Genomic DNA, 45,216 nt, shown 5'->3' on the forward strand with positions numbered 1-45,216 from the left:
TGGGCGGCCCCGGCCTGGTCGAGCTGGAGCAGACCGTCCGCAACAGCCTGAACCACGCCGAGGCGCAGGCCCGGACGGTCGGCGGCCACATGGTCCTGGTCGGCATCCTGCCGACGCTGAAGGAGAGCGACCTCTCCGAGGGCACGCTGTCGGCCAACCCCCGCTACAAGCTGCTGAACGAGCAGATCTTCGCCGCTCGGGGCGAAGACCTGCGCATCGCGATCGACGGCGTCGAGCGCCTGCACACCTACGCCGACAGCATCACCCCCGAGGCCGCCTGCACCAGCGTCCAGCTCCATCTGCAGGTCAGCCCGCGCAACTTCGCCGCCCACTGGAACGCCGCCCAGGCCATCGCCGCGCCGCAGGTGGCCGTGGCCGCCAACTCGCCCTACCTGTTCGGCAAGGAGCTCTGGCGGGAGACCCGGCTGAGCCTGTTCGAGCAGGCCACCGACACCCGGCCCGACGAGCTCAAGGCCCAGGGCGTGCGCCCCCGCGTCTGGTTCGGCGACCGGTGGATCACCTCGGTCTTCGACCTGTTCGAGGAGAACAACCGCTACTTCCCGGCGCTGCTGCCGCTCTGCGACGACGAGGACCCGGCCATGGTCCTGGAGGCCGGGGGAGTGCCCACGCTGAGCGAGCTGACCCTGCACAACGGCACGATCTACCGCTGGAACCGGCCCGTGTACGACATCTCCGGCGGCCTCCCCCACCTGCGCGTCGAGAACCGGGTCCTGCCGGCCGGCCCGTCGGTGGCCGACATCCTGGCGAACGCGGCGTTCTACTACGGCCTGATGCGCGTGCTGCCGTTCGCCGAACGCCCGGTCTGGACGCAGATGTCGTTCTCCGCCGCCGCCGACAACCTGCGGGCGGCGGCCCGCCACGGCATCGACGCCCGCCTCTACTGGCCTGGCATGGGCGAGGTCACCGCCGCGGAGCTGATCCTGCGCCGCCTGCTGCCGCTGGCCCACGACGGCCTGAACCTGTGGGGCTGCGACCCCAAGTGCCGCGACCGCCTGCTCGGCATCATCGAGCAGCGCTGCCTGACCGGGGTGACCGGCGCGACCTGGCAGGTCCGCAAGGTGCGCGAACACGGCGGCGGCCACGAGGGCCTGCGCCGGATGACGCTGGAGTACATGGCCAACATGCACACCAACGAGCCCGTTCACCAGTGGGGCTAGAAGTCCGGTCTTCTCAAGAAATATCCGTCTTTGGGCGGGCAGGATGAGGGCGTGCAATTACCCCGGCTCCTGGCGATCTCCCTCCTGGCCCTGACCATGTCGTGCGGTTCCGTGACCGCCCCCGATCCCGGCGCCGAACCGGCTCCCGAGGTCACCACGCCCGACCAGATCGAGACCGACCTCGACCCGCCCACCGACCCGCCCGCCTCCGACTGCGACGTCAAGGGCGAGAACTTCTCCGAGGACGTCCGCCTGGCCCGGTGCCTGACCGAGGAGTTCTGGACCCAGCAGTTCACCGCCTCCGGCGGCACCTACCAGCCGATCAGCCGGTTCGTGGAGTACAACGGCGACGACGGCCCGGCGTGCGGCGATCAGGCCGCCGTGCCGAACAACGCCTTCTACTGCCCCGACGGCCACTTCATCGCCTACGACGCGACCTGGCTGCAGAGCCTCTACGACCAGCTCGGCGACGCCGCCGTCTACATCGTGATCCCGCACGAGTTCGGGCACTCGGTGCAGAACCAGCTGATGTCGAACTTCGAGTTCTCCGTCCAGGCCGAGCTCCAGGCCGACTGCTACGCCGGCGGCACCCTCAAGGGCCTGATCGACGGACAGCGGCTGCAGGCCCAGGCGGGCGACGACGCCGAACTGATGGCGAACCTGGAGAACGCCGGCGACCCGACCGACGCGTGGTGGGAGCCGGGGGCGCACGGGACCGCGCAGCAGCGGCAGCTCAACTTCGCGCGGGGCTTCCAACAGGGCGTCGGGGCCTGCTGAAAGGGCAGATCTACCGGATGGCTCACACGATGGCGAGTGGACAGGCCCGGCCGCGACGGGTCCGGCGACCGGGCGCGGCACTCGGGGCGGCGGTGGGGGTGCTGGCCGCGGCCAACGTCCTCAACAACACGGTGGCCCGCCGCTACGCGCCGCTGACCTCGGCGGTGGCGACCGGCGCGCTGCTCCTGATCGCCCGCCGGGCCGGGGTGGGCGCCCGTGACCTCGGCTTCGCCTCACCCGCCCGGGGCGCGCTGATCGGCGGCGGCCTGGCCGCCGCCGTGGCGGCCGGCTACACCGGCGGGGTGCTGCTGCCCCCGACGCGGCGGCTGTTCATGGACGAACGGGCCCTGGCGCTGACCCGGGCCCGCTTGTTCGAGGAGGCGCTGCTGCAGGTGCCGGTCGGGACGGTCCTGCTGGAGGAGGTGGCCTTCCGGGGGGTGCTCCCGGAGCTGTTCGGCCACTCGTTCAAGCCCCGGACCGCCTCGGTGGCCTCCAACCTGCTGTTCGGCCTCTGGCACGTGCTGCCCGCCCTCGACATGGCCCGCGCCAACCCGGCCGCCGCCGGGGCGGGCGCCTCCCGGCTGGTCGCCGGGACCGTGGCGACCACGACCCTGGCCGGTCTGGGCTTCCACGAACTGCGCCGGCGCGGTGGCCTGCTCGCCCCCGCGCTCCTGCACCTGGCGACCAACTCGCTGGGCTTCGTCGCCGCTCGCGGGGCCCGCCGGATGGACGTCCGGAGGACACGCCGCTCAGCCGGTTGAGACCACGTGGAACGCCTCGGCGTACGTGCCCTGCGGCAGCCCCCCGGCCTGCGCGTTGGCCGCCAGGAAGCCCGTGACGAAGCTCTCCAGGTCGTCCATGTGGCCGGTCTGCGACTCGTGGGCGCGCAGGGCGGCGAGCTTGCGGTCGAGGGTGGCGGTCACGTCGACCCAGTGGTTGGGGGTGGGGGAGCCGATCATCCAGACCTCCCGGACCGTCCAGGCCTCCAGGCCCTCCTCGGCGAGCAGGTCGGGGAAGGCGTAGGGGTTGCGGGCGTCGGGGTAGACCGCGTCGAGGGTGGCCGAGCCGACCGCGCGGTGGTCGGGGTGTGTGGGCCCCAGCCTCAGGTAGTTGCGCTCCGGCGTCGAGGTGATCACCAGGTCGGGTCTGACCTGCCGGATCACCCGCGCGATGTCCTTGCGCAGCGCCAGCGTCGCCTCGACGGCCCCGTCGGGGTAGCCGAGGTGGCGGATGTCGGCGACCCCGACGTGCTTGGCGGCGGCCGCCTGCTCGGCGCGGCGGAGCTCGGCCATGCCGACGCCGTCGACGGCCCGGTCGAAGCCCCCGGCGTCACCCGAGGTGGCCAGCAGGTAGACGACCTGGACGCCCCGGTCGGTGAACGAGGCGACGGTGCCCGCGCCGCCGAAGTCGATGTCGTCGGGGTGGGCGGTCACCACCAGCACGGTCCGGATATCAGCGGCGTCCAACATGTGTCCTCCAGAAGTCGATCGCAGATGTTCGTTCACTTGAGCGAACTGTCGCTGCGCGGCCCTACGCTAGACGGGTGACCCATCCCTTGCTTGACGGCCTCAACCCCCAGCAGAAGGAGGCCGTCGTCCATCAGGGCGGCCCGCTCCTCATCGTCGCGGGGGCCGGTTCCGGCAAGACCAGGGTCCTGACCCATCGCATCGCCTACCTGCTGGCCGAGCGCGACGTCCACCCGGGCGAGATCCTCGCGATCACCTTCACCAACAAGGCCGCCCGCGAGATGAAAGACCGGGTCGACAAGCTGATCGGCCCGCGCTCCAAGGCCATGTGGGTGATGACCTTCCACAGCGCCTGCGTCCGCATCCTGCGCCGCGAGGCCAAGCGGCTGGGCTTCACCACCAGCTTCTCGATCTACGACCAGGCCGACTCCCAGCGGCTGATGGCGCTGGTCTGCCGCGAGATGGACCTCGACCCCAAGCGTTACCCGCCGAGGTCGTTCTCCGCCCAGGTCAGCAACATGAAGAACGAGCTGGTCGACTACGAGACCGCCGCCGACAAGGCGCAGACCCACCTCGAGAAGACGCTCGCCGAGGCCTACCGCACCTACCAGCGCCGCCTCACCGAGGCCGGCGCGATGGACTTCGACGACCTGATCATGCTCACGGTCACGCTGTTCCAGCTCTTCCCCGAGGTCGCCGAACACTACCGGCGCCGGTTCCGCCACGTCATGGTCGACGAATACCAGGACACCAACCACGCGCAGTACATGCTGATCAAGGAGCTCGTCGGCGTCGACGACCCCGCCGAACTGGTCGTCGTGGGCGACGCCGACCAGTCGATCTACGCCTTCCGCGGCGCCTCGATCCGCAACATCCTGGAGTTCGAGCGCGACTACCCGTCGGCCAAGACGATCCTGCTGGAGCAGAACTACCGCTCCACCCAGACGATCCTCAACGCCGCCAACGCGGTCATCTCCCGCAACGAGAGCCGCAAGCCCAAGAACCTCTGGTCCGACCAGGGTGCCGGTCCGAAGATCATCGGCTATGTCGCCGACAACGAGCACGACGAGGCCACCTTCGTCGCCCAGGAGGTCGACCGCCTCTCCGACGACGAGGGCGTCACCCCCGGTCAGGTGGCGGTCTTCTACCGCACCAACTCGGCCTCCCGCGTCTTCGAAGAGATCTTCATCCGCACCGGCCTGCCCTACCGGGTCGTCGGCGGCGTGCGCTTCTACGAGCGCAAAGAGGTCAAAGACCTGCTGGCCTACCTGCGCGTGCTGGCCAACCCCAGCGACACGGTGTCGCTGCGCCGCATCCTCAACGTGCCCAAGCGCGGCATCGGCGACCGCGCCGAGTCGATGGTCGAGGCGTTCGCGTCCCGGGAGCGCGTCTCCTTCTGGGAGGGCCTGCGCCGCGCCGAGGAGGCCCCCGGCATCGCGACCCGCTCGCTCAACCAGATCCGCGAGTTCGTCACCCTGCTCGACGACCTGCGGGCGAAGGAGCTGCCGATCTCCGACCTGGCCGAGGAGATCCTCACCTCGACCGGCTACCGCACCGAGCTGGAGACCTCCGGCGACCCGCAGGACGAAAGCCGCATCGAGAACCTCAACGAGCTCATCTCGGTCGCGTCCGAGTTCGAGGCGGCCAACCCCGAGGGCACCCTGGTCGACTTCCTGGAGCAGGTCTCCCTGGTCGCTGACGCCGACTCGATCCCCGACCCCGACGGCGAGAGCGGCGGCGTGGTCACCCTGATGACCCTCCACACCGCCAAGGGCCTGGAGTTCCCCGTGGTCTTCCTGACCGCGATGGAAGACGGCGTCTTCCCCCACATGCGCTCCCTGAGCGACCCGAGGGAACTGGAGGAGGAGCGCCGCCTCGCCTACGTGGGCATCACCCGCGCCGAGAAGCGCCTCTACCTGTCCCGCGCCGCCGTCCGCACCGCCTGGGGCGCCCCCTCGTTCAACCCGGCCTCCCGCTTCCTCGCCGAGGTGCCCGCCGACCTGGTCGAGTGGCGCAACGACCCGAAGAAGAACGCCTGGGGCGCCGCGACCAAACGCGAGACCCGCCCGGTGGCGAGCCGCGGCGGCAAGCCCGCCGTGCAGTTCGCCACGGGCGACCGCGTGACCCACGACCAGTTCGGGCTGGGCACGGTGCTCGAGGTCGAGGGCGAGGGCGAGAAGACCCGCGCGAAGATCGACTTCGGCAGCGCGGGCGTGAAGACCCTCATGACCCACTACGCGAGAAGTCTCGAAAAACTGTAGACCCGCCGTCTTCCGGCCGCTGGTGGGTCTTTTCGCCCGTTACGGCTCCGCCCACCCCGGCCCCGCCCGCCGCCCCCGGCCCGCCCCGCATCCGGCGCCGACGACCCGCTTCCGGCGGCGGCGCGTCACGACAATGGTCAAGCCCGCCTTCCCGCCAAACGCCGGCAAAGCGGCCACGCCATGGGACGGGCGGCGTCATGGGACCGGCCGTGTTGTGAGAAGCGGGACGTCACGGCGCCGGATCCGGGGGAGGAGTGAGCAAGATCCGGGAATGCGGGACGGGGGGGTACGGAATGCGATATCTCCTGACGCGTACACCCGAGAGACGAGGATCACATGGCCGGCGAACTGATCGACGTGCACGCCCACTTCGTGACCGGTGACTACATCGCCGCCGCCACCGAGGCGGGGCACGTCACCCCCGACGGCATGCCCCGCTGGCCGACGTGGACGCCCGACGACCACCTGAACCTGATGGACGTCAACGGCATCCGGAAGTCGTTCCTGTCGGTCTCCTCGCCCGGCACCCACTTCGGTGACGACCTCGCGGCCCGGAAGCTGTCGCGCCAGGTCAACGACTACGCCGCCGACCTGGCCGGAAGGCAGCCCGACCGGTTCGGCCACTTCGCCTCGCTGCCGGTCCCCGACGTCGAGGGGGCCCTGGCCGAACTCGCGCACGCCCTCGACGAGCTGGGCAGTGACGGGGTGGCCCTGATGAGCAACGCCCACGGCCGCTACCTCGGCGACCCGGCCTACGAGCCGCTCTGGGAGGAACTCGACCGGCGGCGGGCGGTGGTGTTCGTCCACCCGACCTCGCCGGTCAACCACGAGCAGGTCGCGATGGGGCGGCCGAGGCCGATGCTGGAGTTCATCTTCGACACCACCCGGACCGTCTCCGACCTGGTGTTCTCCGGTGTCCTGACACGACACCCGGGCATCCGGTGGATCTTCACCCACGGCGGGGGCACGCTGCCGCTGCTGTCCGACCGCATGGAGTTGTTCCGGACCGCCTTCTTCGGCGGCTCGCCCGATGACCCGTCGGCCGTCGAGCAGGTGGGCAGGTTGTGGTTCGACATCGCCGGCACGCCGTTCCCCCGGCAGGTGCCGGCCCTGGAGAAGGCCTTCGGCGCCGACCAGATCCTCTACGGCAGCGACTACTGCTTCACGCCGCCCCCGGCGGTGGCCGCCCAGGTGGCGTCGGTAGACGCGAACTGGCGGGCGCTGACCACGGCCAACGCCCGCCGGTTGCTGCCACGCGCGACCTGAGACGGTCAGGCCGCCTCGCCCACCACGCGGGCGAGCGGAGCGCTGAACTCGTCGAGGCCCTCGAGTTCGTCCACGTCGGCGATGCCCTCGGTCGGGGCCTTGATGGAGACCTTCGTGCCCCAGGACACGTAACGGCTGTCGACCGAGATCGTCGAGGCGTCGAAGCCCAGCGCGGAGCCCTTGGCGCTGGTCACGAGCCGGGTGACCAGGCCCTTGCCGTTGACGTAGAGCTTGTAGGAGACGACGGACTTCTTCTGGGAAGCCGATCCCCCGGACGCCAGGATCGCCTTGAGCCACTTCGAGGTCGTGAGGATCTCGCCGATGGTGATCTTGCCGGTGTACACGGAGCCGGTCCGCTTGCTCTTCTTGACGAGCTTCTGCAGGGTCATCGGCTCGGTGATGTTGATGTACTGGCCGAAGATGCCGGTCAGGCCGGTGGCGGGGGCTCCGGGGCCGCGCAGCCAGGTCGCGCCCTCCGGCAGGAAGGTGGCGAACATGCCGCCCTTGATGTACGCCGTCGAGCCGATCTTGATGGTCTGCTCGGGGCGGAGCAGCGGCTGGATCTCCTCCGGCATTTCTGCGATCTCGGACGCCTTGAGGTTGAACTTCGTGGTGAGGTCCGACGCGGCCACGCCGGCGCGGCCGAACTGGAACGTTCCGGTCCGGCGGCTGAAAATCTTGTTGTCGAGGCTGAACTTGTCGCTGAACTTCACGCCGAGCCCGGTCTTGAACTGTGCCTTGAGCGCGGCGACGGGGTTGGGGGCGGCCTGCGCTGGCGCCGCGCCGACTGCGGTGGCTGCCGCGACGGCGGTGGCGCATGCCGCGATGGCGAGGATTCGCCTCATGGTGGGGTTCCTCCGGGATGAGTCCCTGAATGGGAGAGGTGGGACGGGAGGATTCTGCCGGAACATCTACCTCAGATCGATCATTTATCGCGTCTTTTCACAAACTTCACACTTGAAACGCCAACAAAGTCCGTCAAGCCGAGGCTTCACCGAGACCTTCCGGGCCGCCGGGTTACAGTGCGAACCATGGAATCCAGGATCAGGATCGTCGTCGCCAAACCCGGGCTCGACGGTCACGACCGCGGCGTGAAGGTCGTCGCCCGCGCCCTGCGTGACGCGGGCATGGAAGTCGTCTACACAGGTCTGCACCAGACCCCGGAGCAGATCGTCCGCACCGCCATCCAGGAGGACGCCGCCGCGATCGGGCTGTCGATCCTCTCGGGCGCCCACATGACCCTCTTCGCGAAGGTGATGGAACTGCTCCGCGAACAGGACGCCACCGACATCGTCGTCTTCGGCGGCGGCATCATCCCCGAGGAGGACATCCCCGAGCTCCGCGCCATGGGCGTGGCCGGCATCTTCACCCCCGGCGCGACCACCGACGAGATCGTCGACTGGGTCAGGGCGACGATCCCCGCCGCCGTCTGAGCGGGGCCCGACTCGCCCATTCGGTACGTATCCGGGAGCCCACACACCCCCATCCCGGACGCTCTAGTACATAACGGGAAAGTCGGCAACCCCCAACCGCCCCCCTATGACCGCGCCACGCACGGCCTGGGGCTAGGCTTTCTGCGCGGAAATGCCAGGCAGGACGACGGCGCCCTGTCCAGTGGCGCCCTCGACATTCAAAGGGACGGACCCTCGTGGACCTGTTCGAACATCAGGCGAAGGAGCTCTTCGCCGCGTACGGCATCCCGGTGCCGCGCGGAATCGTCGCGCACACCGTGGCGGAAGCACGGGCGGCGGCCGAACAACTGGCCGGGCGGGTCGTGGTCAAGGCCCAGGTCAAGACCGGTGGCCGCGGCAAGGCCGGCGGCGTGAAGGTGGCCGACGACGCCAACGACGCCGAGGCGAAGGCCAAGGCCATCCTCGGCATGGACATCAAGGGCCACACGGTCCACAAGGTCCTGATCGAAGAGGCGAGCGACATCGCGGAGGAGTACTACTTCTCCTTCCTGCTCGACCGCGCGAACCGTACCTTCCTCGCGATCTGCTCCGCCGCGGGCGGCATGGACATCGAAGAGGTCGCGCACACCGCCCCCGAGAAGGTGGCGAAGATCCCGGTCAACCCGATCGACGGGATCGACCGGGCGAGGGCGCGCGAGATCGCGCAGGCCGGCGGGCTGCCCGAGAAGTCGCTCGACGGAGCCGCCGAGCTCATCGAGCGTCTGTGGGCGGTCTTCGTCGACGAAGACGCCTCGCTCGTCGAGGTCAACCCGATGATCCTCGCGGCCGACGGCCAGGTGAAGGCGCTCGACGGCAAGGTCACCCTCGACGCCAACGCCGACTTCCGCCAGAAGGACCACGAGGTCTTCGTCGACAAGGCGGCCGAAGACCCGCTCGAGGCGCGCGCCAAGGAGAAGCACCTCAACTACGTGAAGCTCGACGGCAACGTCGGCATCATCGGCAACGGCGCCGGCCTGGTCATGTCCACCCTCGACGTGGTCGCCTACGCCGGCGAGCAGTTCCCGGGCTCGCCGAAGCCGGCCAACTTCCTCGACATCGGCGGCGGCGCGTCGGCCGAGGTGATGGCCAACGGGCTGGAGATCATCCTGTCCGACCCGGCCGTGAAGTCGGTGTTCGTGAACGTCTTCGGCGGCATCACCGCCTGCGACGCGGTCGCCGACGGCATCGTCAGCGCCTTCAAGCTGCTGGGCGACCGGGGCGAGGCGGTCACCCGCCCGCTCGTGGTCCGCCTCGACGGCAACAACGCGGCGCTGGGCCGCGAGATCCTCCAAGCCGCCGCCCTTCCGGGCGTCGAACTTGTCGACACCATGGACGACGCGGCCAAGCGCGCCGCCGAACTCGCCGCGGTAGGTGCGTAATGGCCATCTGGCTCACCGAGAAGAGCAGGATCATCGTCCAGGGCATCACGGGGTCCGAGGGCACCAAGCACACCGTGCGCATGCTGGCCTCCGGCGCCAACGTCGTCGGCGGCGTGAACCCGCGTAAGGCGGGCACCACCCACGAGGGCCTGCCGGTGTTCGCGACCGTCGCCGAGGCGATGGAGAAGACCAAGGCCGACGTCAGCGTCATCTTCGTGCCGCCGGCCTTCACCGCGAGCGCGGTCAAGGAGGCGATCGACGCCGAGATCCCCCTCGCGGTCGTCATCACCGAGGGCGTGCCGATCCACGACACGACCGAGTTCTGGGCCTACGCCGTCGCCAAGGGCAACAAGACCCGGATCATCGGCCCGAACTGCCCCGGCATCGCCTCGCCCGGCGCCTCCAACGCCGGCATCATCCCGGCCGACATCACCACCCCGGGCCGCATCGGCCTGGTCTCGAAGTCGGGCACGCTGACCTACCAGCTCATGTACGAACTGCGCGACTTCGGCTTCTCCACGGCGGTCGGCATCGGCGGTGACCCGGTCATCGGCACCACCCACATCGACGCCCTCCAGGCGTTCCAGGACGACCCGGGCACCGACGCCATCGTCATGATCGGCGAGATCGGCGGCGACGCCGAGGAGCGCGCGGCGGCCTACATCGAGAAGAACGTGACCAAGCCCGTCGTGGCCTACGTCGCCGGTTTCACCGCCCCCGAGGGCAAGACGATGGGCCACGCCGGCGCCATCGTGTCGGGCTCGGCCGGCACCGCCCAGGCGAAGAAGGAAGCCCTGGAGAAGGTCGGCGTGCGCGTCGGCAAGACCCCCAGTGAGACCGCCCGTCTCATGCGGGAGATCATGCAGAACCGCTAGTCCTGTTCGTTCGAGGCAGATTCCGCGAGCCCCGGCGCCAAGCGCGCCGGGGTTCTCGCTTTCCTGAGGACAAACGGGACGGCCCATCGGCGCGGCGTGACCGTGTTACGGCCCGCCCTTGAGAGCATCGGCTACTGTGACGGCGCTTCTCGACCAGATTCGGACAGTCCCCCGGGCCGTCTTCGGCGACGACGACCGGCGTCCGCTGCCGGTCTCGGGCATGCTGGCCGCGGCGGGCACGCTCGGCATCGGCCTGGCGGTCCTCACCACGCTGACGCTGATCGGCTGGATCGCGGCCCCCCGCGGCACGTTCGGCGCGGGGCTGCCGGGGGTGTTCCGGACCGCCTGCCAGCTCTGGCTGGCCGCCCACCACGCCGGGTTCGAGATCCCGGGAGGCGGCCGCGTCGGCCTGCTCCCGCTGGGCCTGATGATCCTGCCCGGCACCCTGCTCTACCGGGCCGGGTTGTGGATGGCCAGAGACGCCGACCTGCGGCTGCGGCTGCCCGCGCGGCTGCCGAAGGGCTCGTCCAAGGACCTGGCGAACGCCCGCCGCAAGGCGCAGCTCATCCTGATCGCCCGCGCCGGCATCTCGCTGGCGGCGCCCTACGCCCTGCTGGCCGGGATGATCGCGCTGGTGGCCCGCAACGAGGTGACCCAGCCGTTCGTGGCCGAGGCGCTGATCAGCCACCTGCTGCTGGCGTTCCTGGCCGGTTCGGTGGCGGTGGCCCGCACGATCGGGCCGTGGCGGGCGATGGTCCGGCTGCTGCCCGAACGGCCGCGCTCGGTCGTGGTGGGCACCTTCGTGGCCGTGTCGCTGATGCTCGCGGCCGGGCTGCTGCTGGTGCTGGGCATGATCGCCGTCAAGTTCGGCGAGATCAAGGCGCTCACCGACGCGCTCAAGCCGGGTCTGGTGGGCGGGGTGCTGCTGGCGCTGGTCGAGGCGCTCTACCTGTTCAACGCGGGGATCTGGGGGATGTCGTACATCACCGGACCCGGCTTCGCCATCGGGGCCGGCACGCTGGTCGCGCCGACCGGCGTGAAACTCGGGGCCATCCCGTCGTTGCCGCTGCTGGGCGCGCTGCCCGAGTCGGGCCCGGTGCCGCCGTGGCTGATGGCCGTGGTGGCCATCCCGTTCGCGGCCGGCGCGGTGGCCGGGGTGGTGGTCGCCCGCATCGCGCCCACGCCGTCACTGGAGGCGGCGCCGCTGTGGGGGTTCGTCTGCGGGCTGAGCTCGGGTGCGGTCGCCGGGCTGCTGGCGGCGCTGTCGGGCGGCCCGCTGGGCGGCGCCCGCATGGCCGCCGTCGGTCCGTCGGCGTGGGAGGTGGCCTTCTCGGTCACCCTCGAAGTCGGCGTGGCGGCGGGCATCTCGGCCGGGCTGGCCAACTGGTGGCTGATCTCCCACACGCCCGCGCAGCAGCCGCTCGCCGAGGTCGTCACGAAGGTCAAGAAGAAGCGCAAGGCCAAGAAGGAGCCCCTGCCCGGTCACTGGATGGACGCCACCGAGGCCGACACCATCCCGATCCCGGTGATCCGCGACGTCGAGCCCGACGACCACGCCGTCGAGACCTTCGCCCGCAAACGCTCGACCCCGATCAGGCCCGACGACGACGAGGAGCCGATCGACGACCCGACCGGCGCCCACGTCACCTATCTGAACATCAAGGACGACTAGCCGGGCAGCGGCATGTTCGCCGGCCACGGCATGCCGAGCTTGGACTCCAGCGCCGTCTTCAGCTCGGTGGAGCACTCGGTCTGCGCCGTGACCGTGCCGGCCCCCTTCAGGCATTCCGTGTACGCCGTCAGCTCGGTCCCCAGGTAGACCTGCACGGCCGTGGTGACGCCGCCGAGCAGGAACGCCAGCGTGGAGATGACCACCGCGCCGGTCGCCATGCCGGTCGGCTGACCGCCCTTCTTGAGCGTGCGCAGGTCGCGGACGCCAACGATGAGGCCGAACACCGACAGGGCCAGGCCCATCGTCGGCACGAACAATGTGAAGATCAGCGCCATGAGAGCGAGGGCCAGCGCCCGGCGCCCGCCCATCTCCGCGGCCGTCTGCAGTGGTGTGGTCACGATCTCCCGCCTTGCTGATAGGGCCTTCACGCCGCACGACGGCGTGACCGATACCCTTTGTCACGCACCCGTTCACTTCCCCGAAGGAGACCGCTCTGTCTTCCCGGCTCGTGGTCCTCGTCTCGGGTTCGGGGACCAACCTACAAGCCCTTCTCGACGTCGCGGCAGATCCGGCCTATGGAGCGACCGTCGTGGCCGTCGGGGCCGACCGTCCGGCGATCGAGGGGCTGGCCCGCGCCGAGCGCGCCGGTCTGCCCACCTTCGCCGAGCGGGTAAGTGATCATACGTCCCGTGAGGCGTGGGATTCGGCCCTGGCCGAGAAGATCGCCGAGTACAAACCCGATCTGGTGGTGTCGGCCGGGTTCATGAAGATCCTCGGCCCGGCCGTGCTGTCGCGGTTCACGGTGGTCAACACCCACCCGGCGCTCCTTCCGGCCTTTCCCGGCGCCCACGCCGTCCGCGACGCGCTCGCCTACGGAGTGAAGGTCACCGGCTGCACCGTCCACCTCGTCGACGCCGGGGTCGACACCGGCCCGGTGATCGCCCAGACGGCGGTGCCCGTCGAAGACGGCGACGACGAGGCGACGCTCCACGAGCGCATCAAGGTGGTCGAGCGGGGGCTGCTGGTCGAGGTGGTCGGGCGGATGGCCCGCGAGGGCTGGCGGGTCTCCGGGCGCACGGTGCGTCTGGGCACGACCCTCTGAACAGAACACAGGAGGCTACACAGTGACTCGGATCGCCATCCGGCGCGCGCTGATCACGGTTTACGACAAGACCGGCCTGGAAGACCTGGCCCGCGGCCTCGAAGCGGCGGGCGTCGAGATCGTCTCGACCGGCGGCACGGCCGCCGCCATCGCCTCCTACGGCATCCCGGTCACGAAGGTGGAGTCGCTGACGGGTTTCCCCGAGTGCCTCGACGGCCGGGTCAAGACCCTCCACCCGCGCGTGCACGCCGGGCTGCTGGCCGACGGCGCCAACCCCGATCACGTCACCCAGCTCGAAGAGCTGGAGATCGAGCCGTTCCAGCTCTGTGTGGTCAACCTCTACCCGTTCCGCGAGACGGTCGCCTCGGGCGCCTCCGACGCCGACTGCGTCGAGAAGATCGACATCGGCGGCCCGGCGATGATCCGCGCCGCCGCCAAGAACCACGGCACGGTCGCCGTGGTCGTCGACCCGCGCTCCTACCCGTCGGTGCTGGCCGCGATCGGCGAGGGCGGCTTCACCGTGACCGAGCGCCGCCGCCTGGCCGCCACCGCCTACGCCCACACGGCCAGCTACGACGTGGCCGTGGCCTCGTGGTTCGCCAACGTCTACGCCCCCGAGGGCGAGTGGCCGACGTTCATGGGCGCCGACTGGACCCTCAAAGACGTGCTGCGTTACGGTGAGAACCCCCACCAGCGCGCCGCCCTCTACTCGACGGGCTCGGGCGGCCTGGCGGGCGCGCAGCAGCTCCACGGCAAGGAGATGTCCTACAACAACTACGTCGACGCCGATGCCGCCTGGCGCTCGGCCTGGGACTTCGACGCCCCGGCTGTCGCGATCATCAAGCACGCCAACCCGTGTGGCATCGCCGTGGGTTCCGACGTGGTGGAGGCGCATCGCAAGGCCCATGAGTGCGACCCGGTCTCGGCTTACGGCGGGGTCATCGCGGTCAACCGCGAGGTCACCAGGGAACTGGCCGAGCAGATCGCGCCCATCTTCACCGAAGTGGTCGTGGCTCCCTCGTTCTCCGACGACGCCCTGACCGTGCTGAAGGAGAAGAAGAACCTCCGGCTGCTGGCCTGCCCGCAGGGCCCCCGCAACGCCGCCGAGTTCCGGCGCATCGACGGCGGGCTGCTGGTGCAGACCGTCGACCGCGTCGACGCGCCCGGCGACGGCGTCGCGGGGTGGGAGCTGAAGGCCGGTCCGGCGGTCTCCGCCGAGACGCTGGCCGATCTGGAGTTCGCCTGGAAGGCCGTCCGTTCGGTCAAGTCGAACGCGATCCTGCTGGCCAGCGACGGCGCCTCGGTCGGCGTCGGCATGGGCCAGGTCAACCGGGTCGACTCGGCGCGCCTGGCGGTCACGCGGGCGGGGGAGCGGGCGGCCGGTTCGGTGGCCGCCTCCGACGCCTTCTTCCCGTTCGCCGACGGCCTGCAGGTGCTGGTCGACGGCGGCGTGACCGCGATCGTGGAGCCGGGCGGCTCGATCCGTGACGACGAGGTCATCGCGGCGGCGCAGGCCGCCGGAGTGAGCCTCTACTTCACCGGCACCCGTCATTTCTTCCACTAAAGGGGCCAAGACATGAGCGCAGGGATTCTCGACGGCAAGGCCACCGCGGCCAAGATCAAGCTCGACCTGGCGCTGCGCGTCGGCAAGCTCGCCGAGGCGGGCATCACGCCGGGCCTGGGCACTGTCCTGGTCGGCGACGACCCGGCCAGCCACATCTACGTCGCCAGCAAGCACCGCGATTGCGCCGAGGTCGGCATCAACTCGATCCAGCGTGAGTTGCCCGCCGACGCCACCCCGGGCCAGGTCGAGGACGTCATCGACGAGCTCAACGCCGACCCGGCCTGCAACGGCTACATCGTCCAGCTCCCGCTGCCGCGCCAGCTCGACACGATGGCGCTGCTGGAGCGCATCGACCCGGCCAAGGACGCCGACGGCCTCCACCCGGTCAACCTGGGCAAGCTGGTGCACATGGTCGACGCCCCGCTGCCCTGCACGCCGCGCGGGGTCGTCGACCTGCTGCGCGAATACGACGTGCCGATCAACGGCGCCGAGGTCGTGGTGATCGGCCGCGGCATCACGGTCGGCCGTCCGCTCGGCCTGCTGCTGACCCGGCGGTCGGAGAACGCCACCGTCACCCTGTGCCACACCGGCACCCGTGACCTGGCCGACCACGTGAGGCGGGCCGACATCGTCGTCGCGGCGGCCGGGGTGCCCGGGCTCATCACCGCCGAGATGGTGAAGCCGGGGGCGGCCGTGCTCGACGTCGGCGTCTCGCGGGTCGACGGGAAGATCGCCGGCGACGTCGCGCCCGACGTCGCCGAAGTCGCCGGGTGGGTCGCGCCCAATCCCGGCGGCGTCGGACCGATGACCCGCGCCCTGCTGCTGACCAACGTGGTCGAGGCCGCGGAGCGGGACGCGGGTCTGCTGAGCTAGAAGCGGAGACCCCTCGCCGAGCTCCGCGACCGTCTCGTGTCTATCGGCCTGATTTCCAGCGAGACACAGCCGGTTGTCGGCCGTCTGCGTCTCGTGTCCATCGGGCAGATTCCTAGCGCGAGCCACAGCCGGTTGTCGGCCGTCTGCGTCTCCTGTCTTTCGGGCAGATTCCCAGCGCGAGACACAACCGGCCTTCGGCCGTCTGCGTCTCCTGTCTATCGGGCAGATTCACAGCGCGAGACACAACCGGCCTTCGGCCGTCTGCGTCTCGCTCAGCTCGCCCGGCGCCCCGCTGTGGGCGCCGAGGCGGGATGCGCCGGAGTTCCGCTTCCCTCGGTCGCCCGTTGTGGCGGGACGACCGGGGTCGGGCGGACCAGGCCGAGTGCGACCACCTCGTTGGCGAGGCGGGTGCGCCGGTTGGTGCCCTCGGGAATGCGGAACTTCTGGTAGAGCCGCAGCAGGTGCTGCTTCACCGCGGCCTCCGTGACGACCAGGTCGTCGGCGATCTCGCGTGCGGTCGCGGGCGCCACGAACGCTTCGTCCGAGAGCGCCGGTCGGCAGAGCGACGTCAGCACGTCGACCTCGCGCCGGGTGAGCTCGGGTGCGGCTGCCCGCCGCAACTCGACCTCTGGCGCCAGGTCTTCGCGTGGTATCCCGCCGACGCGCGCGCGGGCGGCGCCGAACGAGACGACGTCGCCGTCGTCGAGGACCCTCCGGGCGATCGGCCTGCCGTTCACCCGTGTGCCGTTGCGGGACAAGCCCAGGTCAACGACGTACAGGTAAGGTCCCCGCCTGACGAACTCGGCGTGTAAACGCGACACGCTCGGGTCTGTCAGCCGGATGTCGGCACCTCGGCCCCGGCCGATCGTGGTGATCTCGGGGCGCAAGGGCACCACCTCGCCGGTGTCCTCAATCCGTATGAACGGCCCCTCCACGGCAGTTCCTCCCCAGGTAGCCCGCCGTTACTTTCACATCAGCTGCGGCTTACCCAAACGTGGGGATCGGGAATCGCCTTTACCCTGACCAGAATCGGCACCCAATTGGTCTGGACCTCTACACGAGATGCGGACGGCCGAAGGCCCGCCGTGGCTCGCGTTTGGAACTTGCCCGAAGGAAAGGGTGCTTTACCAGCTCACGGGTAGACTTTCGCGGTAGATAAGCGGAGGAAACACTCATGGCAGACAAGCCCATCAAAGGTCTCGCCGATGTCGTCGCCGCGTCAACAGCGCTCAGCGACATCGACGGCAAGGCCGGTCTGTTGTTCTACCGCGGATACGACATCCACGACCTGGCCGGCCGTACGACATTCGAGGAAACCGCCCACCTTCTCCAGCACGGCACCCTCCCGAACCGCGACCAGCTCGCCGAATACGGCGCGGAACTCGTGCGGGGGCGCACGCTCGGCAGTCTCGTCGAGCAGAACGTCGTGGAGATCGCCGAGAAGCAGGAGCCCATGGAGGCCCTGCGCACGCTGCTCTCGCTGACCAGCGCCGACGATCCCGACAAGGACTCCAACGCCGCCGACGCGAACCTGCGCAAGGCGGCCCGGCTGACGGCGCTGCAGCCGATCCTGGTGGCCCGCTTCCACGCGGCCCGCCGGGGCGTGGAGGCCCCCGAGCCCGATCCCGACCAGTCGATCGCGGCCAACTTCCTGCGCCAGGTCACCGGCAAGGAGCCGACGCCCCGGGAAGTCGAGATCTTCGACGAGTGCCTGGTGCTGCACGCCGACCACACGATGAACGCCTCGACGTTCGCCGCCCGGGTCTGCGCGGCCACCCTGTCGGACATGCACTCGGCCGTGGTCGCCGCCATCGGCACCCTCAAGGGCCCGCTGCACGGCGGCGCCAACGAGCAGGTGATGCGCACGCTGGAGACGATCGACCCGAGCGGCGTCGCCGAGGCGGTGCGGGCGAAGCTCGCCGGCGGCGAGAAGATCATGGGCTTCGGACACCGGGTCTACAAGACCGAGGACCCGCGGGCCACCCACCTGCGCCGCATGTCGGAGGAGCTGGGCGAAGCGTCCGGCGACGACACCTACTATCGGATGTCGAAGGAGATGGAGGAGGTCGTCTTCGCCGAGAAGGGCCTCTACCCCAACGTCGACTTCTACGCCGCGACGGTCTACCACTTCCTCGGCATCCCGACCGACCTGTTCACCCCCGTGTTCTCGGTCAGCCGGATGGCAGGGTGGACCGCCCACGTCATCGAGCAGCACGCCGACAACCGGCTGATCCGCCCGGACAGCGAGTACATCGGCGCGCGCGACCAGAAGTGGATCCACATCGACGAGCGGTGACGACCGCTCACGCAGAAGAGACGGAACCGACCATCAACACCAACGCGAGGCGCATGGCCTGGGGGGCCTACGTCATGGTGGCCGCGGGCGCGGCCACCGGGCTGATCCTCATCTCCGAGCTCCCCGAACCCTGGTTGGGCGGCGTCGTGCTCGGCGCCGCCTTTCTCGCGGGCGCGGTGCTGCGACTGCTGCTGCCCCGGCGTCACTCCGGCGGCCTGTCGGTCCGCTCGCGTCTCACCGACACCCTCACCCTCACCGTTTTCGGGCTGCTGATGGTGGCGGCCGGGGTCCTGCTGGAGGTCGACCTCCATCCCTCCGACCTCATCGTCGACCAGGCACGGCCGTCCGATAGCCTCGTCGGCCAGTGACCTCAAAAAGGACGCAGGCCATGCCCGACTTCGGGGCAAATGTTCGTTCAGAAGGGGAACCCCACGAATGCCCAAGATCAAGGTAGCGGGTCCGGTCGTCGAGCTTGACGGCGACGAGATGACCCGGATCATCTGGCAGTTCATCAAGGACCAGCTGATCCTGCCCTACCTCGACGTCGACCTCAAGTACTTCGACCTCGGCATCGAGCACCGCGACGCGACCGACGACCAGGTCACCATCGACGCCGCGAACGCGATCAAGCAGTACGGCGTCGGCGTCAAGTGCGCGACGATCACCCCCGACGAGGCCCGTGTCGAGGAGTTCGGCCTGAAGAAGATGTGGAAGTCCCCCAACGGGACGATCCGCAACATCCTCGGCGGCGTCATCTTCCGTGAGCCGATCATCATGTCGAACGTGCCGCGCCTGGTGCCCGGCTGGACCAAGCCGATCATCGTCGGCCGTCACGCGTTCGGCGACCAGTACCGCGCCACCGACCTCAAGGTCCCCGGCGAGGGCACGCTGACCCTGACCTTCACCCCGAAGGACGGCAGCGAGCCGATCGAGCTCAACGTCTTCGACTTCCCCGGCGGCGGCGTCGCCATGGCCATGTACAACCTCGACGAGTCGATCCGCGACTTCGCCCGCTCGTCGATGCGCTATGGCCTGTCGCGCAACTACCCGGTCTACCTGTCGACGAAGAACACGATCATGAAGGCCTACGACGGCCGGTTCAAGGACATCTTCGCCGAGGTGTTCGAGAGTGAGTTCAAGGCCGACTTCGAGGCGGCCGGGATCACTTACGAGCACCGGCTGATCGACGACATGGTGGCGGCGTCCCTCAAGTGGGAGGGCGGCTACGTCTGGGCGTGCAAGAACTACGACGGTGACGTCCAGTCCGACACGGTGGCGCAGGGCTTCGGCTCGCTCGGCCTGATGACCTCGGTGCTGATGACCCCCGACGGCCAGACCGTCGAGGCCGAGGCCGCCCACGGCACGGTGACCCGCCACTTCCGGCAGCACCAGCAGGGCAAGCCGACGTCGACCAACCCGATCGCGTCGATCTTCGCCTGGACCCGTGGCCTGCAGCACCGCGGCAAGCTCGACAACCAGCCCGAGGTCGTCGACTTCGCGTCCAAGCTGGAGCAGGTCTGCATCGAGACCGTCGAGAGCGGCAAGATGACCAAGGACCTGGCCCTGCTGGTCGGCGGCGACGCCGAGTGGCTGACCACCCAGGACTTCCTGGCCACGCTCGACGAGAACCTGCAGAAGAAGATGGCCTGACCTGTCCTTAGGGCAGATTCACGACGCGAGCCACAGCCCGCGTCTCGCTTCCCCCTAGAGCCGCTCGCCTTTCCCCGGTGGGCGGCTCTTGTGTTTGCCGTAAAGTCAGCCTGGCCAAATGATGACGAAAGCGAGACTCGGACGGCCGGGGCTCGCGCCGGAAATCTGCCTAAAGAAGCGTGGGATTCATTCATGATCGAGCCGCTCGGGTCGGGGGACCCGAAACAGCTCGGTCCCTTCACCCTGTCCGGTCGGATCGGCGAGGGCGGCCAGGGGACCGTCTACCTCGGCACCGATCCGTCGGGTGAGCGGGCCGCGGTGAAACTGCTGCACGTCAAGTTCACCGGCGACGCCATGGCCCGGTCCCGTTTCGCGCGGGAGCTGCGGGCCGCCGAGCGGGTCGCCAGCTTCTGCACGGCCCGCGTGATCGCCGCCGACCTCGAAGGCGACACCCCCTACATCGCCAGCGAGTACATCGACGGCCCGTCGCTGCGCGAGCAGATCGACCGGTCGGGCCCGATGAGCGGCGACGACCTCGAACGGCTGGCCGTCGGCACGGCGACCGCGCTGACCGCCATCCACCAGGCGGGCATCATCCACCGCGACTTCAAGCCCGACAACGTGCTGCTGGCCACCGACGGGCCCCGGGTGGTCGACTTCGGCATCTCCCGCATCCTCGACTCCACGGGCACCATCACCAGCCGGGCGATCGGCACGCCGGCGTACATGGCGCCGGAACAGGTCTCCGGCGACGACGTCGGACCCTTCACCGACGTGTTCGCGTGGGGCGCGACGATCGCCTACGCCGCCACCGGGCAGGCCGCGTTCGGGGCGAAGTCGATCGCGGCGGTGCTGAACCGGATTCTCAACCACGACATCGACCTGACCCCGCTGCCCGAGCCGCTGCGCGGCGTGGTGGCCGACAGCGTGAGCAAGCGGCCGGCCGACCGGCCGACGGCGGGGCAGATCCTGCTGCGGCTGCTCGGCCACCCCGAGACCGGCGACGCCTCGACCGTGGTGATGACCCAGGGCGCCCTGGTGGCCAACCCCGAGACCGGCCCGTTCCCCGTGGTGAAAGACATCGCGAGCAAGGAGGTCGACGAGCAGACCCGCGCCTTCCGGGTGCCGGCGCCGCCGCAGAAGCCGCCGTCGCCGTCGAAGCGGACGAAGTGGTGGCTGCCCGCCTCCATGGCGGCCGCCGCCGCGCTGGTGCTCGGCGGGGTCGCGGTCGTGGTGACCCTGATGGTCAATTCGCCCGACGTCGCCCCGAAGGAGAGCCCCGCGCCGAGCCGTTCCGGCCCCTACGCCTCGGTGCTGGAGAAGGCCAAACGCACGGGGAAGCTCACGATCGGCGTCAAGGGCGACCTGCCCGGCGTCGGCTTCGGCCCCGGCGACGAGCCGCCGACGGGGTTCGAGGTCGAGGTCGGCCGCTGGATCGCCAAGGAGCTCGGCGCGAAGAACGTGGAGGTCCGGGAGGTGACGGCGTTCAACCGGGTGCAGGCGCTGACCAGCGGCGCGGTCGACCTGGTGGTGGCGACCTACGCCTGGGAGGCGTCCAGGAACGACCCGGTCACCTTCGCCGGGCCCTACTACCAGGCGCGCAACGACGTGCTGGTGGCCGACGACTCCGACATCAGGTCGGCCGCCGACCTGCGGGGCAAGCGGCTGTGCGTGCGGCCCGGCACCAACGCCGCCGAGATCCAGAAGTGGCTCGCCGGGCAGGGGATCGCCGTGGAGCCGGTCGAGGGCACCGACGCGGGGGACTGCATGGACATGCTGCGCACCCGGCTGGTCGACGCCTTCCCGGGCGACGACATCATGCTCGCCGGGTTCGCCAACCGCGAGCCGGTGAAATACCGGGTGCTCGGCCTCGGCGTCGGCTCGGCGCGCTACTCGGTCGGGCTGCCGAAGGGCGACGTCGAGACCTGTGAGGCGGTCCGGCACGCCGTCGTCAAGCTCTTCGACTCGGGCACGGCCCGCGGCCTGCTGACCAAGTTCTTCGGCAACGCGGTGTTCACCCCCGACCGCAGCATCCCCGTCAAGGTGCCCTGCCGCTAATCCCGCCGCCGGGGCCGCAGCAGCAGGACGATCATCACCAGGATCTCCAGGCCGAACGCCGCCCCCATCACCGTCGGGGTCAGCCAGTCGGCGTGGGCGGGGCAGGTGGTCCGGAACGGCGTTCCGTCGAGCACGACGGTCTCGCAGCTGAACAGGACGAGCGGGACGACGTACACCCACAACACGCCCAGCGGCCACACCAGCAGGCCGAGCGCCTTCTCCCATGGACGCCAGCGCCGGGAGGCCAGCAGCAGGTAGGCGCCCGCCAGCCAGCCGACGACGAACAGCAGGCCGCCGAAGGTCAGCAGCAGGACCGTGGTGACGTCGTAGAGCAGGGCGCGGACTTTGCCGTCCCGTGTCCCTTCCATGAGGTCGACGGTAGCGTGTCCGAACGATCATCTCGACGCCCCGCACGTTCAATTGGTCCATGCGTCGATGGTTGGTCGCGGGGGTCGCGTTCCTCGTCTCGGGGGTCCTCGCCGGTCCCGCGCTCGCGTCCGGGCCCGACGGGCACGAAAGCCAGTGGGGCGGAGCCGACCTGTCGGTGTCCATCGAGGCCCACCCCAAGATCGCCCAGCCGGGGCAGCCGCTGACCTACAACGTCCAGGTGAAGAACGGCGGCCCGGGCGACGCGGTGCTGCCCACGCTGACGGTCCGCGTCCCGACCGACTTCACGATCGTCGCCGTGGACGTCGCCGAGTGCCGGCCCGGCCGGGGCCTGTCGGAGGTCGTGTGCCCGTCGTCCAAGGACGTGGCGGCCGGTAAGTCGGGCGGGGTGGTGATCACCGGACTGGTGCGCCCCAACGCTCTGGGTCCGCTGCACGCCCAGGCCCGGCTGATCTCCGAGGTCCTCGACGGCCACGAGACCGACAACCAGGCCGAGTCGTTCACCAAGGTCGACGAGGGCGCCGACCTGACCGTGCGGCTCTCCGCCGCGCGGCCCAGCGGCCACCGGACGACCGTGCACGCGGCCGTGCGGAACAGAGGGCCGCGGGTGGTGCGCGACGCCATGGTCTTCGTCGACGGGGCCCGTTGCGGCGGCCGGACCGGGTGCGTGGTGCCGACGATCCGGCCCGGAGGCACGGCCTGGTTCCGGCTGGCGGTGCGGCGCGGTACGACCGCGGTGACGGCGATCGTGCGCTCCCAGGGGCGCGGCGACCGCCATCCCCGCAACAACCAGGCGTCGTTGAAGGTCAGGGGCAGAGCGGAGACCCGTTGACCATGTAAGCGCCGCCGGTGGCGAACACCACCCCCGCGGCGGAGGCGAGGCTGCCCAGCAGGACGAGCAGCGTGATTCCCGCATATGTCAGCACTCGCCTCATAGCCGAGACTCAATCACATTTTCACGCTGCGAATCCGGACAATTACCGAACTGCTCGCCATGCGTCTTCGACGATCGAGGTCAGCCCGCTGTGCTGGGGCTGCCAGCCCAGCTCCTTCTGGATCAGCTCCGACGACGCGACCAGCACCGCCGGGTCGCCCGCCCGCCGGGGCGCGATGGCCGAGGGGATCGGGTGGCCGGTGACCTCGCGGCAGACGTCCACGACCTGCTGGTTGGAGAAGCCCGCCCCGTTGCCGAGGTTATAGATCTTGTGGACCCCCCTCTCGCAGGCCGCCAGCGCCAGCAGGTGGGCGTTGGCGACGTCGGAGACGTGCACGTAGTCGCGCACGCATGTGCCGTCGGGCGTGGGGTAGTCGCCGCCGAACAGATTGATCGACTCGCGCTCGCCGAGCGCGACCTTGAGCACGTTGGGGATCAGGTGGGTCTCGATCATGTGGCGCTCGCGGAAACGGCCGTAGGCGCCGGCCACGTTGAAGTAGCGCAGGCTGACCGCGCCGATGCCGTACATGGCGGCGAAGGCGGTCAGGGTGGTGTCGACGGCCAGCTTCGAGGCCCCGTAGGGGTTGGTGGGCCGGGTCGGGTCGGTCTCCCGGATCGGCGTGTTCTCGGGCTCGCCGTAGGTCGCGGCGGTCGAGGAGAAGACGATGTGGCCGACGCCGCCCTTGCGCATGGCCTCCAGGAGGCGGAGCGTGCCGCCCAGGTTGTGCGACCAGTAGAGTGCGGGTTTCTCGACGGACTCGCCGACCAGGCTCTTGGCCGCGAAGTGGAGCACCGCGTCGAACCCGGACAGGTCGCCCGGCTCCATGAAGGAACCCTCGACGAACCGCGCGCCGTCGGGCACCGCGTCGGCGTGGCCGGTCGAGAGGTCGTCGAGCACGGTGACCTCGTGTCCCGCCTCGACGAGCTGCGCCGCGGTCACGCTGCCGATGTAGCCCGCGCCTCCGGTAACCAGTAGCTTCACGTTGGATTCCGTTCGACTATGTTCGTTTTTGTACGACCCCCAGCCTAGCCGCGCACTGAGTACGCTTTCAGGTCTCTCGTCATCGGAAGTCGCCAGGGCGGAAACATTCCAGTGAACAGTCTCGCGGCCAACATCGCCCTCGTCTTGGTGTTCATCCTGATCGGAGGCTACTTCGCGGCAGCCGAGATGGCCCTCGTCTCGCTGCGGGAGAGCCAGGTGCGGCGGCTGGAGAAGCTCGGCCGCCGCGGCGCACGGGTGGCCAAGCTCGCCCGCGATCCCAACAGGTTCCTGTCGGCGGTCCAGATCGGGGTCACCGTGGCGAGCATGCTCTCGGCCGCCTTCGGCGCCGACAAGCTCGCGGGCGAGCTGAGCCCCGCCCTGGAGGGCTGGGGCCTGCCCGCGTCGGCCGCGCCGCTGGTCTCACTGCTCGTGGTGACCCTCGCGATCTCGTATGTCTCCCTCGTGCTCGGCGAGCTGGTGCCCAAGCGCCTGGCGCTCCAGCGGGCCGAGGGCCTGGCGCTGGTGGTCGCCCCGTTCGTCGACCGGATCGCGGCGTTGTCGCGGCCGGTCATCTGGGCGTTGTCGAAGTCGACCGACGGCGTGGTGCGACTGCTCGGCGGCAACCCCAAGGCCGACCGCGAGGCGATGACGATAGAGGAACTGCGCGACATGGTGGCCGGGCACGCCGAGCTGACCGCCGACGAGCGGCACCTGATCGCCGAGGTCTTCGCGGCCGGCAAGCGGCAGTTGCGGGAGGTGATGCTGCCGCGTACCGAGGTGGAGTTCATGGCCGCCGACACCACGCTGGCCGAGGCGGCGGTGCTGGTCGCCTCGCTGCCCCACTCGCGGTTCCCCGTCTACCGCAACTCCTACGACGAGGTCGTCGGGTTCGTGCACGTGCGCGACCTGCTCGACCCGGTGCTCACCGGCCGGATCGACCCGATCTCCGAGGTGGTGCCGATCCGCCCGGTCAAGCAGGTCCCGGGCACCAAACGGGTGCTGGCCACCCTGTCGGAGATGCGCGACGAGGGCCACCACCTGGCCATCGTGGTCGACGAGTACGGCGGCACCGCCGGCATCGTCACCCTGGAGGACCTGGTCGAGGAGCTGATCGGCGACATCCGCGACGAGTACGACCACGAGGAGCCCGGCATCCGCCGCATCGCGGGCGACGTCGAGGTCGAGGGCCTGCTCCGCCTGGTCGACGCCCAATCCGAGATCGGCATCCGGTTCCCCGAGGGCCCCTACGAGACCATCGGCGGTTTCCTGATGGCGAGGCTGGGTCACCTGCCCGTGGTGGGCGAGACCGTGGAGGCGCCCGGAGCCCGCCTGACGGTGACGGAGATGGACGGACGGCGGGTCTCCCGGGTCCGGGTCACCCCCGCCACCCCGGAGGCGTAAATCGTCGCGACCAGGCCGGGGTTGCTGGAAGAATGACGTCATGGCTCGCCCTCGTGTTCTTTCCGGCATCCAGCCCACGTCGGACTCGTTCCACCTCGGCAACTACCTGGGCGCGGTCCGCCAGTGGGTCCCGCTGCAGGAGACCCACGACGCGTTCTACATGGTCGTCGACCTCCACGCGATCACGGTCGCGCCGACCGCCGCCGAGCTGCGCACCCGCACCCGCGTCGCCGCCGCCCAGCTCTTCGCCTGCGGCCTCGACCCCGAGCGGTCGGCGGTCTTCGTGCAGAGCCACGTACGGGAGCACGCCGAGCTGGCCTGGATGCTCATCTGCCTGACCGGCATGGGCGAGGCCGGCCGGATGACCCAGTTCAAGGACAAGTCGGCCAAATACGGCGAGGGCTCGGCCTCGGTGGGCCTGTTCACCTACCCGATCCTGCAGGCCGCCGACATCCTGCTCTACCAGACCGACCAGGTCCCGGTGGGCGCCGACCAGAAGCAGCACATCGAGCTGACCCGCGACCTCGCGCAGCGCTTCAACACGCGCTACGGGGCGACCTTCACGCTGCCCAATCCCTACATCGTGAAGGAGGTCGAGAAGATCACCGACCTCCAGGACCCGACCGCGAAGATGTCGAAGTCGTCGTCGAGCCCCCAGGGCATCCTCGACGTGCTGGAGGAGCCGGGCGCGCTGCGCAAGAAGATCATGCGCGCGGTCACCGACACCGGCACCGACATCGTCGCCGACGACGAGAACAAGCCGGGCGTCACCAACCTGCTGCGCATCCTGTCGGCGCTGACCGCCACGCCGATCCCCGACCTGGAGGCGCGCTACGTCGGCCAGGGCTACGGCACCTTCAAGAAGGACGTCGCCGAGGCCGTCATCGAGACCTTCTCCCCGATCCGCGAGCGGGCCGAGAAGCTGCTCGCCAACGAGGCCGAGCTCGACCGCATGCTGGCGATCGGCGCCGCCAAGGCCCGCGCGGTGGCCCAGCAGACCATGGAGAAGGCCCGCGACGCGATGGGCTTCCTGCCGACTCACTGAGCGCCCCGGGGGTAGGTCCCCGGCGTGATCAGTTCGTTGATGAGGTGGGTCGAGTCCGCCAAGGCGTGGACGCGCGGTAGAACCGAGCGCGCCCGCATCCGCTGGCGGTGGGTCGACCACCTCATCCGGACGGTCCACCGCTACCAGATCATGCGCGGCGACCGGCTCGCCGGCGCGGTGACCTACTTCGCGTTCCTGTCGTTCTTCCCGATCATCGCGCTGGCCTTCGCGGTGTTCGGCTACGTCGTCACCTTCCGGCCCGACGCGCTGACGACCCTGACCCAGGCGATCAACGAGCAGCTGCCGGGCCTGGCCGACAAGCTCAACCTGAGCTACCTGGCCGAGGCCCGCAGCGCCGCCACGATCATCGGCGTCGTCGGCCTGCTCTACTCCGGCCTGGCCGCGGTCGACACGCTGCGCGTGGCCCTGCGCGACATCTGGATGAACCGCGAACCCCCGGTCAACTTCCTGCTCGCGAAACTCTACGACCTCATCGCGCTGATCCTCATCGGCCTGGCGGAGATCCTGTCGACCGTCGTCAGCGGCGCGGCCGGAGGCGCGGCGGGCCTCATCGCCGACCGGCTCGGGGTGGGCGGGTCGTGGCTCGGCGCGGCCGGGCTGGCCGCGGCGGGCATCGCGGCCTCACTGGCCGCCGACACGCTGGTCTTCCTCGTGATGTTCGGCTGGCTGGCCCGGCCGGCCCAGCCCTTCAGAGTGATCCTGCGCGGGGCGCTGCTCGGCGCGGTGCTGTTCGGCCTGCTCAAGCAGTTCGCGACGCTGCTCCTGTCGCACACCCTGTCGAACAACACCCTCTACGGGACGTTCACCGTGATGGTCGGGCTGCTGTTGTGGATCAACCTGTCGGCCCGGGTGATCTTCTACTCCGCCGCCTGGACGGCCACCGCCACCCTGGGCCCGCCGCCGGAGCCGTCACCGGCCCCGGCCACCCACGACGGCTACGACGAGGCCGTCGGCGACTGACGCCGCTTGCGGCGGATGCCCCAGCCGAGCAGGCCGACCCCGGCGACCAGGCCGCCGCCCAGGACGATCGTGGCCATCATGCCCGAGCCGCTCTCCCGGGCGTCGGGCGCCGACACGGCGGCGTTGCCCTCGGGCACCGGTGCCCTCTCGGCGGCCAGGGCCGAGGGCGCCGGAGAGGGCCGGTCGGGCAGCGGCTCGACCAGGGCGCCCACGGCGGCGCTCTTGCCGCGGTTGGCGAAGCCCCAGTTCATCAGCTCCTCGACGTCCTTCCAGAACGACTCCTCGTGGCGCATGACCGACACGATGATCGTGTGGCCGTCGCGCTTGGCGGCGCCGACGAAGCTGCCGAAGGCCTTGGACGTCCAGCCGTTCTTGACGCCGAGCATGCCGTCGTAGGTCCACAACATCTTGTTGTGGTTGCCGATCTCGTAGTGGCCCTTCGGCGCCGGGAACTTGGCGGTCTTGGTGGAGATGTACTCGCGGAAGTCCTTCAGCTTCAGGCCCGCGCGGGCGATCAGCGCCAGGTCGTACGCCGAACTGCTCTGCCCCGGCTTGTCGAGGCCGCTGGGGGTCTTGGCGACCGTGTCGTTGGCCTGGAGCTTCCTCGCGACCTCGTTCATGTCGGCGAGGGTGGCGGGGATGCCGCCGTTGGCCTCGGCCAGGGCGTTGGCGCAGTCGTTGCCGCTGACCATCATCAGCGCCCTGAGCAGGTCGTGCACCTTGTAGATCGGCTTGGGCACGAGGCCGACCGCGCTGCCCTCCTCGTTGACGGCGGCCTGGCTCGGCTTGACCGTCTTGTTCTTGTCGAGCAGCGGGATCAGCGTGAGGGCCGTCAGCGCCTTCAGCGTGCTGGCCGGCAGGAACCTGCCGTGGGGGTTCTTGGCCGCCAGCACCTCGCCGGTGTCGGCGTCGGCGATCACGTACGAGCTCGCCTTGGTCTTGGGCGGAGCCTGCACCCCGGCCGGGACGATGATCCCGGTGCCGGCCAGCTGCGGCCCGCCGATCACGTCGGCCGCCAGCGCCGCCGGCTGGGTGCCCGCCACCAGCCCGGCCGTGAGCACGGCGAGACTGAGGGCACTCGTACATCTACGCATGTCGCGAAAGATCCCCCAAAGATCGCAGGCGTACGCATTGGACCCTAGTGGTTGAAAGACCGTTTGGGGGCAGTTGGCCGATTCGGGATGAGAGGTCACGATGCACAAGGGGCCTTGATCAGATGTGGGCTTTCGGTTTGGCCGATTAACGCCACGTCGGGTGAGAGTGCCTGAGACGATGGACTATGGAGGTTGTTGTGCCGATCGAGTTCAATCCGTCCCGCGGTGCGACTCTGGGCGTCGAGTGGGAGCTACAGCTCATCGACACACACACGCGCAGACTCCGGCAGGACGCGCGCGAGATCCTCGCCGCGGTGCCCGATCTGAGCGAGAACGCCCGGCCCAAGGCCATGCACGAACTCATGCAGTCGCAGATCGAGATCGTGACGGACATCTGCCACACCGCGGCGGAGGCCGTCCAGGACCTGGAGCGGAGCCTGAACCGGCTCCGGGAGGTCGCCGAACCGCGCGGCATCGCGCTGGCCTGCACCGGAACCCATGCGATCAGCGACTGGCGGGACGCGGAGTACTCGCCCAACCAGCGTTACCTCGAACTGGTCGAGGAGATGCAGTGGCTGGCATGGCGCATCCAAACATTCGGCGTACATGTTCACGTCGGGGTGCGGGAACGAGATAAAGTCATTCCTATAGTCAACGCACTTGCGGCCTACCTGCCTCATTTCCTGGCGTTGACGACCTCCAGCCCGTTCTGGGGCGGCCAAGACACCGGGCTCGCCTCCAGCCGGGCAATCGTTTTTGGGGCACTGCCCACGGCCGGGCCGCCGCATTTACTGGCGGACTGGTCGGAGTTCGAGGACTACATGGAGACCCTGATTCGTGCCGGCACGATCAAGAGCATCAAAGAGGTCTGGTGGGACATCCGGCCCCACCCCGACTTCGGCACGATCGAGATCCGCATGTTCGACGGCATCCCGACCCTCCGCGAGGTCGGCATGGTGACCGCCCTGTCCCAGTGCCTCGTGACACAGTTCGACCAGCAGCTCGACCGGGGCTACAAGCTTCCGAGCCCGGCGGCCTGGGTCGTGCGCGACAACAAGTGGCGGGCCACCCGCTACGGGCTGGACGCCGTCGTCGTCACCGACGACAAGGGCTCGACCGCCCCGCTGCGCGACATGCTGTACGAACTCCAGCGAGAACTCGAACCGGTGGCCGAGCGGCTCGGCTGCGCCGATGAGCTGGCCGTTCTGGGCGACGTGCTCGACCAGGGCAGCTCGTGCGAGCGGCAGCGGGGAATCATCGCCGCCGGTGGAACTCTTGAAGACGTTGTCGACGCGACCGTTACCGAGCTGGCCCAAGACCGGTTCGTCACCGCGAGGAAGGCAGATGGAGCAGATCATGCAGGGACATGATCAGGAGACGGAGTCTCCCGAGGGACATGGTCTGACGGGGGAGCTCGACGCCTTCCTCGCCGCTCACGAGAGTGAGCTCGTCGCGCTGCGCCGCGACATTCACATGCACCCGGAGCTCGCGTTCAACGAGCACCGCACCACCGGCAAGGTCGTCGACCTGCTGAAGGGGGCAGGTCTGGAGCCCCAGATCCTGCCCCGGGGCACCGGCATCCTGTGCGACATCGGCACCGGCGGCGGTCCCACGATCGGCCTGCGCGCCGACATGGACGCCCTTGCCATGCCCGACGAGAAGGATGTGCCCTACCGTTCGCTCCAGCCCGGCCGCTGCCACGCCTGCGGCCACGACGTGCACACCGCGATCCTCGCGGGCACCGGCGTCTTCCTGGCCCGCCAGGCCGCCGCCGGGCTGCTGCCGGGCCGGGTCCGGCTGATCTTCCAGCCGGCCGAGGAGATCGTCGAGGGCGCCCTCGAAGTGATGGCGGCCGGCGGCATCAGCGGCCTCGACCGGGTGTTCGCGCTGCACTGCGACCCGCGCCTGGAGGTCGGCCAGCTCGGCCTGCGCTCCGGCGGCATCACCGCGGCGTGCGACCGGCTCACCGTCCGCCTGCGCGGGCCGGGCGGCCACACGGCCCGTCCCCACCTGACCGCCGACCTCGTGTACGCCCTCGCGAAGATCGTCACCGAACTCCCCGCGGCCCTCAGCCGCCGGGTCGACCCGCGCTCGTCGTTGTCCCTGGTCTGGGGCCGCGTGCAGGCCGGGTCGGTCGGCAACGTGATCCCCGAAGACGGGGTGATCGAGGGCACGGTCCGGTGCCTGGAGGACGAGGCCTGGCACGCCGCCCCCGACCTGATCAAGGCGCTGCTCGACGGGGTCGCGGGCGCCTACGGCGTGGAGGCCGAGCTCGACTACCGGCGCGGCGTGCCGCCGACGGTCAACGACGCCGGGAGCGTGCAGATGTTCCGCGACGCCGCGATCCAGGTCCTCGGGCCCGACGCGCCCGCCCCGACCTCCCAGTCGCTCGGCGGCGAGGACTTCGCCTGGTACCTGGAGTCGATCCCCGGCGCGCTGGCCCGCCTGGGCGTGCGCACCCCGGGCGACAAGCGCGACTTCGACATCCACCAGGCGACCTTCGACGTCGACGAGCGCTGCGTGGGCGTCGGCGTGCGGGTGCTGGCCGCCACGGCCCTGACCGCCCTGTGGGACGGCCAGCGCACGACGGTCCGCCGGGGCTCGGAGTCGGAGGCGCTGCTCGCCTGATCGATCGCCTGATCGGTCACAAGGTGGCGTGAGCTGCATAACAGGCTGATTGCGGAGCTGTGCTGGCGTTTTGAGCATCCTTCCGGAACAACTATCTTCCGTGCAGGTTGCCGTGCGTTCTGTTCGCGCGTGCGACGGAAGTGAACGTCACGGAAGGGGAGTCCCACCTTGCTCCGCAATCGTTTTGGCAAGGTCGTCGCCGGTGCCGCCGCCGGTGCGATGCTGCTTGCCGCCGCCGCCTGTGGCGGCGGCGACACCACCGAGGGCGCCCCCAGCGCCGCGCCGGCCGACGGCGCGTCGTCGGCCCCCGCGGCCTCGGGCGTCAAGGTCGGACTCGCGTACGACATCGGCGGCCGTGGCGACCAGTCCTTCAACGACTCCGCCGCGGCCGGCCTCGACAAGGCCGTGGCCGAGCTGGGCGTCGAGATCAACGAGCTGGAGGCCGGCAACGGCGAGGCCGAGTCGGCCAAGGAGGAGCGCCTGCGGCTGCTCGCCTCGGGCGGCTTCAACCCGGTCATCGCGGTCGGCTTCGCCTACTCCGCGTCGGTCGCCAAGGTCGCGGCCGAGTTCCCCGACGTCAAGTTCGCCATCGTCGACGACGAGGCCAACAAGCTCCCCAACGTCTCCAACCTGGTCTTCGCCGAGGAGCAGGGCTCGTTCCTGGTCGGCGCGGCGGCGGCGCTGAAGTCGACCAAGGGCAACGTCGGCTTCGTCGGCGGCGTCGAGGTCCCCCTGATCAAGAAGTTCCAGGCCGGTTTCGAGGCGGGCGCCAAGGCCGTCAAGCCGGACATCAAGATCCAGGCCAAGTACCTGACCCAGCCGCCGGACTTCTCCGGCTTCGGCGACCCGGCCAAGGGCAAGACCGCCGCCGAGGGCATGTTCGACGCCGGCGCCGACGTGGTCTACCAGGCCGCGGGCGGTTCGGGCGCGGGCGTCTTCGAGGCAGCCAAGGCCGCGGGCGGCATGGCGATCGGCGTCGACTCCGACCAGGCCAAGACCGCCGACCCGACCGTCGCCGACGTCATCATCACCTCGATGCTGAAGAAGGTCGACGTCGCGGTGTTCGACTTCATCAAGAGCTTCACCACCAACTCCGTGGTGGCCGGCTCCAAGGTGTACGACCTCAAGGCGGGCGGCGTCGACTACTCGACGACCGGCGGCAAGGTCGACGACATCAAGGCCCAGCTCGACGAGTACAAGGCGAAGATCTCGAGCGGTGAGATCACCGTTCCCAAGGAATGACACGGCGACGTGACCGTTGAGAGGCCCGGTGATCACCACCGGGCCTCTCGGCACGCTTACGCAGGAGGCCAGCATCAGCACCGAGACCACCGTCTCCGAGGTCGCCGTCCAGCTTGAGGGGATCACCAAGCGGTTCCCCGGCGTCGTCGCCAACCGCGACATCAGCCTGACGGTCCAGAAGGGGCACATCCACGCCATCGTGGGGGAGAACGGCGCCGGCAAGTCGACCCTCATGAAGATCCTCTACGGCATGCAACGCCCCGACGAGGGCGAGATCCGCGTCAACGGTTCGCCGGTGACCTTCCACACCCCGGGTGACGCGATCTCCGCCGGAATCGGCATGGTGCACCAGCACTTCATGCTGGCCGACAACCTCACGGTGCTGGAGAACGTGATCCTCGGCAGCGAGCCGAGGAAGGGCGGCCTGGCCCTCGACTTCGCCGCCGCCCGCACGAAGATCAGGGAGATCTCCGACGCCTACGGCCTGGGCATCGACCCCGACGTCCTGGTCGAGGACATCGGCGTCGGCACCCGCCAGCGGGTGGAGATCCTCAAGGTGCTCTACCGGGGCGCGCGCATCCTGATCCTCGACGAGCCGACCGCCGTGCTCGTGCCCCACGAGGTCGACGAGCTCTTCGAGAACCTCCACGGCCTGGTCCGCGAGGGCATCACGATCATCTTCATCTCCCACCACCTCGACGAGGTGCTGAAGGTCGCCGACGCGATCACGGTCATCCGGCGCGGCACCACCGTCGCCGAGGTCGACCCCGTGAGCGTGACCGCCCGCCAGCTCGCCGAGCTGATGGTCGGCAGCGAGCTGCCCAGCCCCGAGACCCGCGAGTCGACCGTGACCGACGTGGTCGCGCTCCAGGTGACCGGTCTGACGATCGGCGCCGAGGGCGAGCGCAAGGTGCTCGACGACGTGACCCTCACCATCCACAAGGGCGAGGTCCTGGGTATCGCCGGGGTCGAGGGCAACGGCCAGGCCGAGCTGGTCGAGGCGATCATGGGCATCCGGCCCTCCACCGGCACGATCACGCTGGCCGGCGAGGAGATCACCTCCTGGACGACGCTGCGCCGCCGCGAGGCCGGGATCGGCTACATCCCCGAAGACCGCCACCGCCACGGGCTGCTCCTGGAGGCCCCCCTCTGGGAGAACCGGATCCTCGGCCACATGAAGGAGAAGGTCAACGTCCGGGGCTGGTGGATCAACCGCAGGGGCGCCCGCGCCGACACCCAGCGCATCGTCGAGCAGTACGACGTGCGCACCCCCGGGATCGACGTCCTGGCCTCCGCCCTGTCCGGCGGCAACCAGCAGAAGCTCATCGTGGGCCGGGAGATGAGCGGTGAGCCGAAGCTGCTCATCGCCGCCCACCCGACCCGGGGCGTCGACGTCGGCGCCCAGGCGGCCATCTGGGACCACCTGCGGACCGCCCGCGCGGCGGGGCTCGCGGTGCTGCTCATCTCGGCCGACCTCGACGAGCTGATCGGCCTGTCCGACTGGCTCAAGGTCATCCACCGCGGGACCCTCGTCGCCGAGTTCGACCCCGCGACCGTCACCCCCGAACAACTCGGTTCCGCGATGACGGGCGCCGGGGAGGAAGCATGAGCTCGACATTCGCTGACCGCTGGCTCGGGCGGGTGCGACTGAGCGCCTGGGTGACGCTGACCGCGCCGCTCCTGGCGATCCTGTTCGCCGGAGTCATCACCTCGATCGTGCTGGCCATCACCGGCAACCCGGTGTTCGACACCCTGGTCACGATGGTCGACTACGGCTCGCAGCCCCGCTCGCTGGCGTTGGTCGTCAACAACGCGACGACCTACTATCTGTCGGCGATCGCGGTGGCCATCGGGTTCCGGATGAACCTGTTCAACATCGGCGTCGACGGCCAATACCGCCTTGCCGGGCTGGTCGCGGCGGCGGTCGGCGGCGCGGTCACGCTGCCCGCGCCGCTCATGCCGATCGTCATCATCCTGGTCGCGATGATCGTCGGCGCCGCGTGGGCGGGCATCGCGGGCGTGCTCAAGGCGACGCGGGGCGTCAGCGAGGTCATCTCGACCATCATGCTGAACACGATCGCCACCGGCATCGGCGCCTACCTGCTGCTGGAGGTGTGGGGTGAGCGGCAGGGCAACGACATCGCCACCAAGGAGCTCCCGGAGGCCGCCCGGATCGCCGGCATCGGGCTGATCCCCGGTACGCCCCAGATGGTGTATGGCCTGTTCTTCCTGGCCATCGCCGTCGGCATCGCCTTCCACGTGCTGCTGAACAAGATGCGGTTCGGGTTCGACCTGCGTGCCACCGGCCAGTCGGAGTCGGCGGCGGTGGCCAGCGGCGTCGACGTCAAACATATGATCGTGTACGCGATGTTGATCTCCGGCGCCACGGCCGGCCTGATCGGCATGCCCCAGCTCCTCGGGGAGTCGTTCACCTACAACCTGAACTTCCAGGCAGGTCTCGGCTTCACCGGCATCGCCATCGCGCTGCTCGGCCGCAACAACCCCATCGGCATCGCCTTCGCCGCGCTGCTCTGGGGCTTCCTGGACGTCTCCTCCACGGTCCTCGACCTCCACAAGATCGCACCGGAGATCGTTGTCATCATGCAGGGCCTGACCGTGCTCTCGGTGGTCGTCACGTACGAACTCGCGCACCGCTATCGCGTCAACGCCGAGCAGAGGCGCGTCAGCCGGGAACTGGCCGGTGGCGCGTCCGCCACCCCGCAGAAGGAAGGAGCGTCGGCGTGACCACTACGACAACGGCCGCCCCCGCCGCCGCGCCTCCCGCGCGGAAGTTCAAGCTGACCTGGCAGGTCCTTCTCCTCGGACTGCTGGCGCTGCTGTTCCTGCTCTCCGTCGCCCGGGTGCTCACCGGCGCGAACGACATCACCTCGGGCGGCGCGATCGGCGCGGCTCTGATGGCGGCCATCCCGATCGGTCTCGCGGGTCTCGGCGGCCTGTGGTCGGAGCGGGCCGGTGTGGTCAACATCGGCCTCGAGGGCATCATGATCCTCGGCACCTGGTTCGGCGCCTGGGGCGCGATCGTGACCGGGAACCCCTGGGTAGGCGTGCTCGCGGGTGCGGCCGGCGGTCTGCTGGGCGCGGCCCTGCACGCCGTCGCGACCGTCACCTTCGGCGTCGACCACGTGGTCTCGGGCGTCGCGCTGAACATCCTCGGCATGGGCGTGACGAAGTACCTGTCGACGCTGGTCTTCGCCGAGATGTCGGGCGGCGGCGACACGCAGTCGCCGCGCATCCCCGCGATGCAGACCGTCTCCATCCCCGGCATCGGCGGCCCGCTCCAAGACCTGGAATCCCAGCGCTGGTTCTTCATCTCCGACCTGGCCGGGGTGCTGCGCGGCCTCACCCAGAACGTGTCGCTGTTCACGCTGCTGGGCGTGCTGCTCGTCCCGCTGACCTTCTGGTTGTTGTGGCGCACCGCCTTCGGCCTGCGCCTGCGCTCGGTCGGCGAGCGGCCGGTCGCGGCCGAGTCGCTCGGCGTGAACGTCTACTTCTACAAGTACGTGGCGGTGCTGGCCTCGGGTGTCTTCGCCGGGCTCGGCGGGGCGTTCCTGGCGATCGTGGCGGCGGGCACCTACCGTGAGGGTCAGACCGGTGGACGCGGCTTCATCGGCCTGGCGACGGTCATCTTCGGCAACTGGCGTCCGGGCGGCCTGGCGGCCGGCGCGGGCCTGTTCGGCTACACCGACGCGCTCCAGCTCCGGCAGGGCGGCACCTCGGTGCACGCGCTGCTGCTGGTCGTGGCGCTGCTGCTGGTGGCGGTGGCGATCTGGCAGTTCGTGAAGCAGCAGCGGTCCAGGGCCGCCCTGCTGACCGGGATCGCGGCCATCGCGGTGCTGGTCGTCTTCGCGGTCACCGACACGATCCCCGAGCAGTTCACGTCGTTCACGCCGCACCTGACGACGCTGCTGGTGCTGTCGCTGGCCTCGCAACGGCTGCGGATGCCGGCCGCCGACGGGTTGCCTTATCGGAGGGGACAGGCGAAATGACGCCGATCGACTGGGACGCCTTGCGGGCCGCGGCGGGGGAGGCCATGCGGCACGCGTACGCGCCGTACAGCCACTTCCCCGTGGGCGCCGCGGCGTTGGTGGACGACGGCCGGATCGTGACCGGCTGCAACGTGGAGAACGCCTCCTACGGCATCGGCCTGTGTGCCGAGTGCGGTCTGGTGTCGGCCCTGCACGCCTCGGGCGGCGGCCGGCTGGTGGCGTTCACCTGCGTGGACGGGCACGAGGAACTGCTGATGCCGTGTGGGCGCTGCCGCCAGCTGCTGTTCGAGCACGGCGGTCCCGACCTGCTGGTGGAGACGCCGGAGGGGCCGTGGCCGATGGCGAAGTTCCTGCCGTTCGCCTTCGGGCCTGACGATCTTTCGGGGAAGTAATGGCATTCGACGCGATCGACATCATCGTCACCAAACGCGACAGGGGCGAGCTTTCGGCCGCCCAGATCGACTGGGTGATCGACGCCTACACGTCCGGCCTGATCGCCGACGAGCAGATGTCGTCCCTGGCGATGGCGATCCTCCTCAACGGGATGAACCGCCGCGAGATCGCCGACTGGACCGCCGCGATGATCCGCTCGGGCGAGCGGATGGACTGGTCGATGCTCGACCGCCCGACCGCCGACAAGCACTCGACCGGCGGCGTCGGCGACAAGATCACCCTGCCGCTGGCGCCGCTGGTGGCGGCGTGCGGCGCCTACGTCCCGCAGTTGTCCGGCCGCGGCCTCGGCCACACCGGCGGCACGCTCGACAAGCTGGAGTCGATCCCCGGCTGGAAGGCCTCGCTCTCGAACGAGGAGATGCTCGCCGTCATCCGCTCGGCGGGCGCGGTCGTCTGCGCGGCCGGCTCGGGCCTGGCCCCCGCCGACAAGAAGTTGTACGCCCTCCGCGACGTGACCGGAACGGTGGAGTCGATCCCCCTGATCGCCTCCTCGATCATGTCCAAGAAGATCGCCGAAGGCACGGGCTCGCTGGTCCTGGACGTCAAGGTCGGCTCCGGCGCGTTCATGAAGAACGTGGCCGACGCCCGCGAACTGGCCCGCACGATGGTCGAACTGGGCACCGACGCCGGAGTGCGCACCGTGGCCCTCCTCACGGCCATGGACCGCCCCCTCGGCCTGAAGATCGGCAACGCCCTGGAGGTCGAGGAGTCGGTCGAGGTCCTGGCCGGCGGCGGCCCCGCCGACGTGGTCGAGCTGACGCTGACCCTGGCCCGCGAGATGCTGGAGGCGGCCGGCGTCTCCGGCAAGGACCCCGAGACCGCCCTCAAGGACGGCTCGGCGATGGACGCCTGGCGCCGCATGATCACCGCCCAGGGCGGCGACCCCGACGCCCTGCTGCCACGCGCCGCCGAGACGATGGAGATCACCGCCCCCGCCTCGGGCGTGCTGACCACCCTCGACGCCCTGGGCGTCGGCGTGGCGGCCTGGCGTCTGGGCGCGGGCCGGGCCCGCAAGGAGGACCCGGTGTCGTTCGGCGCGGGGATCGTCCTGCACGCCAAGCCGGGCGACATCGTGCGGCAGGGCCAGCCGCTGATGACCCTGCACGCCGACGAGACGTCACGCTTCGAGCGGGCGCTGGAGTCGCTGGAGGGCGCCTACGAGGTGACCGAGAACACCGACCCGGGCCTGCTGCCCCTGGTCGTGGAGCGCATCACCGCCTGACCCGACGCGAGAGCCCGCCCGGTGACGCGAGCAGCGGGTCACCGGGCAGGCTGGTTTCGCGGGTCACCGCGTCGGTCGCTGCTGGTCCAGCAGGACGTCGGCGATGAGGTTGATGCGGTTGGTGGTCTCCTTGAGGGTGCGCAGCATCTCGGCGGCGACCTCGTCTTCCACGGGGGCCGACAGGGGGGCCGACATGGGGGTCGACATGGGGACGGCGCGGCGCGGCAGGGGGATCGGCGGGTGGACGGGCGTGCGGGCGACCGGGCGGTCGGGGCGTGGCGCCGGACGTGAGGTCTGGCGGGGTTCGGGACGTGGGGCCGGGCGGGTTTCGGGGCGGTTCGGGGTGCGTTTGGCGGAGCGGGCCGGGGCCGGTGGCTTCGTGGCGCCGAAGAACAGGCCCAGGCAGCCCGCGAAGACCGCGAGGGCCAGTGACCCGAGGATGACGCTCGTGTAGCCGGGCATCGGCGCCTCCACCAGGGGGCGTTCGAGCAGGACCACCGTGACGGCGATGCCGATCGTGCCGCCCACCTGGCGGACGGACATGGTCGCGCCGACCGCGGTGGCGTAGCGCTCCGGGCCGGCGGTCAACGCGGCGGCGGCCGACGAGCCCGCGTTGAGCAGGCCGAAGCCCAGGCCCAGCGCGGCGTTCAGCGGCAACCACACCTGCAGGACGTCGAGCGGCCGGCCGGTGCCGATGACCAGTTGCAGCAGGCCGATGCAGCTTCCGGCGATGACCACCGCGCCCAGGTAGATGACCACGCGCGGGCCCCGGCGTTTGATCAGGCCGCCGGCGGCGACGCTGCCGACGAGGACACCGGCCGCGTTGGGCGCGATGGCGGCGCCGATCAGCTCCGGCGACCGGAACATGGCCTGGCCGAGGAACAGCGGCATGATCACCAGGATCGGGAGGGAGACCAGGCCGTACAGGGCCGAGAGGGTTCCGGCCAGGGCGAAGCGGCCCTTGCGCCACAGACCGAGGTCGATGGCGGGGGCCTTGTGGTAGGCCGAGCGGGCCATCGTCGCCAGCAGCATCAGTGTCCCCCCGGACACCGCGCCGATGACGTACGGGTCCCAGCCCCGGCGGGGGAACTGGACGATCGCCCAGGTGAGCATCGCCAGGGCGGCGCCCAGCAGGAGGCAGCCGATGATGTCGGGCACCGCGCCGCGGGTGTGGGGCGGCCGGGGCAGCGTCATCGACAGCGTGAGCAGGAGCAGGGTGAGGAACGCGCTGGGCACGAACAGCACGCGCCAGCCGATCTCCATGTTCTGGCTGAACCAGCCGCCGAGGGCGTACATGAGCGTGCCGGCGACGCCGGTCGACGCGCTCCAGACGCCGATGGCGGCGGCTCTGCGGGTGGTGGGCACCGTCGCCAGCAGCATCGCCAGCGAGGCGGGGACCATGAGGGCGGCGCCGAGCCCCTGCGCGGCGCGGGCGGCGAGCAGCAGGCTCCACATGGGTGTGACGACCGTGCAGAACGCCGCGAGGGAGAACAGGGACAGTCCGATGGTGAGCAGCCGCCGCGGGCCGAACACGTCGGCGAGCCGTCCCCCGACGGGCAGCAGCGCCGCGTACGGGAGGGCGAAGGCGGTCAGCAGCCACTGGACGTCGATCGGTGACTTGGGGCCGAAGCCGCTCTCGGCGAGTTGCGGCACGCCGAGGGTGGCGGCGAGCGTGTCGGCCATGGTGATGCCCATGATGCCGGCGCACACGATGACGGGCAGGTAGGTGGTCTTGCGCTTGTGGGAGCTGGGCGCCGGTCGTCCGCGCCCCTGGAGGCGGCGGGGCGGGTCGGTGAGCAACGGGGGAAGGCCGTCGTCACCGCGCCGCTGTGTGAGAACGCTCATTCGGCCGGCTTGCGGGAGGATGCGGCGGGTTGGGGAAGGGAGACCAGGGTGTCGCTGATGTACGTCTGCATCGCGGGTCCTCGGCGGGGGTGCGCTGGACGTTTCTTCGCGGGCCACTGCCGGGGGTCCTCCTCCAGGAGGGGGAGGTCCCGGATGGGCGTCACGATCGCGGGGTGGAACTGCTCTTCGACGTGGAGGAATGGCCTGCCTCCAGCGAAGACGAGATACGAGCGGTAGACGCTGGGCCGGCCGACACCGCCCCATTCGCTCATCCGGCAGCCGGTCTCGGTGATCACGCGACGCTGTTCGACGGCCCCCTGCAGCACCTGGCCGAGGGGGGTGCCCCCGCCGTCGACGATGCTGCGGGCGACCAGATGACTCGACGTCATGATCACCGTGTTGACCGAGATGGCCCTGCCGTCCGGGCGGACGAGTTGCGATTTGCGGACGACGAGCGGTTCGTCGCCCTCGCCGGCCACGAGTGCCTTGACGGCCGCGCGGGGGCGTACTTGCGAGGACGGCAGCCCCCGCTGGTCGAGCACACGGACGCGCAGCGGTACACCGAGTAACGCGGAAAGCAATTGCGTCGTTGATCCGTCGTTGGTGAGGACCATTCGGGTCACGGCGTCGGCCGGGATGCTCATATGACCCTCCTTTCCCGTTCTGACAAACTATCTGACACAAGTTGAGATCTTAATTACTTTCTCCACTTTCGCAATAGGGTCGGATTTCGGTCACTCTTGCACTGTTGCGTTCCAGCACGTCGTCACTGCAGGTGGGGGTATCGGCCAGGCTGTAAGACTTCTTGTCAAATTCCTTTACAGAAATGCGAGTGACATGTGTGGCGAGAGTCCTGATTGTCCTGGTTTGGGGTGCCGTGTCGCGTAAAAGGATCACGACAGATATGCATTTCCCCCTCCGTCACAATTCTTCTTGACATCGGCCTGTCAATACTTCCAACATCATTTGCATCAAGTCCGCGCGAACCCTCCTTCGTAAAGGCGGCAGTCAAGTGAACGTGCAATACCTGTTCGTTATGAACGGCGAAAGGGACGGACTGACCAGGCGTCGCGTCGTGAACGGCCGGGCGCTCGCCCGCCGGGTTCCGTGGCCGCACCGCGGCGGCGCGCGCATCCCCACCCCCCACCGCGGCACCGTGGCCCTGGTGGGCTCCGGCGGCTCCGAGGACGCCGCGTCGCTGCTGGCCCAGGTCCGCCAGGGCGGCTTCGACGTCGTGCTCGTCGACACCGACGACGTCTCGGCCGGCCGGTCCGGCCACACCGACCGGTTGCGGGTTCCGGCCATGACCCCGTCCGCGGTCGCCGCCGCCGTCGAGGGCTTCTCCCGCCGCGTCGACGGCGTCATCTGCTGGGAGCCGCGTTACCAGGAGGTCGCGGCCGCGGCCGCCGTGCGGCTGGGGCTGCCCTCCTTCGGGGAGACCGCCGCCATCGGCAGCGCCGACCCGGTCAGCACCCAGGTGCTGCTCGCCGCCGGGGGCATGCGCACCCCGCGGTCGATCCTCGCCGTCTCGCCCGAAGAGGCGAACCGGGCCGCCCAGCTCATCGGCTGCCCCGTCCTGTTCGTCGCCCGGACCCCTGGAGGGAACCTGTCCCGGCGCCGCGTGGACGATCTCGCCGGCATCCCCGCCGGATTCGCCGGCGCCCAGGCCGCGACGGGTGACAGCGGCGCCGTTCTCGTCGAGGAGGTTCCGGTGGGCGCACCGGTCACGGTGGAGTGCTGGGTCCGTTCGGGCGCGCCGATCGGCGTCGCGGTGATCCGCCGGTTCGGCGAGTACGACATCGTCGACGCCGCCGACCCGCTTCTGGAGGACGCCGACGTGGCGGCCGTCATCGCCACCGCGGTGTCGGCGGTGGGCGTCCAGGACGGGCACTGCGGCGTCGGCCTGCTGCTGTCGAACGAGAGCGCCATCGTGACGGGCCTGCGGGCCGGGCCGCCCGACCCGCTGCTGTGCCACGTCGTCGAACTCGTCACCGGGGTCAACCTCCCGGCCGCCGCCGCGGCCATCAGCTGCGGCCGCGAACCGGAGGCCACCCGGCACCGCCACCGCCGCGCCGCGATCGTCACCCCCGTCGACATCCGCGCCCCCCGCCTGGCCGACCTCGACGACGACCTGCCGTACGCGGGCTGGCTCGAACGCTACGAGCCCGGCGGCCGGGCCGTCGTCACGGGCCGCAACCCCCGCGAGTGCGCCCTGCGCGCCGCCCACCTGAGGGCCGCCCACATGCGCGCCGCCCACCTATACATCCCGGCGGAGTGGCCCTTCCTGCCCCCGTCGATCCAGCGCATCCGCGAACCGGAACCGGCCTTCGACCTCCAGCCGACCCTTCCCCCGGCCCTCACCCCGGCACCCCAGCCGGCCCAGTTCCCGGCCCCGCAGCCGCCGCACGCACAGCCGGCCCAGATCCCGGCCCAGTTCCCAGCCCCACAGCCGTCGCAGGCCCAGCCGGCCCAGATACCACCCCAGATCCCGGCCGCACAGCCGTCGCAGGCCCCTCAGCCGGTGCCTCAGTCGGCGCAGACGGCGGTGCCACAATCGACCGCCCAGCCGGCCAGGACCGCAGTCCCGCAGCCGAGGCCCGCCGCGCCGATGCACACGACGCCGCAGCCGCTGCCGGCCTCCGCGCCGAACTCCACGCCCGAGCCGCTGCCCGCCTCGATGCCCTACTCGACCCCGCTGCCGGTGCAGACCGCCGCGCCGCAGTACATCCCCCCGCTGCCGTCGGTCCCGGGCGCCCACACCCGGCCTGGCCCCCTGCCGAACCCGATGCCGAACCCGATGCCGAACCTGACGCCGATCCCGGTGCAGCCCTCCGGGCCCCTGCCGCCGTCCGCCCAGAAGCCGCGATCCACGCCGGAACCGCCCGGGTCACCGCGCGGTGTGTCGCCGCACTCGACTCCCTTGCCCGTGGAGAGTGCCGCGCTGCAGGCCGTGCTTCGCCCGGCATCGCACGACAGGACGGAGCCGCGCCCAGCGGAGACCTCCGCGTCGCAGTCGCCCGAGCGGGCCCGGGAGCTCTCGCAGTCGCCCGAGCGGGCCCGGGAGCTCTCGCAGTCGCCCGAGCGGAGCCGGGAGCTCTCGCAGTCGCCCGAGCGGAGCCGGGAGCTCTCGCAATTGCCCGGGCGGGGCGGGGAAGTCTCGCAGCCGTCGGAGCGGGGCCGGGAGCTTTCGCAGTCGTCGGAGGGGGCCGGGGAGCTTTCCCAGTCGCCCGAGCGGGGCCGGGAGTCCTCGTCGGCGCAGGATCGGTCGGAGCCGTTGCCCGCGTTGACGCCCTACTCCACGCCGCTGCCCCCGCAGGCGCCGCCCGCCCCGCAGCCCTCTCCGGAGGCCGAACCCGACGACGCGCCCGAGAAGGCGGCGGCCGACAGCCGGCCGGTCATGCCGCCCAGCATGGCGAAGGCCGTTCGATGAGGGCCGGGGGTTCGACGGCGGCGGTCTCCTTCTACGAGGAGGCGCCGAGGCGGCCGGGCGTCGAGGAGGTGCGGCTGACCACCGCGCCCCTCCGGTCGGCCCCGGCGCGGTGGGACGAGCTCGCCCCCCGTACCGCCGCGGGGTTCTTCAACGGCCGGGCCTGGCACCAGGCGCACGCCGACCCGGACGCGGCCGCCTGGCACGGCGTGGTCCTCGGCTGGGTCGGCGGCACGGGACGGCCGTCGTTGCGGACCGTGGTGCCGGTCAGCCACTACGACCGGGCCCCCGCCCGCCCGATGCTCGACCCGGCCCGGCTGTTCGGCTCCATGTTGCGGGGCGGGCGGTTGCGCACCCCCGAGGCCTGGGGGCGGGTCACGCTCATCGGCGCGACGGCCGGATACCGCACGGTGCCCGTCTGCCACCCGGACGACGAGCACCTGTGGGCGCGGGCCGTGCAATATGCCATGCCCGACGACGGCACGGCCGCCGTGCTCTACCTCGACGGGCCCACGGCCGGGCGGCTGACCCGCTACTTCCCGCGCGCGCCGCTCATCCTGACCCACGCGCGGACGGTCATGCGGATCCAGGGCAGCACCTTCGAGGAGCACCTGGGCGCCCTCCAGCGGTCGAGCCGGACGCTGGCCCGGCGCGAGGAGCGGGTGTTCGCCGACGGCGCGCGGGCGATCAAGGTGCTGCCGCTGACGGCGGCCCTGCTGCCCGATCTGGCCAGGTTGCACCCCACGCCCAAGGAGGCCACCGCCGCCGAGCGCGAGCTGCGCCGCTACCTCGCCTCGCCGCTGGCCGGCTCGGCCCACGTGATCCTCTGCACGCACAACGGCGCCACGATCGGCTACCGGCTGGTCTTCCAGCACGGCGACGGCCTGGTCGCCCACCGCATCACGCTCGACCCCCGCCGCACCGGCCACTTCGCCGAGCAGCCGGTCCTGCAGTCGCACGCCCCGGTCAGGATGGGCCTGGCCCGGCACCTGCAGGAGATCGACTTCGGCGTCGGGGGGTTCACCGAGAAGCTGCGGCGCGGCGCGCGGCTGCTCCCGCTGTGGTCGCTGCTGCTGCGCCCGCCGCTCGGCTGGACGGCCCGGCACACCCGCGAGGTCAACCGCAGGCGCGCCGGTGAACTGTTCGACGCGTACGCGCAGGACATGGACGTCGACGACCTGGCCCTGCTCCGGCTCATCGCTCAGACCGGCATGTTCGCCGCCTAGGGGGAACCATGACGCACTCCATCTTCAGCCCGTTCGAGGACGAACGCTCCGAACGCGCCGGCCGTCGTCCCTACGCCGACCCCGACTCCATCACCACCCTGGTCGACTCCTTCCGCCTGACGGCCTCCGACGACGACGTCCGCGAGCTGTTCGACCAGCTCAACTTCCATCTGGTCGCGGTGGAGAAGCTGCTCACGTCGTGGTACGCGCGTAAGCATCCGGGGCGTCCGCTGCCGCTGCCGCGCCGACCAACGCCGTGACCGTGCGGGAGTCGGTGCCCGCGCAGACGGCCAGCACGGCCGGGTCGCCGACTCCCCCCGCCCAGGCGGCGCGGACGGCCGCGTCGCGGGCGACGGTGGCGAGCGCCTCGGTGTGCGCGGCGTCGGCGACGGCGGCCAGCCTCCCGGCCACCCGGTCCAGCAGCGGACGGCAGGCCCGCGCCAGGCCCGCCGTCCGCCGGTCCAGTTCGGCCCG

At 70.4% G+C, this 45,216-nt stretch carries 42 protein-coding genes (1 of these 42 cut by a window edge); 31 read left to right on the forward strand and 11 right to left on the reverse strand.

Annotation, left to right across the window (positions count from 1 at the left end; translation table 11 throughout):
• The 3 genes in view from GT755_RS28380 to GT755_RS28390 are tightly spaced (at most 51 nt apart) and all read left to right on the forward strand, a layout consistent with a single transcriptional unit that may run on beyond the window.
• Positions 1-1,178, forward strand: the 3' portion of a protein-coding gene (locus tag GT755_RS28380; protein ID WP_161482615.1) for a glutamate-cysteine ligase family protein. It extends 280 nt beyond the left edge of the window; 1,178 of the gene's 1,458 nt are visible here — the last part of the coding sequence; its start codon lies off the left edge, out of view; the stop codon is at positions 1,176-1,178.
• 51 nt (positions 1,179-1,229) lie between these two features.
• Complete coding sequence (locus tag GT755_RS28385; RefSeq protein ID WP_328794519.1) at positions 1,230-1,955, forward strand: neutral zinc metallopeptidase; 726 nt, start codon at positions 1,230-1,232, stop codon at positions 1,953-1,955.
• Between the two features lie 29 nt (positions 1,956-1,984).
• Entirely contained in the window at positions 1,985-2,716 is a 732-nt protein-coding gene (locus tag GT755_RS28390; RefSeq protein WP_161482616.1) for a CPBP family intramembrane glutamic endopeptidase, read from the forward strand.
• On the opposite strand, the gene GT755_RS28395 is transcribed toward GT755_RS28390, so the two are convergent.
• Complete coding sequence (locus GT755_RS28395; RefSeq protein WP_161482617.1) at positions 2,705-3,424, reverse strand: PIG-L deacetylase family protein; 720 nt, start codon at positions 3,422-3,424, stop codon at positions 2,705-2,707. The two genes, GT755_RS28390 and GT755_RS28395, sit on opposite strands and share 12 nt — an antisense overlap.
• A 74-nt stretch (positions 3,425-3,498) precedes the next feature.
• Here GT755_RS28395 and pcrA point away from each other — a divergent pair, with 74 nt between their 5' ends.
• Together pcrA and GT755_RS28405 are read left to right on the forward strand one after the other, a co-directional pair.
• Positions 3,499-5,682 (forward strand): DNA helicase PcrA, encoded by a 2,184-nt coding sequence (pcrA, locus tag GT755_RS28400; RefSeq protein WP_328794520.1) that lies wholly within the window; start codon positions 3,499-3,501, stop codon positions 5,680-5,682.
• A gap of 336 nt (positions 5,683-6,018) precedes the next feature.
• Entirely contained in the window at positions 6,019-6,948 is a 930-nt protein-coding gene (locus GT755_RS28405; protein WP_161482618.1) for an amidohydrolase family protein, read from the forward strand.
• A gap of 5 nt (positions 6,949-6,953) precedes the next feature.
• Here GT755_RS28405 and GT755_RS28410 read toward each other — a convergent pair whose 3' ends face one another.
• Positions 6,954-7,793 carry a hypothetical protein gene (locus GT755_RS28410; protein WP_161482619.1) on the reverse strand — a complete coding sequence of 280 codons (840 nt, stop codon included), beginning with the start codon at positions 7,791-7,793 and terminating at the stop codon, positions 6,954-6,956.
• 186 nt (positions 7,794-7,979) lie between these two features.
• On the opposite strand from GT755_RS28410, the gene GT755_RS28415 reads away from it, so the two are divergent.
• The 4 genes from GT755_RS28415 to GT755_RS28430 all read left to right on the forward strand — a co-directional run bounded on the left by GT755_RS28415 (position 7,980) and on the right by GT755_RS28430 (position 12,325).
• On the forward strand, positions 7,980-8,381 hold the full coding sequence (locus GT755_RS28415; RefSeq protein ID WP_161482620.1) for a cobalamin B12-binding domain-containing protein: 402 nt from the start codon (positions 7,980-7,982) through the stop codon (positions 8,379-8,381).
• Between the two features lie 215 nt (positions 8,382-8,596).
• On the forward strand, positions 8,597-9,778 hold the full coding sequence (gene sucC, locus GT755_RS28420) for an ADP-forming succinate--CoA ligase subunit beta (protein ID WP_161482621.1): 1,182 nt from the start codon (positions 8,597-8,599) through the stop codon (positions 9,776-9,778).
• Positions 9,778-10,653 (forward strand): succinate--CoA ligase subunit alpha, encoded by an 876-nt coding sequence (sucD, locus tag GT755_RS28425; RefSeq protein ID WP_161482622.1) that lies wholly within the window; start codon positions 9,778-9,780, stop codon positions 10,651-10,653. The genes sucC and sucD overlap by 1 nt, the downstream gene beginning before the upstream one ends.
• A gap of 136 nt (positions 10,654-10,789) precedes the next feature.
• On the forward strand, positions 10,790-12,325 hold the full coding sequence (locus tag GT755_RS28430; RefSeq protein WP_161482623.1) for a cell division protein PerM: 1,536 nt from the start codon (positions 10,790-10,792) through the stop codon (positions 12,323-12,325).
• Here GT755_RS28430 and GT755_RS28435 read toward each other — a convergent pair.
• On the reverse strand, positions 12,322-12,723 hold the full coding sequence (locus GT755_RS28435) for a hypothetical protein (RefSeq protein WP_161482624.1): 402 nt from the start codon (positions 12,721-12,723) through the stop codon (positions 12,322-12,324). The two genes, GT755_RS28430 and GT755_RS28435, sit on opposite strands and share 4 nt — an antisense overlap.
• Before the next feature lie 95 nt (positions 12,724-12,818).
• On the opposite strand from GT755_RS28435, the gene purN reads away from it, so the two are divergent.
• Genes purN through GT755_RS28450 form a run of 3 tightly spaced genes read left to right on the forward strand, consistent with a single transcriptional unit; the run spans position 12,819 to position 15,864 of the window.
• Positions 12,819-13,427, forward strand: coding sequence for a phosphoribosylglycinamide formyltransferase (gene purN / locus GT755_RS28440; RefSeq protein ID WP_161482690.1), 609 nt, complete (start codon positions 12,819-12,821; stop codon positions 13,425-13,427).
• Positions 13,428-13,449: 22 nt separating this feature from the next.
• The gene (gene purH, locus GT755_RS28445; RefSeq protein WP_161482625.1) at positions 13,450-14,991 is read left to right on the forward strand and encodes a bifunctional phosphoribosylaminoimidazolecarboxamide formyltransferase/IMP cyclohydrolase; all 1,542 of its coding nucleotides are present in this window, start codon (positions 13,450-13,452) and stop codon (positions 14,989-14,991) included.
• A gap of 12 nt (positions 14,992-15,003) precedes the next feature.
• On the forward strand, positions 15,004-15,864 hold the full coding sequence (locus GT755_RS28450) for a bifunctional methylenetetrahydrofolate dehydrogenase/methenyltetrahydrofolate cyclohydrolase (RefSeq protein ID WP_161482626.1): 861 nt from the start codon (positions 15,004-15,006) through the stop codon (positions 15,862-15,864).
• A 272-nt stretch (positions 15,865-16,136) separates the two neighbouring features.
• Here GT755_RS28450 and GT755_RS28455 read toward each other — a convergent pair whose 3' ends face one another.
• On the reverse strand, positions 16,137-16,799 hold the full coding sequence (locus tag GT755_RS28455; RefSeq protein WP_062431487.1) for an FHA domain-containing protein: 663 nt from the start codon (positions 16,797-16,799) through the stop codon (positions 16,137-16,139).
• Positions 16,800-17,038: 239 nt separating this feature from the next.
• Here GT755_RS28455 and GT755_RS28460 point away from each other — a divergent pair, with 239 nt between their 5' ends.
• From GT755_RS28460 to GT755_RS28475, 4 genes are all read left to right on the forward strand, one after another.
• A complete protein-coding gene (locus GT755_RS28460) occupies positions 17,039-18,160 on the forward strand; it encodes a citrate/2-methylcitrate synthase (protein ID WP_161482627.1) in 1,122 nt (373 codons plus the stop codon).
• Positions 18,157-18,528: a DUF3017 domain-containing protein gene (locus GT755_RS28465; RefSeq protein WP_161482628.1), complete on the forward strand. Its 372-nt coding sequence runs from the start codon at positions 18,157-18,159 to the stop codon at positions 18,526-18,528. Before GT755_RS28460 ends, GT755_RS28465 begins: the two co-directional genes overlap by 4 nt.
• A gap of 67 nt (positions 18,529-18,595) precedes the next feature.
• Complete coding sequence (locus GT755_RS28470) at positions 18,596-19,810, forward strand: NADP-dependent isocitrate dehydrogenase (protein WP_161482629.1); 1,215 nt, start codon at positions 18,596-18,598, stop codon at positions 19,808-19,810.
• A 192-nt stretch (positions 19,811-20,002) separates the two neighbouring features.
• Positions 20,003-21,868, forward strand: coding sequence for a serine/threonine-protein kinase (locus tag GT755_RS28475; RefSeq protein WP_161482630.1), 1,866 nt, complete (start codon positions 20,003-20,005; stop codon positions 21,866-21,868).
• Here the strand turns inward: GT755_RS28475 and GT755_RS28480 are convergent.
• Positions 21,865-22,236 (reverse strand): hypothetical protein, encoded by a 372-nt coding sequence (locus tag GT755_RS28480; protein ID WP_161482631.1) that lies wholly within the window; start codon positions 22,234-22,236, stop codon positions 21,865-21,867. The genes GT755_RS28475 and GT755_RS28480 overlap by 4 nt on opposite strands.
• Positions 22,237-22,295: 59 nt before the next feature.
• On the opposite strand from GT755_RS28480, the gene GT755_RS28485 reads away from it, so the two are divergent.
• A complete protein-coding gene (locus tag GT755_RS28485; RefSeq protein WP_161482632.1) occupies positions 22,296-23,087 on the forward strand; it encodes a COG1361 family protein in 792 nt (263 codons plus the stop codon).
• Here GT755_RS28485 and GT755_RS40710 read toward each other — a convergent pair.
• The gene (locus GT755_RS40710) at positions 23,062-23,190 is read right to left on the reverse strand and encodes a hypothetical protein (RefSeq protein ID WP_268903543.1); all 129 of its coding nucleotides are present in this window, start codon (positions 23,188-23,190) and stop codon (positions 23,062-23,064) included. The two genes, GT755_RS28485 and GT755_RS40710, sit on opposite strands and share 26 nt — an antisense overlap.
• Positions 23,191-23,232: 42 nt before the next feature.
• On the reverse strand, positions 23,233-24,171 hold the full coding sequence (galE, locus tag GT755_RS28490; protein ID WP_161482633.1) for a UDP-glucose 4-epimerase GalE: 939 nt from the start codon (positions 24,169-24,171) through the stop codon (positions 23,233-23,235).
• Positions 24,172-24,282: 111 nt separating this feature from the next.
• Between galE and GT755_RS28495 the strand changes: the two genes are divergently transcribed.
• Genes GT755_RS28495 through GT755_RS28505 form a run of 3 tightly spaced genes read left to right on the forward strand, consistent with a single transcriptional unit; the run spans position 24,283 to position 27,598 of the window.
• Positions 24,283-25,572: a hemolysin family protein gene (locus GT755_RS28495; RefSeq protein ID WP_161482634.1), complete on the forward strand. Its 1,290-nt coding sequence runs from the start codon at positions 24,283-24,285 to the stop codon at positions 25,570-25,572.
• A gap of 40 nt (positions 25,573-25,612) precedes the next feature.
• Complete coding sequence (gene trpS / locus GT755_RS28500) at positions 25,613-26,617, forward strand: tryptophan--tRNA ligase (RefSeq protein WP_161482635.1); 1,005 nt, start codon at positions 25,613-25,615, stop codon at positions 26,615-26,617.
• Positions 26,618-26,656: 39 nt separating this feature from the next.
• Positions 26,657-27,598 (forward strand): YihY/virulence factor BrkB family protein, encoded by a 942-nt coding sequence (locus GT755_RS28505; RefSeq protein WP_161482636.1) that lies wholly within the window; start codon positions 26,657-26,659, stop codon positions 27,596-27,598.
• Here GT755_RS28505 and GT755_RS28510 read toward each other — a convergent pair.
• On the reverse strand, positions 27,574-28,692 hold the full coding sequence (locus tag GT755_RS28510; protein ID WP_161482637.1) for a D-alanyl-D-alanine carboxypeptidase family protein: 1,119 nt from the start codon (positions 28,690-28,692) through the stop codon (positions 27,574-27,576). The genes GT755_RS28505 and GT755_RS28510 overlap by 25 nt on opposite strands.
• A 197-nt stretch (positions 28,693-28,889) precedes the next feature.
• On the opposite strand from GT755_RS28510, the gene GT755_RS28515 reads away from it, so the two are divergent.
• The 8 genes from GT755_RS28515 (at position 28,890) to GT755_RS28550 (ending at position 38,244) form a co-directional block, all read left to right on the forward strand.
• On the forward strand, positions 28,890-30,062 hold the full coding sequence (locus GT755_RS28515) for a glutamate--cysteine ligase (RefSeq protein WP_161482638.1): 1,173 nt from the start codon (positions 28,890-28,892) through the stop codon (positions 30,060-30,062).
• Positions 30,049-31,320 (forward strand): amidohydrolase, encoded by a 1,272-nt coding sequence (locus tag GT755_RS28520; RefSeq protein ID WP_161482639.1) that lies wholly within the window; start codon positions 30,049-30,051, stop codon positions 31,318-31,320. Before GT755_RS28515 ends, GT755_RS28520 begins: the two co-directional genes overlap by 14 nt.
• A 168-nt stretch (positions 31,321-31,488) precedes the next feature.
• Positions 31,489-32,562: a BMP family lipoprotein gene (locus tag GT755_RS28525; protein WP_235967413.1), complete on the forward strand. Its 1,074-nt coding sequence runs from the start codon at positions 31,489-31,491 to the stop codon at positions 32,560-32,562.
• Between the two features lie 73 nt (positions 32,563-32,635).
• Positions 32,636-34,171 carry an ABC transporter ATP-binding protein gene (locus GT755_RS28530; protein WP_161482691.1) on the forward strand — a complete coding sequence of 512 codons (1,536 nt, stop codon included), beginning with the start codon at positions 32,636-32,638 and terminating at the stop codon, positions 34,169-34,171.
• On the forward strand, positions 34,168-35,307 hold the full coding sequence (locus GT755_RS28535; protein WP_161482640.1) for an ABC transporter permease: 1,140 nt from the start codon (positions 34,168-34,170) through the stop codon (positions 35,305-35,307). Before GT755_RS28530 ends, GT755_RS28535 begins: the two co-directional genes overlap by 4 nt.
• A complete protein-coding gene (locus GT755_RS28540; RefSeq protein WP_161482641.1) occupies positions 35,304-36,569 on the forward strand; it encodes an ABC transporter permease in 1,266 nt (421 codons plus the stop codon). Before GT755_RS28535 ends, GT755_RS28540 begins: the two co-directional genes overlap by 4 nt.
• Positions 36,566-36,961 (forward strand): cytidine deaminase, encoded by a 396-nt coding sequence (locus tag GT755_RS28545; RefSeq protein ID WP_030451374.1) that lies wholly within the window; start codon positions 36,566-36,568, stop codon positions 36,959-36,961. The genes GT755_RS28540 and GT755_RS28545 overlap by 4 nt, the downstream gene beginning before the upstream one ends.
• Entirely contained in the window at positions 36,961-38,244 is a 1,284-nt protein-coding gene (locus GT755_RS28550) for a thymidine phosphorylase (RefSeq protein ID WP_161482642.1), read from the forward strand. Before GT755_RS28545 ends, GT755_RS28550 begins: the two co-directional genes overlap by 1 nt.
• Before the next feature lie 63 nt (positions 38,245-38,307).
• On the opposite strand, the gene GT755_RS28555 is transcribed toward GT755_RS28550, so the two are convergent.
• Together GT755_RS28555 and GT755_RS28560 are read right to left on the reverse strand one after the other, a co-directional pair.
• A complete protein-coding gene (locus tag GT755_RS28555; RefSeq protein WP_161482643.1) occupies positions 38,308-40,089 on the reverse strand; it encodes an MFS transporter in 1,782 nt (593 codons plus the stop codon).
• Positions 40,086-40,733 (reverse strand): chorismate pyruvate-lyase family protein, encoded by a 648-nt coding sequence (locus GT755_RS28560; protein ID WP_161482644.1) that lies wholly within the window; start codon positions 40,731-40,733, stop codon positions 40,086-40,088. Before GT755_RS28560 ends, GT755_RS28555 begins: the two co-directional genes overlap by 4 nt.
• Before the next feature lie 368 nt (positions 40,734-41,101).
• Between GT755_RS28560 and GT755_RS28565 the strand changes: the two genes are divergently transcribed.
• The 3 genes from GT755_RS28565 to GT755_RS28575 are packed head-to-tail and all read left to right on the forward strand — an operon-like array spanning position 41,102 to position 45,002.
• The gene (locus GT755_RS28565) at positions 41,102-43,519 is read left to right on the forward strand and encodes an ATP-grasp domain-containing protein (RefSeq protein WP_161482645.1); all 2,418 of its coding nucleotides are present in this window, start codon (positions 41,102-41,104) and stop codon (positions 43,517-43,519) included.
• On the forward strand, positions 43,516-44,742 hold the full coding sequence (locus GT755_RS28570) for a GNAT family N-acetyltransferase (protein ID WP_161482646.1): 1,227 nt from the start codon (positions 43,516-43,518) through the stop codon (positions 44,740-44,742). Before GT755_RS28565 ends, GT755_RS28570 begins: the two co-directional genes overlap by 4 nt.
• Positions 44,743-44,750: 8 nt before the next feature.
• A complete protein-coding gene (locus tag GT755_RS28575) occupies positions 44,751-45,002 on the forward strand; it encodes a hypothetical protein (protein ID WP_030451368.1) in 252 nt (83 codons plus the stop codon).
• Here GT755_RS28575 and GT755_RS28580 read toward each other — a convergent pair.
• On the reverse strand, positions 44,935-45,216 hold a 282-nt coding region (locus tag GT755_RS28580; protein WP_161482647.1), incomplete at its 5' end, for a hypothetical protein. The genes GT755_RS28575 and GT755_RS28580 overlap by 68 nt on opposite strands.

The sequence above is a fragment of the Herbidospora solisilvae genome (assembly GCF_009901565.1).
Taxonomy (GTDB): domain Bacteria; phylum Actinomycetota; class Actinomycetes; order Streptosporangiales; family Streptosporangiaceae; genus Herbidospora; species Herbidospora solisilvae.

Coding starts and splice junctions, on each gene's coding strand:
- GT755_RS28550 (WP_161482642.1), top strand. CDS start 36,961: ATGGCATTCGACGCGATCGACATCATCGTCACCAAACGCGACAGGGGC.
- GT755_RS28485 (WP_161482632.1), top strand. CDS start 22,296: ATGCGTCGATGGTTGGTCGCGGGGGTCGCGTTCCTCGTCTCGGGGGTC.
- GT755_RS28555 (WP_161482643.1), bottom strand. CDS start 40,089: ATGAGCGTTCTCACACAGCGGCGCGGTGACGACGGCCTTCCCCCGTTG.
- GT755_RS28560 (WP_161482644.1), bottom strand. CDS start 40,733: ATGAGCATCCCGGCCGACGCCGTGACCCGAATGGTCCTCACCAACGAC.
- GT755_RS28475 (WP_161482630.1), top strand. CDS start 20,003: ATGATCGAGCCGCTCGGGTCGGGGGACCCGAAACAGCTCGGTCCCTTC.
- GT755_RS28395 (WP_161482617.1), bottom strand. CDS start 3,424: ATGTTGGACGCCGCTGATATCCGGACCGTGCTGGTGGTGACCGCCCAC.
- GT755_RS28570 (WP_161482646.1), top strand. CDS start 43,516: ATGAGGGCCGGGGGTTCGACGGCGGCGGTCTCCTTCTACGAGGAGGCG.
- trpS (WP_161482635.1), top strand. CDS start 25,613: ATGGCTCGCCCTCGTGTTCTTTCCGGCATCCAGCCCACGTCGGACTCG.
- sucD (WP_161482622.1), top strand. CDS start 9,778: ATGGCCATCTGGCTCACCGAGAAGAGCAGGATCATCGTCCAGGGCATC.
- GT755_RS28545 (WP_030451374.1), top strand. CDS start 36,566: ATGACGCCGATCGACTGGGACGCCTTGCGGGCCGCGGCGGGGGAGGCC.
- GT755_RS28535 (WP_161482640.1), top strand. CDS start 34,168: ATGAGCTCGACATTCGCTGACCGCTGGCTCGGGCGGGTGCGACTGAGC.
- GT755_RS28470 (WP_161482629.1), top strand. CDS start 18,596: ATGCCCAAGATCAAGGTAGCGGGTCCGGTCGTCGAGCTTGACGGCGAC.
- GT755_RS28520 (WP_161482639.1), top strand. CDS start 30,049: ATGCAGGGACATGATCAGGAGACGGAGTCTCCCGAGGGACATGGTCTG.
- GT755_RS28460 (WP_161482627.1), top strand. CDS start 17,039: ATGGCAGACAAGCCCATCAAAGGTCTCGCCGATGTCGTCGCCGCGTCA.
- GT755_RS28405 (WP_161482618.1), top strand. CDS start 6,019: ATGGCCGGCGAACTGATCGACGTGCACGCCCACTTCGTGACCGGTGAC.
- GT755_RS28415 (WP_161482620.1), top strand. CDS start 7,980: ATGGAATCCAGGATCAGGATCGTCGTCGCCAAACCCGGGCTCGACGGT.
- GT755_RS28505 (WP_161482636.1), top strand. CDS start 26,657: ATGAGGTGGGTCGAGTCCGCCAAGGCGTGGACGCGCGGTAGAACCGAG.
- GT755_RS40710 (WP_268903543.1), bottom strand. CDS start 23,190: ATGAGGCGAGTGCTGACATATGCGGGAATCACGCTGCTCGTCCTGCTG.
- GT755_RS28390 (WP_161482616.1), top strand. CDS start 1,985: ATGGCGAGTGGACAGGCCCGGCCGCGACGGGTCCGGCGACCGGGCGCG.
- GT755_RS28480 (WP_161482631.1), bottom strand. CDS start 22,236: ATGGAAGGGACACGGGACGGCAAAGTCCGCGCCCTGCTCTACGACGTC.
- GT755_RS28510 (WP_161482637.1), bottom strand. CDS start 28,692: ATGCGTAGATGTACGAGTGCCCTCAGTCTCGCCGTGCTCACGGCCGGG.
- GT755_RS28575 (WP_030451368.1), top strand. CDS start 44,751: ATGACGCACTCCATCTTCAGCCCGTTCGAGGACGAACGCTCCGAACGC.
- GT755_RS28450 (WP_161482626.1), top strand. CDS start 15,004: ATGAGCGCAGGGATTCTCGACGGCAAGGCCACCGCGGCCAAGATCAAG.
- GT755_RS28410 (WP_161482619.1), bottom strand. CDS start 7,793: ATGAGGCGAATCCTCGCCATCGCGGCATGCGCCACCGCCGTCGCGGCA.